Below are 54854 nucleotides of genomic sequence, written 5' to 3'. Positions count from 1 at the left end.
GCGACCTGCGCGAGCAGGGCGTGGCCCCCGAGGCGCTGCTGTCGCTGATGGCGCGGCTGGGGTCGAACCAGCCCGTCGCGCTGCGGATGTCGCTGGACGAGCTGGCCGAGGGGTTCGAGCTCGACCAGTTCGGCGCCTCGCCCACCAAGTTCGACGCCGAGGACCTGTGGCCGCTGACGCGCGAACGCAACCAGCACCTGCCCTATGAGGCGGTGCGGGACCGGATCGCGGCCATGGGCGTGCCGGATGACATTGCCGAGCAGTTCTGGTCGGTCGCGCGGCAGAACATCACCCGGCTGGACGATCTGGGCGAATGGTGGACGCTGATGCGTGACGGCGCGCAGCCGGTGATCGCCCCCGAGGACGCCGAGTTTGTGGCCCAGGCGCTGGCGATGCTGCCCGCCCGCCCCTGGACCGGTGCGACTTGGGGCGAATGGACAGGCGCGGTCAAGACTGCGACGGGCCGCAAGGGCAAGAGCCTGTTCATGCCGCTGCGCAAGGCCCTGACAGGCATGGACCACGGCCCCGAGATGGGTGAGCTGATGCCCCTGCTGCAAAGGGTGCCCGCCGCCGAGCGGTAAGCCGAAAGAACGAAGGCGGCCCGGGGGCCGCCTTTTTCATGCCTTTCGCCGGTGGCGGTGTGGTCCCGCAAGGGGGCGGGTCCGTCTCATCTCAGCCTGATCGCGATGGGCTGGGTGAACTGGACCGTCTGGCCGCCGGGCGGCGGAGGCAGGTTCGGCATCCGCGCGGCCTGCCGGGCGAGCGCCGCGTCCACCGAAGGATCGCCCGTCCCCCGCGCCAGCTGGGCGCTGGTCGCCCCGCTGGCCGAGACGCTGACGGTGACAGTCGCCTGCACGGTCCCGCCACGCCGGCCGGAAACCCGGGTCCGGCTCATGTGCTTGCTGACCGTGGCCCCCGCGCGCTGTTTCCAGCTGGCCTGTGCCTTTTGCGAATTGCCCCGGGACGAACTGGAGGTCTGGCGCGACTCGCTCTGGCCCTGCTGTCCCTGGCGCGAGGCGCGGGACGGCTCGCGCCGTTCTTCCCGCTGCTCGGTCCGGGGCTGCTCGCGCTGCGTTTCACGGCGGGGTTCCTCCTTCGGCTCCTCGCGCGGCTCTTCCGGGGGCGGCTCGCGCCGGACCAGCCGCTCGGGGCGGCGCAGGGGCGGGGGAACGATGGCGGGCTCGGCCTCGGGCGGCGGGGTGAGGCTCGCGAAATCGGGGGGCGGCATCGGCACGACCGGGGGCGGGACGAAGTCCGGCACGGGCTCGGGCGGAACCAGATCCGAGAAGTCGGGCGGGGGCAGGGGCTCGACCTCGGGCGGGGTGAACTCGGGTTCGGGCTCGGGTTCGGGTTCCGGCGCGGGCGGGGTTTCCGGCGCGACCGTTTCCTCGCTGGGGGCGGCGGCAGGTTCCGGCGCGCCTGCGGGCGGGGGCGCGAGGTCCAGGGGAATCGCCTCGGGTGCGGGGGGAAGGTCCTGGCCGGGCTGGCGCATCGCCCAGGCGGCCACCGCGACATGGGCGGACATCACCAGCGCCCCCACCGCGAGCCAGGCGCCCGCGTGACCCAGGCGGCCGCCGCTCATGGCGTGGCCGCAAGCGCCGCGGGGGGGGCGCTTGCGCGGTCCAGCCCGACCAGAGCGATCTTCAGGTAACCCGAGTCACGCAAGCTGTTCATCACCTCCATCAGGTCGCCATAGGCCACCGCCTGGTCGGCGCGCAGGTAGATGCGGGTCTGAAGGTCGCCCTTGGTCGCGGCGGCGAGTTCCGCCGCCAGCGTCCCGGGCGCGATGGCGCGGTTGCCCAGCGACAGCGCGAGGTCGGGTCCCACCGTCAGCCAGACGGGCGTGTCGGGCCGGCCCGACACGGGCGCGTTCGACACCGGCAGGTCCACGTTGATGTCCACGGTCGACAGCGGCGCGGCGACCATGAAGATGATCAGCAGCACCAGCATCACGTCGATGAAAGGCGTGACGTTGATCTCGTGGTTTTCCACCAGATCGTCGTCGCCGCCCGGCTGGTTCCGGATGCCGCCCGCCATCAGACCCGGATCCCTGCCGCCGCGCGGTCGAGGTCGCGGCTGACCAGCCGCTCGACGCTCGCCGCCGTTTCGTTCAGGCGCAGCCGGTAGCCGGTGATCGCGCGGGCGAAGAAGTTGTAGATCACCACCGCCGGAATGGCCGCGACAAGGCCGATGGCGGTGGCCAGCAGCGCCTCGGCGATGCCGGGGGCCACGACGGCGAGGTTCGTGGTCTGCGCCTCGGAAATGCCGATGAAGCTGTTCATGATCCCCCAGACGGTCCCGAACAGCCCGACGAAGGGCGCCGTCGAGCCGATGGTGGCCAGGACGCCCGTGCCGCGCCCGATGTGCCGCGCGGCCCGCGCCTGGATCTGGCCCAGGTGCGAGGAGATGCGCTCGCGCACGCCGTCCGGCGACAGGCCCGAGGCCGAGCGGTTCAACTCGCGCGCCGCCGCCCGCAGCATACGCGCGTCCGGGCCGCGCCCGTCCGCGCCGGACAGGGCCGCGCGCAGAGATTCGGCCGCCTCGATCCGGCGGGCGCCCCTGCCGATCGCGGACATGGCGATCAGGTATTCCAACAGTTTCACGATCAGCACGGTCCAGGTGACGACCGAGGCGAAGACCAGCCCGAGCATCACCGCCTTCACCACGATGTCGGCCTGCCGGTACATTCCCATCGGCGACAGGTCATGGGGCAGGGCGTGGGCCGGGATGGTCTCGATGGCCGGAGCCGCCGACGCTGCCGGGATCGGCGCGGCAGGCGTGGGCGATTGTTCAGGGGCCGGGGACGGTGAGGCCGGGACCGCAGGGGCAGCCGCATCGGCCGGGGTGGCGACCGGAGCCGTCGCGACCGCGGGAGACGATTCGGGCGCAGCCCCGGGGGCGGTGGCTGCGCTAGGCGAAGGCGCCTGCTGCGCGGGCGCGCCTGCCGTGGCTGGTGCGGTTTCCTGCCCTTGGGCCAGCGCCGGAAGCGCCACTGCCAGACCGCCGAGGACAATGGCGGCGGCAAGCGAAAGGCCGGTCGGGGCGGTGCGGGACGGTTCAGGCTTCATGGACAGACCTTGCTGGGCAAAGTGCGGGCAGGCCGCGTTCAACTCGGGTCCAAACAGACCTGACCATTCCTGTCAACTATGTACCGGAACAAGGCCGTCACGAAAGCTGACTGTCTTTGCAGGACCAGCCCGCCCGTCGAGGCCTTTCATCCGCAACCCTGTGCCCGCCACGGCAGACGGCGCTCGGGACCGGAGAGCGCCCCTGCACACCGGGCGAAGTTTTCCGTTGACAGACTCGATGCCGGACGTAAGAACTCGAACATACCCGAGTGAACTTCTCAACTAACAGGAGGCTCAGATGAACGATCTTACCTTCCACGGAACGGATCGCACTCCCGTCCGGATGCCGACCCCACTGCATGAAGCGACCACCCTGACGGCGGGCGGCCACCTGGCGCAGATCGCCCTGGCCGACCAGATCTATACCCTGCGGATCACCCGGGCCGGAAAGCTGATCCTGACCAAGTGATTTCCTCCTCTGCGCCCAGCCCCTGACAGGAAGCCCGGCCTTATGCCCTTTTCGTTTCACCTGCCCGCCGCAGCCGGGTCGTCCCGATGATCGTTTGCCACTGCATGGGCATCAGCGATGCCGACATCCGGGCCGCGGTCGGCTGGATGCGCGCTTCGGATGCTGATACGATCGTCACGCCCGGCAAGATCTACCACGCTCTTGGAAAGAGTGCGGATTGCGGCGGGTGCATGAAACTGTTCGTTGCGACGATGCGCGCCGCTGACGGCTTTGCCGTGGACTCAGGCCAGAGGGCAGTGCCCCCGGTGCTGCGCGGACTGCGCCAAGGCGCGGCGGGCTGAAAGCAGAGGGGCTTCCATGAAGGGTGATCCAAAGGTCATCGACTATCTCAACGCCGCGCTCAGGTCCGAGCTGACGGCCGTCAGCCAGTACTGGCTGCATTATCGCCTGCAGGAGGACTGGGGCTACGGCCGGATCGCCGACAAGTCGAAGGCCGAATCCATCGAGGAGATGCACCACGCCGATCGTCTGATCGAGCGGATCATCTTCCTGGAAGGTCACCCGAACCTGCAGAAGCTGGATCCCCTGCGCATCGGCCAGAACCTGCGTGAAACGCTGGAAGCCGACCTCGCGGCCGAGCACGAGGCGCGCACCCTCTACCTCGAGGCGCGGAAATACTGCTCCGAGATCAACGACCAGGTGTCCAAGTCGCTGTTCGACGACCTGATCGAGGACGAGGAAGGCCACATCGACTTCCTGGAAACGCAACTGTCGCTGATGGACGAGATAGGTGTCCAGAACTATGGCCAGCTGAACGCCAAGCCCGCCGACAAGGCCGAGTAAAGGGCGGCCACCGCCGGATGGACGAAACGCCGCCCCGAAAGGCGGCGTTTTTATTTGATCCTGCAGTCCTGCATATGACAGCGGTGCCTGCTAATGCTCGGATGCAGCCGTTGGCGCGTCTTCAGCCGTGGCCCGCTGAGAGGTAATCCGCTTTTCGGTGATTTGCAGCGCAAGATCGTTGGCGTGTCTGATAGAGGGCAGGGCCAGCAATCTTTGCATCTGCTCGGCCGTTGCGCCCTCGTGTCGCAGAATCGATCTGTCCTCTGCTTCGTTCCGATTGTGCTCGTCGAAGAACTTGGGGGTGTGGCGCGGCTTCCGTTTCGCTACGCCATTGTCGACATTGACGAACCCTCGCCCCCGCCGCGCTTTCAGTTCGAACATCTCCCTGGTCCGCACGGCATAGTGATTGATCTGAACGAGATCCCACCCGTAATCCTCGGGGGCAATGCGGAAGTTGGCTTTCCCTTGTACCCCCCTGAGCCAACGGGCTGTGGGAAAGAAGTCCAGGTTCAGGGTAGCTCCAGACGCATTCACGAAATCCGTGCCCTGGAAGTGCTTCCACCTCCTGAGGTGCGGCCGATGGTTGGCGATCTCGGACAATCTGGTCTTGCGCGCCCGATGGCGATAGAAGGTCTTGATGATCTTGTTGCCGGCAAAGTCCCGGTCGGCTGCCCGGCTGAAGTCCTGTGAAACAAACCTTCCCGGGAATGTCTTGTTCCCTCCGTCGCCGAAAATGCGCCAGGGAATCAGGACGCCATGCGCCCCGCCAAGGGAAAGAATGAGGTCATCAACTTTTCCCTGCCCGCAATGGATGTTCAGGAATTCGTCAGCATCCAGCCAGATGACCCAGTCGCCATCGGATATCGCTGAACTTTCATTCGCGGCCTTCGCTGCTTTTCCCTGCGGGGACTCGTCCGGACCGACAGAATGATGGATATGCTGTATCTCGCCTGCCGCGTGCAGCGCGTCCAGCAGCTCGGTCGTGCCGTCGTCGCTGTCATTCGACACGATCAGGATCGTGTCGAACCCGATCGCCTTGTGATAGGCGATCCATTCCACCAGGAACGGACCCTCGTTCTTGACGGCCGAGAAAAGAACTTTCTTGGATTCGGGCATGGAGGGCTCGCAGCAAGTGCCCCGGCGGGTTGAGGGGCGATCACGATGCAAGCGTTATGGTTGCATGGCCTTGCAAGCGCAAGACTGCGCCGGGACCTGATGCTGTGCCTGAAGAAAAGGTCGATGGTAGCGGAGGAGGGATTTGAACCCCCGACACAAGGATTATGATTCCTCTGCTCTAACCAGCTGAGCTACTCCGCCCCATGCATCCCGCGAGGGGTGCGCGGGATTTAGGGCGCGACTCGCGGGGCGTCAAGCGGAATCCGCAAAGGCGCCGCTTGCCTCTGCGGCAGGGGCCGTGCAGGGAAACCGGGGGCGCCTCGGGGCGTTTCACGGACAAAGCAAGGGGTTGCAGATGGCGGACGATCCGTATGCCGCACTGGGCGTGTCGAAGACGGCCAGCGATGCCGAGATCAAGAAGGCCTACCGCAGGATCGCCAAGACGGACCACCCGGACCTGACGGATGATCCGAAGGCGCATGAGCGCTTCAAGGCGGCCTCGGCGGCCTACGACCTGCTGAAGGACCCCGCCCAGCGCGCCCGCTTCGACAGGGGCGAGATCGACGCCCAGGGTCAGGAGCGTCCTCAGCGCCGCTATTACCGCGACTTCTCGGAGGCGCCGGACAACCCTTACCGCGGGCAGGCGGATTATGGGGACTTTTCGGACGTCTTTTCCGATCTCTTCGGCGAACGCGGCTTCCGGCAGGGCGGCTTCGGGGGCGGCGCGCGCAGCTTCGACATGCGCGGGCAGGACCACCGCTATACGCTCGAGGTCGACTTCATGACCGCGGCGCGGGGCGGCACGACCCGCATCACCCTGCCGGACGGCAACGTGCTGGACGTGAACATTCCCGCCGGCACCCGCGACGGCCAGACCATCCGGTTGCGCGGCAAGGGCGGCGCAGGCATGGGCAACGGCCAGCCGGGCGACGCGCTGCTGGCAGTCACCGTGCGCGAGGACCCCGACTGGCGGCGCGAGGGCGACGACGTGACCACGGTGCTGCCGATCTCGCTGGACGAGGCGGTGCTGGGGGGCAGGGTCCAGGCGCAGACGATCGACGGGCCGGTGATGCTGACGATCCCGCGTGGCGCCTCCTCGGGGCAGAAGCTCAGGTTGCGTGGCCGCGGGCTGGCCGGCGCGGGCGGCAGGCGCGGGGACCAGCATGTCGAGTTGCGGATCGTCATGCCGCCGCAGATCGACGACGAACTGGCCCGCTTCATCGAAACCTGGCGCAAGGACCATGCCTACAACCCGCGCGCCGCAGGGGGGAAAGGACGATGATCCGCCATTCGATGAGCCGCGACGAGATCCTGTCGCTGATCCCGGATCTTTCGCCCGAGGCGCTGGCCGCGCTGACCGAGGCGGGAGTCATCCAGCCCCTTCTGGGCGAGGGCGAGCCGCGCTTCCGCGAGATCGACGCGGCGCGCCTGCAGCTTGCCGTCGAACTGGAGGAAATGTTCCGGCTCGACCCCGAGGCCCTGGGGCTGGTCCTGTCGCTGATCGACCAGCTGAACGGGATCAGGGGAGAGATGCGGGCGGTGCTGGGCGCGCTGGCCGAAGAGCCGCCCGAGACCCGCGCGCGGCTGCGCCGCGTGATCCACGAGACGCGGCTTCTGCGGGTGCGGCGCGACTGAGCGCGTCCGCCTGCAGCCCGGCGGGCCGCAGGCGGACATGGCCGAGGCGCAGGGCGGCTGCCACTGCGGCGCGGTGCGGTTCCGCGCAACCTTGGCGCAGGGTAGGGCCCCGGCGCGCCGCTGCACCTGTTCCTATTGCCGGATGAAGGGCGGCATCACGATCATGGTGGCGGACGGAGGCTTCCGGCTGCTTTCGAGTGATGGAGATCCGGGAACCTGTCGCCTCGGCTCTGGCGTTGCGGCCCATCATTTCTGCCGGGCCTGCGGCATCAACACGCATCACCACCGCAGCTCGGCCCCCGGTCGGTCGCCGCCAGCACGGCCTTCTTGTGGGCGTGAATCCCTTTCATTTTCTCGAGCTGCCGGCTTGGGCGGCGAGCACGAGGTCTCGCGGAACAGGGGTCTGCTGGCGGGCGTCCTACGCTACAGTCCGGCGTAAAGGGCAGCAAGGCGCTTGGCCTCGACGTCCAGCCCATAAGGCGGGTTGATGACGAACATCCCCGACCCGACCATGCCGTGCCCCGCGCGGGCGGGCGGAAAACGGACCTCGGACGACAGGGCCTGCGGGTGATCCGCCGCCAACGCACCTGCCATGGCGCGGTGCCGTTCGTCGCCAAGGATCGGATACCACAGCACGATCACCCCCACGTTCCACTTGCGCGCCATGCGGGCGATCCATCCGGGGATGCGGTCATAGTCGGCCTTGACCTCGTAGCTGGGGTCGATCAGCAGCAGCCCGCGCCGCGGCATGGGCGGGATCAGGGCATTCGCCATCGCAAAGCCGTCCTGCAGGTGAAGCCGCGCGAAATCCGCAACCTCGGACAGGGCGGCCTGTTCGGCCGGGTGCAACTCGGCCAGATGGGCGCTGTCGCCGGGCCGCAGGAAATGTGCCGCGATCAGGGGAGAGCCGGGATACGCTTGCGGGCCGAAGCGGTCCCGGACCGCCGCCAATGCCTCTGACAGGGGATGATCGGGCGGCAGCCAGCCTTGGGCCAGTGCGCGGGTGATCCCGGCCTCTGCCTCCTGCGTCCGCTGCGCGGCGTCGGAGGCAAGGTCGTAAAGGCCGCGACCGGCATGGGTCTCGATATAGGTCAGCGGCTTCGGCTTGGCCGTCAGGTGCGACAGGGCCGTGGCGAGCAGGGCGTGCTTGTGCACATCCGCCAGGTTTCCTGCGTGATACGCGTGCTGATAGGACAACATGGCCCGTCCCTAGCCGTCGCGTTCCGGATTGGAAAGAGAAGGAAGCGGCGACCCCGGGGAGGAGGAGAGGGGTCGCCGCCGACAACGCGCCCAGGGAGGAGGAGGGGCGGCGCTGCATCGGATCGCTACCGGGGAGGAGGTCGGCTGCGATCCATGAACACAAGATGCCCTCGATGCTGCGAATGCACAACGCATGTTTGCGCTGGTCTGTTATGCGTCTTACGCATGGAATAAACAGGAATGTGCCTACAATTGCGACAATTCTGTGGCAAGAATCGCACTTGCTGCTGATAAATCATCCAGAAGATGTATCACCTATGCGTGTGACGCAACGTTCTGGCGGAACCATGTCCAATGATGCTGCGCAGCAGCATGATCCGGGGCTCGTCTGGTTGTGGCCTGCCTGCCGTCCTATATCGCTGCCAACGACAGTCAAAGGAACGGAAACATGGCGGTGAATCGCGACAGGGTGATGCAGGAACTCGAACAAGTCGCGGTTCCCGGCGGCAGCAATCTGGTCAGGGCAGACCTGATCCGCGCCCTGTCGATTGCAGAGGATGAGGTGAGCTTCGTCATCGAGGCAGGCGACGCGGCCCTGGCCCGGGCGCTGGAAAGCGCCAGCGCCGAGGCCGAATCGCGGCTGCGCGCCCTGGGCTTTGCCCGCGTGCGCATTGTCACCACCGCGCCTGCGGGCAAGCAGCCCGCCGTGGCCGCGCGCTCGGGTCCGGCGGCAGGGGCGGGCGCCCCGCCCAGCCTGACCATTGGGCGGCACCCGACCCCGCAGGCCGGGCCGCAGGCGATCCCGGGCGTGCGCCGCATCATCGCCATCGGTTCGGGCAAGGGCGGCGTCGGCAAGTCCACCCTGACGACCAACCTCGCCGTCGCGCTGGCGCGCAAGGGGCGGCGAATCGGCGTGCTGGATGCCGATATCTACGGCCCCAGCCAGCCGCGGATGCTGGGTGTCAGCGACCGCCCGCGCAGCGAGAACGACCGCATCATCCCCGTACGCGCCCATGGCGTCACCATGATGTCGCTGGGCCTGATGATGAAGGAAGGCGAGGCGGTCGTCTGGCGCGGCCCCATGCTGATGGGCGCGCTGCAGCAGATGCTGAACCAGGTCGAATGGGGCGAACTGGACGCGCTGCTGGTGGATCTGCCGCCCGGCACGGGCGATGTGCAGCTGAGCCTGTGCCAGAAGGCGCCGGTCACGGGCGCGATCATCGTGTCCACGCCGCAGGACGTGGCGCTGATCGACGCCCGCCGCGCCATCGACATGTTCGACAAGCTCAAGACCCCGGTGCTGGGGCTGGTCGAGAACATGTCCTCGTATGTCTGCCCGAACTGCGGGCACGAGGCGCATCTGTTCGGCCATGGCGGCGTCGGCGCCGAGGCGGCCGAGCGCGGCCTGCCCTTCCTGGGCGAGGTGCCGCTGGACCTGTCGGTCCGTCTCGGGGGCGATTCGGGGCAACCGGTCGCTCTGGGCGAGGGGCCGGTGGCCGAGGCCTACGGGCGTTTGGCCGACCGGCTGATCCGCGGCGACATGGCCTGAGCCTGCGGCCTTTCCTTCGGGAAATCACGGGAACGCCGGACTTGGCCCCGGCGGGAAATCATGGGACAGGCGGTCCTTCCGGCCGCCGTCCGTCAGAATCGCAGGGCCGTGATGGGGCGTGATCGGTCACGCGATAGGCGCTGCTCCGCCCAAGTTCCCCAGTTGCCGCAGGCAGTTTTCTTCTTGACCGGGAGAATCTGGGACTATTCTGCCACAGCCTGTTTTTCACAACATCTAGTTTTTTAGCTGCAGTGGCGCACCAGATTTGGACGTGTTAACCGCTCGTTCGGCTGTCGTTCACGCCTCGCGCGCGAAGCTGGGGCTGCGAGATCGTCAGTGTTCCCGCATTCACCCCATTGCTTCCCATGCTTTCCCATGGCATCCCTTCAACCACGGAAGACGGGCAGTTAAGGGGCGGTGAAGACCCCGGCCAAGGCAGGCTTCATACAGGCACCCGCGATCCGAAAAATGACCTGGCCGCGCGCGAGCAGCACCTTCCCCCGAGGTGGCGCATGAGACCGGGCGATCCCCGAAACTTCGGGGCCCAGAGATGGGACGAGGGCGGCGGATCGGGCAGTGGCAGCGGCCCGATCCGCCCTTTCCCGTTCAGGGCACCCTGTTCGGGCAGGGACAGTGGAAGGTGGCGGGCTTGGCACGCAGGTTCAGAGGCTCGGAGGAGGTCAAGGTCGACGCCAAGGGGCGCGTCTCGATCCCCGCCAAGTTTCGCCGCGTCTTCGAATCGGCCGATCCGGATTTCCCCTCCCGCAACCGCGCGCAGCTGGTCGTCGTCTATGGCTTCGCCGACTGGACTCACCTGCGTCTGTACACCATGGAAGCGATCGAGGAAATCGACGAGGGCATCAGCCGGATGCCCCGCGGCTCGGCCGAGCGCAGCTACCTGGAAACCCTGATGAATGGCCTGTCGGACGAGGCGGAGATCGACGCCGACGGGCGCCTCGTCCTGCCGCAGCGCCTGCGCGAGAAGATCGGGCTCGAGGATCGCGCCTTCTTCATGGCGCAGGGCGATTACCTGAAGGTGTCCACCCCCGAGACGCACGAGGCCGATCTGCGCGCAATCGAGGCCGACATGCCGACGCTGGAACCGGGCGCCGACCCCCTGTCCCTGCTGCCCCCGGCCCCCGAAAGCTGATGACTGCGCCGCATATCCCTGTCCTGCTGCGCCCCCTTCTGGCGGCGGTGGCCCCCGTCCGCGGCACCTGGGTGGACGGCACCTTTGGCGCGGGCGGCTATGCCCGCGGGCTGCTGGACGCGGGCGCCGAGCGCGTGATCGGCATCGACCGCGACCCGGGGGTGTTCGACATGGCCCGCGCTTGGGCGGGTGGTTACGGCGACCGGCTGCGGCTGGTGCAGGGGACCTTCTCGGACCTCGACGAACTGGCCGGAGAGCCGGTGGAGGGAGTGGTGCTGGACCTCGGCGTCAGCTCCATGCAGCTCGACCAGCCCGAGCGCGGCTTTTCCTTTCTGCGTGACGGGCCGCTGGACATGCGCATGGGGCAGGACGGGCCCTCGGCCGCCGACCTGCTGAACACCGCCGAGGAATCCCGCATCGCCGACGTGCTGTATCATTACGGCGAAGAACGTGCCGCCCGCCGCATCGCCCGTGCCATCGTGGCAGCCCGGCCCCTGACCACGACCGCGCAACTGGCCGAGGTCGTCCAGTGCTGCCTGCCGCGCCCCAAGCCGGGACAAAGCCACCCCGCCACCCGCAGCTTCCAGGCGGTCCGCATCTGGGTGAACGACGAGTTCGGCCAGCTTCTGTCGGGGCTCATGGCGGCCGAGCGTGCGCTGAAACCGGGCGGCCGGCTGGCGGTGGTCAGCTTCCATTCGCTGGAAGACCGGGTGGTTAAGCGCTTCATGCAGGCCCGCGCCAACGCCGCGGGCGGCGGCAGCCGCTATGCGCCCGAACTGCGGCAGGAGGCCCCCGCCTTCACGCTGCCCTTCCGCCGCGCAATCGGCGCGGACGATGAGGAACTGGCCGCGAACCCCCGCGCACGCTCGGCTTTTCTGCGCGTAGCGGTCCGCACCGATGCGCCCGCGGGCAGGCCCGATCCGGCCGCGCTGGGGCTGCCGCAGCTTCCCGGAGGAATGTGATGCGGCCGCTTCTGTATCTCATGGCGGCGATGGTGGTGATGGGTCTGGCTTTCTGGGCCTATCGCGAGAATTACCGCACCCAGGCGCAGATCGATCAGATGCAGGCCGTGCAGCGCGACATCGCGGGCCTGCGGGAAAACCTGGGCGTGCTGCGCGCCGAATGGGCCTATCTGAACCGCCCCGACCGGCTGCGCCAGCTGGTGGACATGAACTTCGAACGCCTGCGCCTCGCGCCCGTGCAGGCCAACCAGTTCGGCACCGCGCGCAACATCGACTATCCGCCGCCCGAGCCCGTGGCGCCGCCGACCGAGCTGACGCCCGGCGAGACGACTGCCGGCTGGGTGCCCCGCACGCCCTCCAACAACCGCGGCGCGCCGGTCCCCCGCCCTGCCTTGCCCCTTCCCGCCGACCTTGTCGCCGAGCCTGACCCGACAGAGGAGTGACCGCCATGATCCGCACCCCCTTGCGCCCCCTGGCCCGCATCCTCAGCGCCCGGCAGGCCGGACAGGACCCCGACGAGATCGAGGCCGAACTGCGCGCCCAGCGTCATGCCGAGATCCAGGACCGCGCCCGCCGCCGGGCCGAGACGCGACTGAAATGGATGGTCGTCTGCTTCGTGGTGGCTTTCGGTACCGTGGGCCTGCGGATGGGGGCGCTGGCCAGCAGCCAGCCGGCCGAACCCCGCGCCCATGCATCGGGCGCGCAGATCATCTCGCAGCGGGCCGACATCGTGGACCGGCGCGGGCGGGTGCTGGCGACGAACCTGTCCACCCACGCGCTTTACGCCCATCCCCGCGACCTCGTGGACCCCGCGACGGCGGCGGCCAAGCTGGCAAAAATCTTCCCTGATCTGGATGCCGAGCGGCTGAAGAAGGACCTGACCGGAGAGCGCAAGTTCGTCTGGATCAAGAAGAAGCTGTCGCCCGAGCAGATGCAGGCCGTCCATGACATCGGCGAGCCGGGCCTGGTCTTCGGCCCGCGCGAGATGCGGCTTTACCCCAACGGGCGGCTGGCCAGCCATATCCTCGGCGGCTCGCAGTTCGGGGCCGAGGGCGTGAGTTCCGCCGAGGTTCTGGGCATGGCGGGCGTGGAAAAGGCCTTCGACCGCTGGCTGCGCGATCCGGCCAACGGCGGCGCGCCCCTGCAGCTGTCCATCGACCTGACCGCCCAGGCCGCGATGGAGGAGGTGCTGGCCAACAGCATCAAGGTGATGAACGCCAAGGGCGCGACCGGCATCCTGATGGAAGTGAAGTCGGGCGAGATCCTGGCCATGGCGAGCCTGCCCGACTTCGACCCCAACGACCGCCCGAAGCCGCTGACCAAGGGCGACCCTTCGGACAGCCCGCTGTTCAACCGCGCGGTGCAGGGGGTCTATGAGCTCGGCTCGACCTTCAAGATCTTCCCCATCGCGCAGGCGATCGACGAGGGGCTGGTCAACGCCAACACCATGATCAACGCCTCCTCGCCCATGAAGATCGGGAAATACCTGATCCACGACTTCCACAATTACGGCGGCCAGCTGTCGGTGCGCGACGTGCTGGGCAAGTCCTCGAACGTGGGCACGGTGCGGATCGCGCAGATGCTCGGGCCGGAACGCCAGCAGAAGTTCCTCAAGGACCTCGGCTTCTTCGAGCCCACCCCGGTCGAGATGACCGAGGCACCGACAGGCAAGCCCATCGTGCCCTCGCGCTGGCCGGCGGTGACGGCCGCGACGGTGTCCTTCGGGCACGGGCTGGCGGCAAGCCCCCTGCATCTCGCCTCGGCCTTCGCGACCATCGGCAACGACGGGCGTCGCGTGCGCCCGACGCTGATCCACCGGAAGGTGCCGGTGCAGGGCGAACAGGTGCTGTCGCCCAAGGCCGCCAGGCAGGCGCGCGACCTGCTGCGCCATGTCGTGACCAAGGGCACCGCCCGTCAGGCCGAGGTCGCGGGCTACGAGGTCGGGGGCAAGACCGGCACCGCCGACAAGCCGCGCCCCGGCGGCGGCTATTACAAGAACCGCAACGTCTCGACCTTCGCCTCGATGTATCCGACGGACGATCCCGAATACGTGCTGGTCGTGACGCTGGACGAGCCGAAGGTCTCGGCCGCCGGCGGGGGCGAGATGCGCACGGCGGGCGCCACCGCCGCCCCGGTCGCCGCCGCCCTGATCCAGCGGCTGACGCCCATGCTGGGCCTGCAACCCGACGGGTTGAAGCTGCCTGTCATTGAACCCCGTCCGGCCGATGCCGTAAGGGTCTCGGCACAATAAGGACCAAGGGATGATGGACAACGACAAGGCCATGAACCTGTCCCGGCTGGGGCTGCGGGCAGGGGACGGAAGCGATCCGCTGATCACCGGCATCTCGGTCGATTCGCGCCAGGTCCGCGACGGGCACCTGTTCGCGGCGCTGCCCGGATCGGCGTCGCACGGGGGCGAGTTCATCCAGTATGCCCTGCGCCAAGGGGCGGCGGCCATCCTGACCGACCGCCAGGGCGCCGAGATCGCGGCGGCCGAACTGGCAGCATCTTCCGCAGCCCTGGTGGTGGCCGAGGACCCCCGTGCGGCGCTGGCCGGGGCGGCGGCGCTCTGGTTCGAGACGCAGCCCGAGACGGTGGTGGCGGTCACGGGGACCTCGGGCAAGACCTCGGTCACAACCTTCACGCGCCAGATCTGGCAGGCGCTGGGCCTGAAGGCGATCAACCTCGGGACCATGGGCGTGCAGGGCGATTTCACCGCCAAGCTGGCCCACACGACGCCCGAACCGGTGACGCTGCACCGCGTCCTGTCCGAGGCTGCGGCGGCGGGCGTCACCCATGCGGCGATGGAGGCATCCTCGCACGGGCTCGACCAGCGGCGGCTGGACGGGGTGCGGGTGGCTGCCGGGGCCTTCACCAACTTCAGCCAGGACCACCTGGACTATCACCACGATTTCGACAGCTACTTCGCCGCCAAGGCGCTGCTGTTCAACCACATCCTCGAACCCGGCGCGGCGGCGGTGATCTGCACCGACGATGCGCGGGGCCGCGAGGCCGCGCAGATCGCCCGCGACCGGGGCTTGCGGCTTCTGACCTACGGCCGGGACGAAGGCTGCGACTTGCGCATCCTTTCCCAGCGCTATGATGCCACGGGGCAGGAACTGCGCTTTTCCCTGAACGGCCAGACGCACCTGATCCGGCTGAACCTGATCGGCGGCTTCCAGGCGGAAAACGTGCTTTGCGCGGCGGGTCTGTGCATCGCCACGGGTGCCGACCCGCAGCGCGTCATCTCTGCCCTGCCGGGCCTGACCACCGTGCGCGGCCGGATGGAATTGGCCGCCCAGCGCCGGAACGGGGCGGCGGTGTTCGTGGACTACGCCCACAAGCCCGGCGCCGTGATCGCGGCGCTGCAATCCCTGCGCCCCCATGTCATGGGCCGCATTATCGCCATCGTCGGCGCGGGCGGCGACCGCGACCGGGGCAAGCGCCCGCTGATGGGCGAGGCCGCGCGGCAACATGCCGACGTGGTCTATGTCACCGATGACAACCCCCGGACCGAGGACCCCGCAGCCATCCGCGCCGAGGTCATGGCCGGTGCGGGCCAGGATGCGACCGAGGTCGGCGACCGCGCCGAGGCAATCCTGCGCGCCGTGGATGCGCTGGAACCCGGCGACGCGCTGCTGATCATGGGCAAGGGGCACGAGACAGGGCAGATCATCGGCTCGGACGTCTTCCCCTTCGACGACGCGGAACAGGCGTCCGTCGCCGTCGCCGCGCTGGACGGCACGATATGAGCCTCTGGACCTCCACCGACGCCGCCGCCGCGACCGGCGGCCGCGCGACCGCCGACTGGGTGGCCGAGGGTATCTCGATCGACACCCGCACGATCCGGCCGGGCGACCTGTTCGTGGCGCTCAAGGACGCCCGCGACGGCCACGACTTCGTGGCGCAGGCGCTGGAGAAGGGGGCAGCCGCCGCGCTGGTCAGCCATATCCCCGAGGGCGTCTCCACCGACGCGCCCCTACTGGTCGTGGACGATGTCCTGCCCGCGCTTGAGGCGCTGGGCCGCGCCGCCCGCGCCCGCACCCGCGCGCGGGTGCTGGCGATCACCGGCTCGGTCGGCAAGACCTCGACCAAGGACATGGCCGCCGCCGCTTTGGCCCCCCAGGGCCGCGTCCATGCCGCCGAGGCGAGCCTGAACAACCACTGGGGCGTGCCGCTGACCCTCGCGCGGATGCCCGCCGAGACCGACTGGGCGATCCTCGAACTGGGCATGAACCATCCGGGCGAGATCGCGCCCCTTTCGCGCATGGCGCGGCCCCATGTGGCGATGATCACCACCGTCGCCCCCGCCCATATGGAAGCCTTTGGCAGCCTCGAGGGCATCGCCGTCGAAAAGGCCTCGATTTTCGAAGGGATTGAACCGGCAGGCCACGCCATCATCCCCGAGGACCTGCCCGTGACGCAGATCCTGCGCGACGCCGCCGACCGCGCGGGCGCCATCGTCGCGGGCTTCGGCCGCGACGGGGTGGCCAAGCCCGTGAAGACCGAGGTGGCCGAAGGGGAAACCCGCGTCCGTGCCCGCGTGCTGGGCGAAACGCTGGACTTCACCCTTGCTTCGGCGGGAGCGCATTTCGTGATGAACGCGGTGGGCGTCCTCGCCGCCGTCACCGCGCTCGGGGCCGATCCGAAGGCCTCGGCCAAGAGCCTCGCCGACTGGCGCCCCTACAAGGGCCGGGGCGGGGTCGAGCGGATCGGCGGGATCACGCTGATCGACGACAGCTACAACGCCAACCCGACCAGCCTCGCGGCAGGCCTTGCCACGCTGGACGCAATGCCGCCGGGCCGCCGCGTGGCGATCCTGGGCGACATGCTGGAACTGGGCGATGAAGAATTCGCCCTGCACCGCGCCATCGCGGATTATCCGCAGATGCAGGGGGTTGCGCTGGTCCATGCCTGCGGCCCCCGGATGCGGCACCTGATCGAGGCGCTGCCCGAGGAGAAGCGCGGCGTCTGGTCCGAGGATGCCGCCGACCTCTGCGCCCGCGCGGGCGAGCTGGTCCGCGACGGCGACGTGGTCTTCGTGAAGGGGTCCAAGGGTTCTCGTGTCGCCAGCGTGGTTGACGCGATCCGCCGGGCGCGGCAGACGCCCGCATCCGATAACAACAAGGGGTAAACCCGATGCTCTACTGGCTGGCGGACCTGTCCGACAACGGCGGACTCTTCAACCTGTTCCGTTATATCACCTTCCGCTCGGGCGCGGCCTTCTTCACCGCGTTGATCTTCGGCTTCATCTTCGGCCGGCCGCTGATCGACTGGCTGCGCGTGAAGCAGAAGAAGGGCCAGCCCCTGCGCGAGATCGGACCGGACCACTTCGCCAAGGCGGGCACCCCCACCATGGGCGGCATCCTGATCCTGTCGGCTCTGTTCTTCTCGACCCTGCTCTGGGCGCGGCTCGACAACGGCTATGTCTGGGTGGTGCTGTTGGTGACGGCCGCCTTCGCGGCCATCGGATTCGCCGACGACTATGCCAAGGTGACCAAGCAGCACCACGCGGGCGTGTCGGGACGCGTCCGCATGGCGATCGGCCTTGCCGTGGGCGCGCTGGCGGGACTCGCCGTGTCCTGGCTGAACCCCGACCCGCTGTCGGGTCAACTGGCGCTGCCTTTCCTCAAGGACGTGCTGATCAATCTGGGTGTCTTCTTCATCCCCTTCGCCATGCTGGTGATCGTGGGCGCCGCCAATGCGGTGAACCTGACCGACGGGCTGGACGGCCTCGCCATCGGCCCGGTGATGATCGCCGCCATCACCTTCGGGGTGATCGCCTATCTCGTGGGCCATGCGAACTTCGCCAACTACCTGGGCGTCCACTTCGTCCCTGGCACGGGCGAGATCGCCGTCTTCGTTGCCGCCCTGATCGGGGGCGGCCTGGGCTTTTTGTGGTACAACGCGCCCCCCGCCGCCGTCTTCATGGGCGACACCGGCAGCCTCGCCTTGGGCGGCGCGCTGGGCGCCATCGCGGTCTGCATCAAGCACGAGATCGTGCTGGCCATCGTCGGCGGGTTGTTCGTGGTCGAGGCGCTGTCGGTCATCATCCAGGTCGCCTATTTCAAGCGCACCGGCCGTCGCGTCTTCCTGATGGCTCCGATCCACCACCATTTCGAGAAGAAGGGCTGGGCCGAGCCGCAGATCGTCATCCGCTTCTGGATCATCGCCGTGATCCTCGCGCTGATCGGGCTCTCAACCCTGAAGCTGCGCTAAGAGGAACCGCCCCCTCCTGCCGGTGTTCGACTCCTGCCCAACGTGGAGGAGCATCGCATGGCGGACGAGTTTCATCCCGGTCAGCGCGTCAGCTGGCAAAGCTCGGGCGGCACGTCGCATGGCAAGATCGTGCGGAAGCTGACGTCGCGGATGAAGATCAAGGATCACGAGGTCGCCGCCAGTGAAGACGAGCCGCAGTATCTCGTCGAGACCGACAACGGCGCGCAGGCGGCCCACAAGCCCGAGGCGCTGAAGCCCCTGTAAGCGTCGGCAAGGTTGCCGCCGCGCAGCGTCCATGCGACACCGGCCCCCGCATTTTCGTTGCTGCCGGTGCCGCATGATCCCTGTCCAAGGCGTCCAGAACCAGACCATCGCCGTCCTCGGCCTCGGCCGCTCGGGCCGGGCCACCGCCGCCGCGCTGCGCGAGGGCGGCGCAACCGTCGTCGCGTGGGACGACAGCGCCGAGACGCGGGCGCAGGCGGAATCCGAGGGCTTGCCGCTTCTCGACCTCACGCGGGACGCGGGCTGGCGCGACCGGATCGACGCGCTGATCACCTCGCCCGGCATTCCGCATCTCTACCCGCACCCGCATCCGGCCATCGCGCAGGCGCTGCGCCGGGGCGTGCCGGTGGACAACGATATCGGGCTGTTCTTCCGCAGCTTCGGCGCGCTCGACTGGGCGGCCTTCGACACGCCGCCAAGGGTGATCTGCGTCACCGGCTCGAACGGCAAATCCACGACCACGGCGCTGATCAACCACATCCTGCAGGCGGCGGGCCGGCCCACCCAGATGGGCGGCAACATCGGCACCGGCGTCCTGTCGCTAGAGCCGCCCGTCGATGGCGAGGTGGTGGTGCTGGAACTGTCGTCCTACCAGACGGATCTCGCCCGCGCGCTGACGCCCGACGTGGCGGTCTTCACCAACCTGTCGCCCGACCACATGGACCGCCATTCCGGCTTCGGCGGCTATTTCGCCGCCAAGCGCCGGCTGTTCGCGGAAGGCGGCCCCGACCGCTGCGTCATCGGCGTGGACGAGGACGAAGGGCGTTATCTCGCCAACCAGATGGGGCAGGGGCCGCAGGACGACCGGGTGATCCGCGTCTCGGTCGAGGAGAAGCTGGACGGCTTCGGCTGGTCCGTCTCGGCGCGCAAGGGATACCTGTCCGAGTGGCGCAAGGGGCGGCAGATCGCCTCGATCGACCTGCGCGGGATCAGGGGCCTGCCCGGCGCCCACAACCACCAGAACGCCTGCGCGGCCTATGCCGCCTGCCGCAGCATCGGCCTTGCCCCGCGCGAGATCGAGGCGGCTTTCCACAGTTTCGCGGGGCTGCCACACCGCAGCCAGACCGTGGCCGAGATCAACGGCGTGCGCTGGGTGAACGATTCCAAGGCCACCAACGTCGATTCGGCCGAAAAGGCGCTGATGGCCTTCGACAGCATCCGCTGGATCGCGGGCGGCATGGGGAAAGAGGGCGGCATCGCGGCGCTCGCGCCGCTGTTTCCGCGCGTCCGCAAGGCCTATCTGATCGGCCATTCCGCCCGCGACTTTGCGCTGCAGCTGTCGGACACGCCGCACGAGGTTGTCGAGACGATGGAAGCCGCCGTCGCCCGCGCCAGCGCCGAATCCGAGCCGGGCGACACGGTGCTGCTGGCCCCAGCTTCGGCCAGCTTCGACCAGTATCCGAACTTCGAAAAGCGCGGCGAGCATTTCACCGCGCTGGTCGAGGCGCTGCGCCGGGGCTGAACCACCGGGCGGCCGGTCATGGGCGCCACTCGGCCCAATCATTTTCTAGCCTCAAGCGGCCATTCGCGCTATGGTCGCGCGCAGACCCGGGCCAAACCGGGCAGGGCAGAGGCAGTGTCAGCGGTGAACCCATGACCGAGATGGTCTTTGGCGCCACACCCGTTCGGGTGGGCGATCCGATTCTTCCACGCTGGTGGCGAACGGTGGACAAATGGGCGCTGGCCTGCGTGCTGGCGTTGTTCGCGCTGGGGCTGCTTCTGGGGCTCGCGGCCTCGGTGCCGCTGGCCGAACGCAACAACCTGCCCGCCTTCTACTATGTCTCGCGGCAGGCGGCCTTCGGGGGCATGGCGCTGGGGGTGATGCTGGTCGTGTCCATGCTGCCGCCCGTGCAGGTGCGCCGCCTGGGCGTGCTGCTGTTTCTGGGGGCGATGGCCACGGTCATGGCGCTGCCCATCATCGGCACCGACTTCGGCAAGGGGGCGACGCGCTGGCTTTCCCTGGGCTTTGCCTCGGTCCAGCCGTCCGAGTTCCTCAAGCCCGGCTTCATCGCCCTTTGCGCCTGGTTCATGGCCTCGGCCCAGGCCGTGGGCGGGCCGCCGGGGCGGCTTTATTCCTTCTTCGTGGCGGCGACGGTGATCGTGGTGCTGGCGCTGCAGCCGGACTTCGGCCAGGCCTCGCTGATCCTGTTTTCCTGGCTGGTGATGTATTTCATCGCGGGCGCCCCTGTCCTGCTGATCGCGGGCACCATCGGGCTGGCCGGCATGGGCGGCATGTTCGCTTATGCCAACAGCGAACATTTCGCCCGCCGCATCAACGGATTCCTGTCGAACGAGGTCGATCCGCGCACCCAGATCGGCTATGCCACCAACGCCATCCAGGAGGGCGGCTTCTTCGGCGTCGGCGTGGGCGAGGGGACCGTGAAGTGGTCGCTGCCTGACGCGCATACCGATTTCATCATCGCGGTCGCGGCCGAGGAATACGGCTTTGTCATGGTCATGGCGATCATCGCGCTTTACTGCGCGATCGTCGTGCGCTCGCTGTGGCGGCTTCTGGGCGAACGCGACCCCTTTGCCCGGATCGCGGGCACCGGGCTTGCCTGCGCCTTTGGCGTGCAGGCGCTGATCAACATGGGCGTGGCCGTGCGGCTTCTGCCCGCAAAGGGCATGACGCTGCCCTTCGTCAGCTATGGCGGCTCGTCGGTGATCGCCTCGGGGATCACGCTGGGGATGCTGCTCGCGCTGACGAGGACCCGCCCGCAGAACGCGCTGGCGGACGTGCTGGGGCGCGCGGCACGATGAGCGGGGCGGCAAGGCTGGCCCTGATCGCCGCCGGGGGCACCGGCGGGCACATGTTCCCGGCCCAGGCGCTGGCGGAACGGCTGCTGGCGGACGGCTGGCGGGTCAAGCTGTCCACCGACGACCGCGGCGCCCGCTATGCGGGGGGCTTCCCGCCCGAGGTCACGCGCGAGATCGTGCGATCCGCCACCACGGCACGGGGCGGGCTTGCGGGCAAGCTCTCGGCGCCCCTGCGGATCGGGCAGGGGCTGATGGGCGCGCTGGGGGCCATGCGCCGCGACCGCCCGGCGGTGGTCGTGGGATTCGGCGGCTATCCGACGATTCCCGCCATGGGTGCGGCCTCGATCCTGGGCGTGCCGCGCATGATCCATGAACAGAACGGCATCATGGGCCGGGTGAACCGCATCTTCGCCCGCCGCGTGGACCGGGTCGCCTGCGGCACCTGGCCCACCGAGCTGCCCAAAGGGGTGGAGGGTGCCCATGTCGGCAATCCCGTCCGCCAGGCGGTTCTGGACCGCGCCGCCGCGCCCTATCATCCGCCGGGCGACGGCGCGCTGCACCTGCTGGTCATCGGCGGCAGCCAGGGAGCGCGGGTCCTGTCGGACTGCGTGCCCGCCGCCGTCGCGGCCCTTCCGGACGATCTGCGGGTGCGCCTGCAGGTCAGCCACCAGGCCCGCGCCGAGGACGCCGAGCGCGTCACCCGCGCCTATACCGAGGCCGGTGTTCGCGCCGAGGTCCGGCCCTTCTTCACCGACGTGCCCGAACGGCTGGCCGCCTGCCAGCTGGTCGTCAGCCGGGCAGGGGCCTCCTCCATCGCTGACATCACGGTGATCGGGCGGCCCGCGATCCTGATTCCCTTTGCCGCCGCGGCGGGCGACCACCAGACGGCGAACGCCCGGGCATTGGCGGAATCCGGCGCAGCGGTCGTCTTGCCCGAATCCGTGCTGGACGCGGAGAGCCTGGCGCGCGATCTGCGGGCGATCCTGACGGACGGCCCTCGCGCCAGGGCAATGGCCGAAGCCGCTCTTTCCCTCGGCCGCCCCGACGCGGCGGCCCGCCTGCATGACCTTGTGACGGAACTGACCCCATGAACGCAGCCACCAAGCTTCCCGGAGAACTCGGGCCGATCCACTTCGTGGGTATCGGCGGTATCGGCATGTCCGGGATCGCCGAGGTGCTGATGACGCTGGGCTATACGGTCCAGGGGTCCGACGCCAAGCGGTCCAAGATCACCGACCGGCTGGAATCCCTGGGCGCCACCGTCTTCGAAGGCCAGCGGGCCGAGAATGTCGGGGACGCCGGCGTTGTGGTGATCTCGACCGCCATCAAGAAGGGCAACCCCGAGCTTGAGGAGGCGCGCCGACGCGGCCTGCCGGTCGTGCGCCGGGCCGAGATGCTGGCGGAACTGATGCGGCTCAAGTCCAACATCGCCATCGCCGGGACGCATGGGAAGACGACCACCACGACCATGGTGGCGACGCTTCTGGACGCGGGCGGGCTGGACCCGACCGTGATCAACGGCGGCGTGATCCATGCCTATGGGTCCAACGCGCGGGCCGGCGCGGGCGAGTGGATGGTGGTCGAGGCCGACGAATCGGACGGCAGCTTCAACCGCCTGCCCGCGACCATCGCCATTGTCACCAACATCGACCCCGAGCACATGGAGCACTGGGGTTCCTTCGACGCGCTGCGCAAGGGCTTCACCGACTTCGTGTCGAACATCCCCTTCTACGGGCTCGCCGTCTGCTGCACCGACCACCCCGAGGTGCAGGGCCTCGTCGGCCGCATCACTGACCGCCGCGTCGTGACCTTCGGCTTCAACGCCCAGGCCGACGTGCGCGCCGTGAACCTGCGCTATGAGAACGGCGTCGCCCATTTTGACGTGGCCCTGCAGGGCGAGCGCGGCGACGACGGCGAGGTGCCGATGATCGAGGGCTGCACCCTGCCGATGCCCGGTGACCACAACGTCTCGAACGCGCTGTCGGCGATTGCCGTGGCCCGCCATCTCGGGCTCAAGCGCTCGCAGATCCGCGATGCGCTGGCGGCCTTTGGCGGAGTGGGGCGGCGCTTCACCAAGGTGGGCGAGGTGAACGGCGTCACCATCATCGACGACTACGGCCACCACCCGGTCGAGATCGCGGCGGTCCTGAAGGCCGCGCGACAGGCGACCAAGGGGCGTGTGATCGCGGTCCACCAGCCGCACCGCTATTCCCGGCTGTCGAACCTGTTCGACGACTTCTGCACCTGCTTCAACGAGGCCGACGTGGTCGCCATTGCCGAGGTCTATTCGGCGGGCGAGGACCCGATCCCCGGCGCCAGCCGCGACGACCTCGTGGCCGGGCTGATCGCCCACGGCCATCGCCACGCCCGCGCGGTGATGGACGAATCGGACCTGGCGCGGCTGGTACGCGAGCAGGCGCGGCCGGGTGACATGGTGGTCTGCCTCGGCGCCGGGACGATCTCGGCCTGGGCCAACGCCCTGCCCGAGCGGCTGACGCTGAAGGCGGCCTGAGCCCCGTGATCGGCGACTTCGCCCTGCCGGCCGCCCTGGCCGGGACTCTGCCGGGGCTTCTGGCCTGGCTGGCCGCGCGGCGATTCGGGCTGGTGGGGCTGATGGGGGCGCTGGCGTCCTGCGGGCTGCTGGCGATCGTGGGCTGGAACCTGACCCGCGACGTGCTGACGGGCGACGACCAACTGCGCCGCGCCGGGATCATCTTCTTCATCGTGGTGCCCGGCGTCGTTTCGCTGATCCTTGGCGCCATCGCGGGCTTCTGGGAGGCCCATCGCCGCCGGATCGATTCGCCCGACCGCTGATGGGGGCTTCCGCCCCCGGCGCCTTGCGCCTCCCCCGAGGATATTTCGGGACAGAAGACGGGCCATTGCCGCGCGAGCGTGGTCCGGCTTGCCCGGCCCGCGCCGCTGCCCTAGGCGGGGCAGCGAGAAAGGAAGGCTTCCGATGAATGAACTCCCGCCGATCCGGGGCACGCTGACGCAGGACCGACCCCTGGCCGACCTGACCTGGCTGCGCGTGGGCGGGCCTGCCGACTGGCTGTTCCAACCCGCCGACCGCGAGGACCTGGCGCTTTTCCTGCGGAACCTCGTGCCCGAGGTGCCGATCTTCGTGATGGGCGTGGGTTCTAACCTGATCGTGCGCGACGGCGGCATCCGGGGCGTGGTGATCCGGCTGGGCCGCGGCTTCAACGGGATCGAGATCGCGGACGGGCTGGTCCATGCGGGCGCGGCCGCACTGGACATGCACGTGGCGAAACGCGCGGCCGAGGCGGGGCTGGACCTGACCTTCCTGCGCACCATCCCGGGCACCATCGGCGGCGCGGTCCGTATGAACGCAGGCTGCTACGGTTCCTACGTCGCGGACCACCTCGTCGAGGCCGAGGTGGTCACGCGGCAGGGCGAATCGCTGGTGCTGGCGGTGTCAGATCTGCGACTTGCCTATCGATCCTCGGCGCTGCCCGAGGGCTGGGTGCTGACCCGCGCCACCTTCCGGGCCGAGTCCGGGGACCCGGAAGCCTTGTCCGCCCGAATGGAGGAGCAACTTGCCCGGCGCGACGCGAGCCAGCCAACGCGCGAGCGCAGCGCCGGCTCCACCTTCCGCAACCCGGCGGGGTTCAGCTCCACCGGTCAGGCGGACGACGTCCACGACCTCAAGGCCTGGAAGCTGATCGAGGGCGCGGGCCTGCGCGGATATAGCTTGGGGGGTGCGCAGATGAGCGAGAAGCACCCGAACTTCCTGATCAACACCGGGGGCGCCACCGCCGCCGAGCTGGAGGACCTGGGCGAGCTGGTCCGCGCGCGGGTGCGTGAAGCCAGCGGCCACGAGCTTGCCTGGGAGGTCGTGCGGGTGGGCGAGCGCTGATCGCGCGAAACGTGCAAAGCCGCCAGAATCCTCTTCCCCCATCCACGGCTTTGTGACTATCATCGCTTCATTGAAAAACGCCGTGCAAGGCGTTGGAAAACCGGGGACGAAGATCCCCGAACCAGTCCCCGGCTTACGGGGCGAAAGGCAGATGTGGCGGGCAGGTCGAGCAGGACAGCCCACACCGTAGCGGTCCTGATGGGCGGCCCCTCGGCGGAGCGGGAGGTGTCGCTGTCGTCGGGGCGCGGATGCGCGGATGCGCTGCGGGTGGCAGGATACGAGGTGGTCGAGATCGCTCTCGGCCGCGATGACGCCGCAAGCCTGCCTGCGCGGCTGGCCGAGGCCCGCCCGGACGTCGTCTTCAACGCGCTGCATGGCCGGATGGGCGAGGATGGCCGCGTCCAGGGCCTGCTGGAATGGCTGGGCTACCCTTATACCCATTCGGGCGTGCTGGCCTCGGCGCTGGCGATGGACAAGACCCGCGCCAAGCAGGTCTTCCGCGACGCGGGCCTGCCCGTGGTCGACAGCGTGCTGGCCCGCCGCGAGGAGGTCAGCGCGGGCCATGTCATGCGCCCGCCCTATGTGGTGAAGCCGAACGACGAGGGATCGTCCGTCGGCGTCTACATCGTGCGCGAGGGCGACAACGCCGCGCCCCTGTCTGACGACATGCCGGCCGAGGTGATGGTCGAGACCTACGCGCCTGGCCGCGAGCTGACCACCGCCGTCCTCGGCGACCGGCCCCTGGGCGTGACCGAGATCGTGACGGCGGGCTGGTACGATTACGACGCCAAGTATTCCGAGGGCGGCTCGCGCCATGTCATTCCAGCCGGGATCCCCGACGAGATCGCGCAGGCCTGTCTGGACTATGCCCGCCGCGCGCACGAGGCGCTGGGCTGCCGCGGCCTCAGCCGCACCGATTTCCGTTGGGACGATTCGCGCGGCCTCGAGGGGCTGGTGATCCTGGAAACCAACACCCAGCCGGGGATGACGCCCACCTCGCTCGCGCCCGAGCAGGCGGCCCATGCCGGCATCGATTTCCCGGCGCTCTGCCGCTGGATCGTGGAGGACGCGCTGTGTCGGGACTGAAGGACTTCACCCGGTCGTTCCAGGCGGCCGTCCAGCCCGCGCCCGTGCGCCGCGCCGGCGCCCGCCCGGCGCCTGTCCGCGCCCCCCGCCGCGAGCCCGGACCGTCGCGGCTGGCCTATCGGCTGAACCGGCTGTGGCTGACGCCGCTGTACCGACGGCTGCTGCGCGTGGGCCTGCCCGCCTTTCTCGCCTGCCTGATCGGCGGGCTGTGGCTGGCGGACGACACCCGCCGCGCGAACCTGACCGGCGCGATGACGGCCATGGTGGACCGCATCCAGTCGCAGGACGCCTTCATGGTCCACAGCATGGAGATCGAGGGCGCCTCGCCCGCTGTGGAAAAGGGTTTGCGCGCCATGCTTCCGGTGACGCTGCCCGCGTCGAGCTTCGACATCGACCTGCCCGAGTTGCGCGCCTCGGTCGAGCGGCTGGACGCCATCGAGAAGATGGAATTGCGGATCAAGCCGGGCGGCGTGCTGTCGGCCGTCGTGACCGAACGCAAGCCCGCGATCCTGTGGCGCCATGCGCGCGGGCTTGACCTGCTGGATGCCCAGGGGCACCGCGTGGCCTCGATCACCTCGCGCGACATGCGGGCCGACCTGCCGATGATCGCGGGCGAGGGCGCGGGCGACCGTGCCGCCGAGGCGCTGGCCCTGATCGACCTCGCCGGTCCCATCCTGCCGCGCCTGCGGGGCCTGGAACGGATGGGCGAGCGGCGCTGGGACGTCGTTCTGGACCGCGGCCAGCGGATCATGCTGCCGACCGACCGCCCGCTGGCCGCGCTGCAGGCGGTGATGGCGATGGACCGCGAAGACGGGTTGCTGGGGCGCGACGTGGTGGCCGTGGACATGCGCGATCCCTCGCGCCCGGTGCTGCGGATGGGTCTGGCCGCGCAGAACACGCTGCGCCGCGCCGCCGGGCTGCCGGAACTGGACGCCGAGGGCAATCTCATCGACCCCGAAACGGGGGCGAAGGGCGGCGAGAAGACCGCCGCCGCGACACGCGGCTGAGGCAGGGGCAGGAGGGAACGGAAAAGCGATGCGCGATCTTTACGAGGCTCAGCGGGCGATGCGGCAGATGCGCCGCCAGGCGATGGCGCGCGGGGTCATGGCGGTGCTGGACATCGGCACCTCGAAGGTCACCTGCATCATCCTGCAGTTCGATGGTCCCGGCCAGTTCCGCGAGACCGACGGCGTGGGCCCCATGGCGGGGCAATCATCCTTCCGCGTGATCGGCCAGTTCACGACCCAGTCGCGTGGCGTCCGCTATGGCGAGATCGAGACCATGGCCGATGTCGAACGCTGCGTCCGCCATGCCGTGCAGGGCGCGCAGAAGCAGGCGGGCGTCCGCGTCGATCACGTCATTGCCACGATCTCGGGCGCGCGGCCCGCCTCCTACGGGCTGGCGGGAGAGATCCCGCTGCGGTCCGGCAAGGTGACCGAGGAGGACGTGGCCGCCGTGCTGGCCGCCTGCGACGCCCCAGACTTCGGCAAGAACCGCGAGGTGCTGCACGCCCAGCCGGTGAACTTCGCCGTCGATTCGCGCTCGGGCCTGTCGGACCCGCGCGACATCGTGGGAAACACCCTGTCGGTGGACATGCATGTCCTGACGATAGACGGATTCGCGGCCTCGAACCTCGTCCACTGCATCCGGCGCTGCGATCTGGAACTGGCGGGGGTGGGCTCGGCGGCTTACGCGGCGGGCCGCGCGGCGCTGGTCGAGGACGAGCAGGAACTGGGCGCGGCCTGCATCGACATGGGCGGCGGCGTCACGGGCGTGTCGCTGTTCCTCAAGAAGCACATGCTGTTTGCCGACGCGGTGCGGATGGGCGGCGACCTGGTCACCCGCGACATCAGCCAGGGGCTGCGCGTGCCGCTGCCCGTCGCCGAATGGCTCAAGACGCGCCACGGCGGGCTTGAGGCCACGGGCCGCGACGACCGCGAGATGATCGACGTCACGGGCGAGCCGGGCGAGGACTGGGACGGCGAGCGCCGCTTCGTCAGCCGCGCCGATCTCATCGGAATCATGCGCCCCCGCGTCGAGGAGATCCTGGACGGCGTGCGCGAGATCCTGGAGGCGGCGGGCTTCGACCAGATGCCCTCGCGCCAGGTGGTGCTGACCGGGGGCGCGAGCCAGATCCCGGGGCTGGACACGCTGGCCATGCGCATCCTGGGCTACAATGTCCGCATCGGCCGGCCCCTGCGCATCCAGGGACTTGCGCAGCAGCACACCGCGCCCTGCCACGCCGCGACCGTGGGGCTTGCCCTGCACGCCGCCAACCCGCAGGATGAATGGTGGGACTTCGAGATGCCGGCCGAACGCGCGGGCGTGGTCGGTCTGCGGCGGGCCTATCGCTGGTTCCGCAACAACTGGTGAGACAGGGGCGCAGTCGGATCGAACCGCTTGCGTCGTCGGCGACATATCGCCAAAAGCCAGCGTGCCAAGTGCGGCATCTCGGGATATGTGGCGATTGGCAAGTGACGGCGGGGTGCAATCTGCTACCCTTGCCGCGAGCGGCGGAATCGACCGGGCGCCCTGACGCGCCGGCACAAGAAACAGAAGGGCAGGCGGCGATGAACCTCAACCTGATGATGAGTGACGACGACGAGCTGCGCCCGCGCATTACCGTCTTCGGTGTGGGCGGCGCGGGCGGCAACGCCGTCAACAACATGATCGAGAAGCAGCTGGACGGCGTGACCTTCGTGGTCGCCAACACCGACGCGCAGGCCCTGGCGCAAAGCCGGTCCGAGGCGCGCATCCAGCTGGGCCCCAAGGTCACCGAAGGCCTGGGCGCGGGCGCCAAGCCCTCGATCGGGGCGCAGGCCGCCGAGGAAACCATCGAGGACATCGTCGATCACCTGATGGGCGCGCACATGTGCTTCATCACTGCCGGCATGGGCGGCGGCACCGGCACGGGCGCCGCGCCGATCATCGCGCAGGCCGCGCGCGAGATGGGCATCCTGACCGTCGGCGTCGTGACCAAGCCCTTCCAGTTCGAAGGCTCCAAGCGGATGCGGCAGGCCGACGAGGGCGTCGAGAACCTGCAGAAGGTCGTCGACACCCTCATCATCATCCCCAACCAGAACCTGTTCCGCATCGCCAACGAGAAGACCACCTTCACCGAGGCCTTCGCGCTGGCCGACGACGTGCTGTACCAGGGCGTCAAGGGCGTGACCGACCTGATGGTGCGCCCGGGCCTGATCAACCTCGACTTCGCCGACGTGCGCGCGGTGATGGACGAGATGGGCAAGGCCATGATGGGCACCGGCGAGGCCACCGGCGACAACCGCGCCGTCGAGGCCGCCGAGAAGGCCATCGCCAACCCGCTGCTGGACGAGATCAGCCTGCACGGCGCCAAGGGCGTCCTCATCAACATCACGGGCGGCCACGACCTCACCCTGTTCGAGATGGACGAGGCGGCCGAGAAGATCCGCGAAAAGGTCGATTCCGACGCCAACATCATCGTGGGCTCGACGCTCGACCCGACGATGGAAGGCAAGGTCCGCGTGTCGGTCGTCGCCACCGGCATCGACAGTTCCGCCGCCGCCGAAGCGCCTGCCCCGCGCCGCGGCCTGAAGGAGCCGCTGACCCAGACGCCGACGGTCGGCAGCCGCGCCATGGCCCCTGCCGCTGCGCCCGCCCCCGAGGAAGCCCCCGTGCCGCCGCGCCGCAGCCCGGTCATGGAAAGCCCCGCCGCGCGTCCCGCCCCCGCGCCCGAGGATCTGCCCGAGCCCGCCTATCGCCCCGCGGCCGAGCCGGTTGCCGAAGCACGTCCTGCCGTCCGTGTCGACACGCGCAGCATGGACCAGCGCCTGAGCGATCCGGCCAGCGAGTTCACCGCCCCCTCGCGTCCGCAGGCCCCGCGCGGCGAGCCCGCCCCCGCCATGAAGGAACGGCTCGACCGCGCCCTGAACCGCGGCGTCGAGGTGCCGGTCGCCCCCCGGCGGCCCGGCGCTCCGGCGGCGCCCGCCGCCCCGACGCCGCAGGGCCGCATGTCGGGCCTGGGCCGGATGCTGAACCGCGTCGCCGGAGCCGCCCCCGAGGCCGAGCGCCCGCGTCCCGAGACGATCGCCGAGCGCGTGAGCGACCGCCTCGCCCGTGCGCGTCAGGCCGAGACGGATTTCGACGATCTCGCCTCGCCCGACGCCGCTCAGGACAACGTGGAAATCCCCGCCTTCCTGCGCCGCCAGGCGAACTGAGGCGCCCCGCTGGCGCCTTCCGGAAGGTGCCGGATTGCAACAAGCAAGAGGCCGCGAATGCGGCCTCTTTTTCTTTTTTGCGCAACGATTTGGCCTTTGGGACACACTTCCGGGTTGCATGTTACAAGCCGTCACAAATCGTTAATTGAGCCGGGGGCAGGGGAACCATAAGTCTGTGCCAACGGGGAACCATGCCGTTTCCCAACTTGGACGGACAGACCCATGCAGGCCACTCTCGCAACCCCAGCCCGGTTCACGGGCGCCGGACTCCACTCGGGCAAGCCCGCGCGGCTGGTGATCAACCCGGCCCCGGCTGGCCATGGCGTCGTCTTCCGCCGCACGGACCTTGGCGGGCTGTGCATCCCTGCGCGCTGGGACCATGTGGTGCCGTCCCCGCTCTGCACCCTGCTGAAGGGCGAGAACGGGGCCACCGTCTCGACCGTGGAACATGTCATGGCGGCGCTGGCCGGGACCGGCGTCCACAATGCGCTGATCGACATCGACGGACCGGAAGTGCCGATACTCGACGGCTCCTCCGCGCCCTTCGTGGCGGGCATCCTCCAGGCCGGCCTGTTCCATTCGCCCGAGCCCCTGCGCGCGATCCGCGTCCTGCGGCCGGTCGAGGTGCATGAGGGCGCGGGCTATGCCCGGCTGTCGCCCGCCGACCACCTGCAGATGGACTTCACCATCGACTTCACCGACGCGGCCATCGGGCACCAGCAGAAGCAGCTGGACCTCGCGAACGGCACTTTCGTGCGCGAGCTGATGGATTCGCGCACCTTCTGCCGCCAGGCGGATGTCGAGGCGATGAAGGCGAACGGCCTGGCCTTGGGCGGCACCTATTTCAACGCCGTCGTCGTGGACGGCGACCGGGTGCTGTCGCCCGGCGGCCTGCGTCACCGCGATGAACCCGTGCGCCACAAGATGCTGGACGCGGTGGGTGACCTCGCGCTGGCGGGCGCGCCGCTGCTGGCGCGCTACAGCGGCAACCGCGCGGGCCATGCGATGACGAACAAGCTGCTGCGCGCACTGTTCGCCAGCGACGACGCCTGGGAATGGACCACCTGCACCGACGAACTGGAGGGCCAGTTGCCCGGTGCGGGCCTTCTGGCGCATCAGGCCGCCGAGGCCGAGACGCGCCGCCGTGCCGTCGCCTGACAGGCGGTGACCTGACCTTGCGGCCAGGTCACGCGCCTTTGCCCGGCAGCCGACTTGCCCTTTTGCGCGGCTCCATGTTGTGTGCTAGGACGGCCGGGCCGCGCGCCGGGCGCAGGCCGGACGGACGCGAGCCGCAGGACGACGGGACGGACAAGGACAGACATGGCATTCAGCAATACGCGCCTCGTGCTCATGGCGGTCGTGGTGTCCCTTTCTCTGGCGGCGTGCGGTCGGCAGGATGCCGGCACCCGCGCCGAGCCGCTGGACAACTTCACCGCCGAGCAGATCTGGAAGCGCGGCGAATACGAGCTTGAGAACCGCAACCGCCCCAAGGACGCGGTCCATTACTTCAGCGAGATCGAGCGGCTTTATCCCTATTCCGAATGGGCCAAGCGCGCCCTGATCATGCAGGCCTATTCGCATCACAAGGCCGGCCAGTATGACGAGGCGCGCGGTGCGGCGCAGCGCTTCATCGACAATTATCCGGGCGACGAGGACGCGGCCTATGCCAAGTACCTGCTGGCGCTTTCCTATTACGACCAGATCGACGAGGTCGGCCGCGACCAGGGTCTGACCTTCCAGGCCCTTCAGGGCCTGCGCGAGGTGATCGAGCAGTATCCCGACAGCGAATACGCCAAATCCTCGGTGCTCAAGTTCGACCTGGCCTTCGACCACTTGGCCGGCAAGGAAATGGAGATCGGCCGCTATTACCTCAAGCGCGGTCATCACACCGCCGCCATCAACCGCTTCCGTGTCGTGGTCGAGGATTACCAGACCACCACCCACACGCCCGAGGCCCTGATGCGGCTGGTCGAGGCCTACCTGGGCCTTGGCCTGACGGACGAGGCGCAGACGGCGGGGGCGATCCTGGGGCACAACTTCCGGTCGTCGCCCTTCTACCAGGACGCCTATGCCCAGTTGCGCGGGCGGGGGCTGACGCCGACGCCTCAGGGGAACAGCTGGCTTACGCGGATCTACCGCGAGGTGATCCAGGGCCGGTGGCTGTAGGACAACAAGGCAATAGGCGCGGCGAGCCGGGAGAACCGGCGGAAACGGGGTCGGATGCTTCGCACTCTGGACATACGCCACATGCTGCTGATCGACCGGCTGTCGCTGGATTTCGCGCCGGGGCTGAACGTGCTGACGGGCGAAACCGGCGCGGGCAAGTCGATCCTGCTGGACTGCCTGGGCTTCGTGCTGGGATGGCGCGGCCGGGCCGAGCTGGTCCGCACGGGCGCGACCCAGGGCGAGGTCACGGCGGTCTTCGACCTGCCTCCGGGCCATCCTGCGCGTGCGGTGCTGGAGGATGCAGGCATCGAGGCCGAGGACGAGCTGATCCTGCGCCGCGTCAACGCCGCCGACGGCCGCAAGACCGGATGGGTCAACGACCGCCGCGTCTCGGGCGAGGTGCTGCGGGCGCTGTCGGATGCGCTGGTGGAGCTGCACGGCCAGCATGACGACCGCGGCCTTCTGAACCCGCGCGGGCACCGGCTGCTGCTGGACGCCTTCGGGGCGCTGGACCTGTCGGGCGTCCGCGCTGCCTGGGCCGCGCGACGGCAGGCCGCGGCCGCGCTGGCCGAGGCCGAGGCTGCGATCGAGGCCGCCCGGAAAGAGGAGGACTTCCTGCGGCATGCCGTCGCCGAACTGGAAAAGCTCGCCCCCCAGCCCGGCGAGGAGGCCACGCTGGACGTCGCCCGCCGCCAGATGCAGGCGGCCGAGCGGGTGCGCGGCGACGTGGCCCGCGCGCTGGCGATGCTGGCCGGCAGCGGCTCGGACCTTGGGGCCGAGGGGCTGATCGTCGAGGCGAGCCGCTGGCTGGAAGGCGCCGCCGACAAGCTGGGCGGCGATCCCGAGGAGGGTCTGGCCGAGCCTCTGGCCGCTCTCGCCCGCGCCTCGATCGAACTGGGCGAGGCCACGCGCGGGGTCGAGGACGCCTTGGCGCGCATGGATTTCGACCCCCGCGCGCTGGAAGCCGCCGAGGAGCGGCTGTTCGCCCTGCGTGCCTTGGCCCGCAAGCATGACGTTCTGCCCGACGACCTGGCGACGCTGGCCTCGGAGCTGTCCACCCGCCTGTCTGCGCTGGACGCGGGCGAGGCGCGCCTGGCCGACCTCCAGCAGGCCCTGCGCGAGGCCGAGGCTGGCTATGACACGGCGGCGACGAAGATCAGCGCCGAACGGCGCGCGGCGGCAGGGCGGCTCGATGCCGCCATGGCCGCCGAGCTTGCACCCCTGAAGATGGAGCGCGCCGTCTTCGAGACCCGCGTGACCGAGGGCGAGGGGGGCCCCGAGGGCCGCGACGCCGTGGCCTTCACCGTGGCCACCAACCCCGGTGCCCCTGCCGGCCCGCTGGACCGCATCGCTTCGGGGGGCGAGCTTTCGCGCTTCCTGCTCGCGCTCAAGGTCTGCCTTGCGCGCGGGGGCGAGCCGCTGGTGATGATCTTCGACGAGATCGACCGGGGCGTGGGCGGGGCTACGGCGGACGCCGTGGGCCGCCGTCTCGCGCGGCTGGCCGACGGGGCGCAGGTGCTGGTCGTCACCCATTCGCCGCAGGTCGCGGCCCTGGGGCAGCAGCATTTCCGCGTGGCCAAGTCGGTCGAGGACGGCATCACCACCTCGCGCGTGACGGCGCTGGACGCGCCCGAACGGGTCGAGGAGATCGCCAGGATGCTGGCCGGCGAGGAAATCACCCCGGCCGCCCGCGCCGCGGCCCAGGCCCTGCTGACCGCGGGCGCGCCGGCCTGAGGCTCAGTCGAGGATCGCGTCCACCGTGCGGATGACCGACAGCACCTTGGCGGTGCGCGAATCGATCCTCACCAGCCGCCCGTCGACGATCGCGTAGTTCTGCCCGCTCGGGGCCTGCGCCAGCCCGTAAAGTCCGGGCTTGCGCACGACATGGACGTCGCGCCAGTCCACGACGCGGCCAACCAGCCCGCTGCGCGCCTGTCCCGGCGGGACGCAGGCGGGCGACTTCTTCGCCAGTCCCGGCGGGCAATGCGCCCGTTCGTCCCTGACCACCACGACCTGGCCGCGCCGCTCGCGCGCCTGGCCGCGTGCGGGCGTGGCCTTGGCCTGCGCGGCGGCATGGCCGCGCGGCCCCTTCTGTCCGGCATGCGCAGGCTTGTCCGCATGGCCAAGCGCCGGCACCATCAGCGCCACCGCGGCGACGGCAAGAAAACCTTTCAGCTTCATGCTGCGTCCTTTCTGCTGCGTCCGGATCAACGTCCGGCCGTGGCCGGGGTTTCGCTCAGGCCGTGCCCGCAGGTCGCCCCCGCCCCGCAAGCCGCGGCAGCATGGCAGAAAAGTCACGGCCCCGCCCGTCCTCGCGTTCCACGAACTCGGCATAAAGCCGCGCCGCCAGTTCGCCCATGGGCGTGTCTGCATCCGCGCTTTCGGCGGCCTGCTGGGACAGGCGCAGGTCCTTCAGCATCAGCTCGGCCGCGAAGCCGGGACGATAGCCGTTGTCGGCGGGCGAGACGGGGCCCACGCCGGGCGCGGGGCAATAGGCGTTCATCGACCAGCTGTAGCCCGACGAGGTGGACACGACGTCGAACATCTTCTGCCGGTCCAGCCCCAGCTTGTCGGCCAGCGCGAAGGCCTCGCAGGTGGCGATCATGGTCACGCCCAGGATCATGTTGTTGCAGATCTTGGCCGCCTGTCCCGCACCCGAATCGCCGCAATGGACGACCTTCTGGCCCATGATGTCGAACAGGGGCTTCACCTTCTCGAAGGCCTCGGCCGTGCCGCCCACCATGAAGGTCAGCGTCCCTGCCGCCGCGCCGCCGACGCCGCCGGAAACCGGCGCGTCCAGCGCCCCAAGCCCCGCCGCCCGCGCCTGTTCCGCCACGGCGCGGGCGCTGTCCACGTCCACCGTCGAGCAGTCGCAGAGCGCCGCGCCTGCCTTCATGGCCGGGATCACCTGGTCGGCCACGCTGCGCAGGATCTGCCCGTTGGGCAGCATGGTGATGACCACCTCGGCGCCGCGGGCGGCCTCGGCCGCGCTGGAGGCCGGGGTCACGCCCTCGACATCCGGCGCCGCGAGATCGAAGCCCGCGACGTCGTGCCCCGCCTGCGCGAGGTTGCGGGCCATCGGCCCTCCCATGTTGCCAAGGCCGATGAACGCAACCTTCATTCCTGTTCCTCCCACACCAGTTCGTCAGGACCAAGGTCGGCCAGCATCGCATCGACCTTGGCCGGGTCCGCGGCGGCCTTCCATGACGGGTTGCGGTCCTTGTCGATGATCTGCGCCCGCACGCCCTCGACGAAATCGCTGTCGGCCGTCGCGCGATGGGTGAAGCGGTATTCGCGCGACAGTGCCTCCTGCATCCGCCGGTCGCCCCGCGCCGCCCGCACCATCGCCAGCGTCGCCGCCATCGAAAGGGGCGAGTTGCGGCGGATCACCTTCAGCGAGTCCTCGTCGCCCGCATGTTCCAGCGCTGCCACGATCTCCTCGACCGAGCGACCGCCAAAGGCCGAAAGGTCGCGGCTTTCCAGCTCTGCGGGCGGAGGCGTTCCCCGCTTGAGCAGGGAGATGTCGCCTGTCTCGGCCAGGCGGTCCTTCACCGCCTCCCACTCGGCTTCCGGCAGGTAAATGTCGGCGAAGCCCGCGTGGATGGCGTCGCCCGCGCCCATGCGCGCCCCCGTCAGGCCGAGATATTCCCCGATCCGCCCCGGCGCGCGGGCCAGAAGCCAGGTGCCGCCCACGTCGGGGATCAGGCCGATCCCGGATTCGGGCATGGCGACCTGCGTCGTGTCGCCCACGACGCGGTGGCTGGCATGACCGCCGATGCCCACGCCGCCGCCCATGACGAAGCCCTGCATGAAGGCGACGACCGGCTTGGGATAGTCCTTGATCGTGGCGTTCATGCGGTATTCGTCCGCGAAGAAGCGTTGCCCGATCCCGTGGTCGCCCGCGCGGCCGCCGTGATAGACCGCCGCGATGTCGCCCCCGGCGCAGAAGGCCCGGTCCCCCTCGGCGTCGATGATGACCAGCTTCACGGCCGGGTCGTCGCGCCAGCCGTCCAGCGCGGCCTTGATCGCATTCGCCATGTCATGGCTCAGCGCGTTCAGCGCCTTGGGGCGGGTCAGGGTGATGCGGCCCGCGTGCCGGTCGCGGCGGATGTTGAGGTCGTCCATCAGCCACGCTCCGCCAGCAGGGCGCGGCTGACGATCAGCCGCATGATCTCGTTGGTGCCTTCGAGGATCTGGTGGACGCGCAGGTCGCGCACGATCTTTTCCACGCCGTAATCGGCCAGGTAGCCATAGCCACCATGCAACTGCAGGCAGCCGTTCGCCACCTCGAAGGCGCGGTCGGTCACATACATCTTCGCCATGGCGCAGAACTTGGTCGCGTCCGGCGCCCTGTTGTCCAGCTTCCAAGCCGCCTGCCGCAGGAAGGTGCGGGCCGACTGCAGCGCGACCTCCATCTCGGCCAGCTTGAACTGCAGCGCCTGGAACTGGTCGAGGCTTTTCCCGAAGGCCTTGCGCTCGCCCATGTAGACCAGCGTCTGGTCCAGCGCCGCCTGCGCGCCGCCCAGGGCACCCGCGGCGATGTTCAGCCGCCCGCCGTCGAGGCCGGCCATCGCGTAGGTGAAGCCGCGCCCTTCCTCGCCCAGCAGGTTTTCCGACGGGACAAGGCAGTCGTCGAACTGCACCTGCGTCGTGGGCTGCGCCTGCCAGCCCATCTTGTGCTCCAGCGCGCCGAAGGACAGCCCCGGCGTCCCGTCCTCGACCACCACGGTCGAGATCCCCTTCGGCCCGTCCTCGCCGGTCCGCACCATGCAGATATAGGCGTCCGAATAGCTGCCGCCCGAGATGAAGGCCTTGGTGCCGTTCAGCTTCCAGCCCTCGTTCGTCCGGTCCGCCCGCGTCCGCAGCGCGGCGGCGTCGGAGCCCGAGCCGGGCTCGGTCAGGCAGTAGGAGAATACCTTTCTCATGCTGCACAGGTCGGGCAGCCAGCGTTCCTTGTCCTCGGGCTTGCCGAACTTGTCGATCATGCCGCCGCACATGTTGTGGATCGACAGGAACGATCCCACCGCCGGGTCGGCCATGGCCAGCGCCTCGAAGACCAGCGTGGCGTCCAGCCGCGTCAGCCCCGAGCCGCCGTAGTCCTCGCTGACATACAGCCCCCCGAAGCCCAGCTCGGCAATACGCGGCCAGAGGTCCTTCGGGATCGTCCCCGCGGCCTCCCAGGCGCGCGAATGGGGGGCGATGTGCTCGGCCCCGAAATCGCGCGCCATGTCGAAAATGGCCTGCTGTTCCTCGGTCAGTGCGAAATCCATGCGACCTCCCATCGCCCGTCTGATCGGATTTTGCGCCTAGGGGCGCAGTGTTGCACAACTATTGCAGGGCGCGCGGGTGAAACGCCAGCGGCGCGCCGGGACATTGGACAGACTCGCGCGGCAGGCGCAGGCTGGGTGCGTCGCAACCATGCAGAAGCGGATCTCCCATGCATGTCACCAATCCCTCGCCCGCGCTTTACAACGAGGACCTCGCCCCCGCGCAGGAACGGCGCTGGGGCGCCTTCTCGATCTTCAACGTCTGGACCTCGGACGTCCATTCGCTGTGGGGCTACTATCTTGCCGCCAGCCTGTTCCTGCTCTGCGGCAACTTCTGGAACTTCCTGCTGGCGATCGGGGCGGGCTCGCTGGTCATCTACTGGCTGATGACGCTTGTGGGGGTCGCGGGCGTCAGGACAGGCGTGCCGTTTCCCGTGCTGGCGCGGGCGTCCTTCGGCACCTTCGGCGCGAACATCCCCGCGCTGATCCGGGGCCTCGTCGCCTGCTTCTGGTACGGCGCGCAGACCGCAGCGGCCTCGGGGGCGCTGGTCGCGCTGATGATCCGCTCGCCCGCGATGCTCGAATTCCACCAGTCCAGCCAGATGCTGGGCCATTCCACGCTCGAGGTGATCTGCTACCTGCTGGTCTGGGCCGCGCAGCTTCTCATCATCCAGCGCGGGATGGAGACGGTGCGCCGCTTCCAGGACTGGGCGGGGCCGGCGGTCTGGCTGATGATGCTGATCCTGGCCATCTATCTGGTGATCAAGTCCGGCCGCTTCAGCTTCGGCGAGGAGATCCCCCGCGACGTGCTGGTCGAGGCGACGCGCGACGCGGGCATCTCGACTCCGCCGGGCAGCCTGCCCACGCTGATGGCGGTGGCGGCGACCTGGATCACCTATTTCGCGGCGCTTTACCTGAACTTCTGCGACTTCTCGCGCTATGCGACCTCGGAACGGTCGCTCAGGATCGGCAACCTCTGGGGGCTGCCTGTGAACCTTCTGGCCTTCTGCCTTGTGGCCGGGGTGACGACCACCGCCGCCTTCCATGTCTATGGCGAGGTGCTGCTGCATCCCGACCAGATTAGCGCCAAGTTCGACAGCTGGTTCCTGGCGCTCCTGGCCGCGCTGACCTTCGTCGTGGCGACGCTGGGGATCAACGTGGTGGCGAACTTCGTCTCGGCCGCCTTCGACTTCTCCAACGCCGCGCCGCGCGCCATCGACTTCAGGCGGGGCGGGCTGATCGCGGCGGGGATCGCGCTGGTGCTTTACCCCTGGGCGCCCTGGGAAACGGGGGCCACGCGCTTCGTGAACTTCATCGGCTCGACCATGGGGCCGATCTTCGGGATCATGATGGTCGATTACTACCTCATCCGGCGCGCTCGGCTGAACGTGCCCGATCTTTACCGCGAAGGGGGCGAGTTCCGGTTCAACGGCGGCTTTCACGGCAAGGCTTTCGTCGCGCTGTTCGTGGGCATGGTGTTTAGTTCGATCCTGCCGACCTTCACCACGATCCTGCCGTCCTGGTGGGGTCTTTACGGCTGGTTCTTCGGGGTGCTGATCGGCGGGGCGAGCTACTGGCTGATGCGCCGGGGCGACGCGGTCTGGTCGGGCGGCACGACGGGCCGGACCCCGGCCAGCACCGGCCCGCATTAGGGCGGGGCAGGGCGCCCCGATCAGGGGCGCCCTGCGTCCTTCAGTCCATGGCCTTGAAGTTGAAGGCCGCGCCTTCCTTGATGCCGCTCGGCCAGCGCGAGGTCACCGTCTTGGTCCGGGTGTAGAAGCGGAAGGCGTCCGGTCCGTGCTGGTTCAGGTCGCCGAAGCCCGACTTCTTCCAGCCGCCGAAGGTGAAATAGGCCAGCGGGACCGGGATCGGGACGTTGATGCCGACCATGCCGATGTTGCAGCGGCTGGCGAAGTCGCGCGCGGCGTCCCCGTCGCGGGTGAAGATCGCCGTGCCGTTGCCGTATTCGTGGTCCATCGCCAGCTTCAGCGCTTCCTCATACGAGGCCGCGCGCACGGTGGACAGGACCGGCCCGAAGATCTCGGTCCTGTAGATGTCCATGTCCGGCGTCACGCGGTCGAAGAGATGCGGGCCGACGAAGAAGCCGTCCTCATAGCCCTGCAGGCTGAAGTCCCGGCCGTCCACGACCAGCTCCGCCCCCTGCTCCACGCCGCGTTCCACCAGCCGCAGGATGTTCTCCTTGGCGGCTTTCGTCACGACCGGGCCGTAGTCGATGTCGTTGCCGGCGGTCCAGGGACCGACCTTCAGCTTCTCGATCTGGGGCACCAGCTTCTCGATCAGGCGGTCGGCGGTTTCCTCGCCCACCGGCACCGCGACCGAGATCGCCATGCAGCGCTCGCCCGCAGCACCGTAACCCGCGCCCACCAGCGCGTCCGCCGCCTGGTCCATGTCGGCGTCGGGCATGATGATCATGTGGTTCTTGGCGCCGCCGAAGCACTGGGCGCGCTTGCCGGTCTGGGCCGCACGCTCATAGATGTACTGCGCGATCGGGGTCGAGCCGACGAAGCCCACCGCCTGGATGATCTCGCTGTCGAGAATCGCGTCCACCGCTTCCTTGTCGCCGTGGACGACCTGCAGCACGCCGTCGGGCAGCCCGGCTTCCTGGAACAGCGCCGCGATCATGTTCGGCACGGACGGGTCGCGCTCGGACGGCTTCAGAATCACCGCGTTGCCGGACGCCAGAGCGGGACCCAGCTTCCACAGCGGGATCATGGCCGGGAAGTTGAAGGGCGTGATCGCCGCGACGACGCCCAGCGGCTGGCGCATGGAATACATGTCGATGCCGGGACCGGCGCCGTCGATGAACTCGCCCTTCAGCAGATGCGGCGCGCCGATCGAGAATTCGATGACCTCAAGGCCGCGCTGAATGTCGCCCTTGGCGTCGGGGAAGGTCTTGCCGTGCTCGGACGACAGCATCTCGGCCATCTTGTCCATGTCGCGGTTCAGCAGCCGCACCATCTCCATCATCACGCGGGCGCGGCGCTGGGGGTTGGTGGCGCCCCATTTCACCTGCGCCTCTGCCGCGCGCTCGATGGCGGCGTCCATCTCGGCCTTCGAGGCGAGATCGACCTTGGCCTGCACCTCGCCGGTGGCCGGGTTGAAGACATCGGCGGTGCGGCCGGACGTGCCGGGCGCTTCCTTGCCGTCGATCCAGTGGTGAATGGCGCGCATGATAGGCTCTCCCCTTGGTTCGGGCGGAACCTACCCTTGCGCAAACGCAGGCGTAAAGCGACGATGCGGCCAAACCGTTTTGCAGGAATGCAGGTATGGACTGGGACGACCTCCGCATCTTCCTGACTGTCGCGCGCGAGGAATCGCTGTCCCGCGCGGGCCGGCGGCTGGGGATGGACGCCTCGACCGTGGGCCGGCGCGTGGCGCGGCTGGAAACCGCGCTGGGCCGGGTGCTGTTCGCCAAGACCCCGCAGGGCTATGCCGTGACCCCCGAGGGTGCGGCGCTGGTCCCCCATGCCGAGGCCGCCGAGGTGGCGGCCCAGGCGGCGGCCGAGGCCCTCACCCAGGGGGGCCTGACGGGACAGCTGCGGATCGGCGCGCCGGACGGCTGCGCCAATTACCTGATGCCGCAACTGGCCGCGCGGCTGATGGACGAGCATCCGGGGCTGGAAATCCAGATCGTCGCCCTGCCGCGCGTCTTCAACTTGTCCCGGCGCGAGGCCGACATGGCCATTGCCGTCAGCCGCCCGCAGACGGGCCGCGCGGCGATCCAGAAGATCGCCGATTACCGCCTGCATCTGGCCGGGCACGCCGATTACCTCGACCGCCACCCGCCGATCCTCGGCCCCGCGGACCTCAGGGGCCACCGGATGATCGGCTACATCCCCGAGATGATCTTCGACCGCGAGCTCGACTACCTGTCGGAAACGGGGGCGGACCATGCCGCGCTGTCGTCGAACTCGGTCAGCGTGCAGATGCAGGCGATCCGGGCCGGGGCGGGGCTGGGGATCGTCCATGACTTCGCCATCCCCTTTGCGCCGGGAGTGCGGCGGGTGCTGACCGACCGGATCGCGCTGACCCGGTCCTTCTGGCTTCTGCGTCCGGCCGACGACCGCCGCTCGGCCCGGCTGAACCGGCTGGCCGAGGCGGTGGCGCTGGGCCTGCGCCGCGAGGTGGCGCGGCTTGAGGCGCTGGTCGATGCGCAGGGTTGACGAAACGATCCGTCGCGGCAACGCTGGGTGGTGAAACGAACGCCAAGAGGCCCCGCCATGATCGTGAAGCAGATCCTCGCCATGAAGTCCGGTCCCGACGAGATCGTGACGATCCGGCCCGACACGACGGTCGCCGAGGCGGCGCGGCTGCTGTCGGAACGCCGGATCGGCGCGGTGGTCGTGTCCTCGGACGGACGCAAGGCCGAGGGCATCCTGTCCGAGCGTGACATCGTGCGCGAACTGGGCCGTTCGGGCGCCGAGGTGCTGGAGCGCACGGCCAGCGAGATGATGACCCGCAAGGTCAGCACCTGCGTCTGCGCCGATGACGCGCTCGAGGTGCTGGAGCGGATGACCCAAGGGCGCTTCCGCCACCTGCCGGTGGTGGACGACAAGGGCGAGATGCTGGGGGTCGTGTCCATCGGGGACGTGGTGTTCGGGCGCCTCAAGGAACTGAACGCCGAAAAAGAGGCGCTGACCGGGATGATCATGGGCAACTGAGGCCCTGCCGCTGCATGGCAGCGCTTGCAAAGCGGCGGCGTTTCGGTTTGCGTTCCTGACGGAACCGTGAACGGAGCAGACCCATGCGGATCGGCCTTTATCCTGGCACCTTCGACCCGATCACGCTGGGGCATGTGGACATCATCCAGCGCGCCGCGACCCTGGTGGACCGCCTTGTGATCGGCGTCGCCATCAACCGCGACAAGGGCCCGCTGTTCTCGCTCGAGGAACGGGTGGCCATGGTCCACGCGGAATGCGACGCCATCGGTCAGGCCCGCGGGGTCGAGATCGTGGTCCATCCCTTCGAGAACCTGCTGATCGACTGCGCCCGCGACGTGGGCGCCAGCGTCATCGTGCGCGGCCTGCGGGCAGTGGCCGACTTCGAGTATGAATTCCAGATGGTCGGCATGAACCGCGCGCTGGACGCCAGCGTGGAAACCGTCTTCCTGATGGCCGACGCCCGGCGGCAGGCCATCGCCTCGAAGCTGGTCAAGGAGATCGCGCGGCTGGGGGGCGACGTGTCCAAGTTCGTCACCCCCGCCGTGAACGGGGCCCTGCGCGCGCGCTATGCAGCCCCAGTTGCCGAAAGGAAGGCGGGATGAGCGATCCGGGCGTTCCAAGGCCGCAGCCGATCCCCGATCCGACCCGGCCGCCGATGCCGGACCCGGCGCCGGACCCCGCGCCCGGTCCCGCCGGGGCGCGCCGCGTGAACTTCACCCGGCTGACCAGCTACGACGAGCCGGGGACGCCCTACCGCCCCGGCTCGGTCCGCGACGACATCACCCCCGACGCCATCCCCACGCCCGCGCTGGTCGGCTTCGACGCCATCGCCGACTCGCTGCGTGCGGGCTGGTCCGACTTTCAGCGCGCGCCCGCCTTCGGCCTGTTCTTCGCGGGGTTCTACGTGCTGGGCGGGCTGGTGCTGACCGCCGTCGCCACCGCCTCGGGGCAGGAATGGTGGCTGATGCCCTTTGTCGTGGGCTTTCCGCTGATCGCCCCCTTCGCGGCCGTGGGCCTTTACGAGGTCAGCCGCCGGATCGAGGCCGGCCTGCCGCTCGACTGGACGGGCGTACTGGGCGCGGTCTTCGCGCAGAAGGACCGGCAGGTGCCGTCGATGGCGATGGCGATCCTGCTGATGTTCATGTTCTGGGTTTTCGTCGCCCACACGATCTTCGCGGTCTTCATGGGCATCCAGTCGCTGACCAACATCACCACCTCGCCCGAGATCCTGCTGACGGGCCGCGGCCTGACGATGCTGGCGCTGGGCACGGTGATCGGCGCGGGCTTTGCCGCGGCGCTCTTCGGCATGACCGTGGGGGGGCTGCCCCTGATCCTCGACCGCGAGGTGGACCTGGTCAGCGCCATCATCGCCAGTTTCGACGCGGTGACCTCGAATGCGCTGGTGATGCTCGCCTGGGCGCTGGTGATCGCGCTGATCCTGTTCGCCGGGATCGCGCCGCTGTTTCTGGGGCTCTTCATCGCCCTGCCGGTGCTGGGCCATGCCAGCTGGCACATGTACCGCCACCTGCTGCCCCCCGAGGACGACGAGGGCTGAAACGAAAACAGGCGCCCGCAGGGGCGCCCGTCCGTACCCGCTGTCGGGGGAATCAGTCGTCCAGATCAACCGGCTGCGGCGGCGCCAGCTTCGGCGTGATGCCGTTGCCCAGCGGGTCTTCCTGCCGCTGGACCGAGCCCTCGAAATGCGCGCCCGACTCGATGGCGATGGTCTTGTGGACGATGTCGCCTTCCACCCGCGCGGTGGCCGACAGGCGCACCTTGAGGCCCCGGACGCGGCCCACGACGCGGCCGTTCACGATGATCTCGTCGGCCACGATCTCGCCGCGGATGGTGGCGCTTTCGCCGACCGTCAGCTGGTGGGCGCGGATGTCGCCTTCCACCACGCCCTCGATCTGGGCGTCGCCCTGGGTCGTGATGTTGCCCTTGACCGTCAGGTCGCTGGACAGGACCGAGGGGCCGGAGCGCGCACGCATCGGCTGGGGAGCTGCGGGAAAGTCGGGCTTGGTGTCCATCACGGGCCGGTTCACTTCGGAGTCCTGGGTAAAGGCCCGAGGGCCGGGTTCTGTGACGCGGGTCTTAGAAAACATTCTGTGCGGCCTTGATGAAGCTCATGGGGTTCACGGCCTTACCGTCCACGCGCACTTCATAATGCAGATGCGGCCCGGTCGAGCGGCCGGTATTGCCCATATCACCGATCAGGCTGTTGCGCGAGACTTTCTGGCCCACTTTCACCCGGATCTTCGACAGGTGGCCATAGCGCGTCTCGGTCCCCAGCTCGTGCTGGATCTTGATCAGGTTGCCATAACCGCGCTGCCAGCCGGCATAGGTCACGACACCGTCGCCGGTGGCGAAGATGGGGGTGCCCACGGGGCCCGCCATGTCGATGCCCTGGTGCGCGCGGCCCCAGCGCTTGCCGAAGCCCGAGGTGAAGCGGAACGCCGACTTGACCGGCATCGCCAGCGGCAGCTTGCTGACGGCGATCTTGTAATCCTTGACCTTGCCCAGCGACACCATGACCTCGCTCGCGCGGGCCTCGGATTCCGTGATCGCCGCATTGCCGCGCGACGAATAGCCCATGGGCGTCAGCGGGCCGCCGGTGCCCTCGTAACCCTCGCGGACGGTCGCCAGAAGCTGCTCGCTGTCCACGCCGACCTGCTTGAACATCTCGTCCAGCGGCTTGACCGAGGCTTCGACGGCTTCCTCGAGCTGGGCGAAGATCTCCTCGTTGCGGGCGATCATGGCGTCGCGCTCGACAGCCATCGCCTCGGCCGTGCGGACGGCCTGATCGGCGCGCATGGCGGCGGCGGTGCGTTCGGCGGCCGCGGTCTTCAGCTCGTCCGACAGGACGCCCAGGGCGGCCGACATTTCCTCGGCGCGCGCGGCCTGGGGCAGGGCGCCGGACGCCTGGGCCTCGGCTTCGGCCAACTGCCGGCGCGTGTCCTGCGTCTCGGCCAGAGCGTCGTGCAGCGAGGCCTGGACCGCGCCGATGCCGCTTTCCAGCTCGCGCCGCTTTTCTTCCGATGCCAGCAACTGTGACTGCATGGCCGAGATCTGGTCCAGCGCGGCGGTAAAGCGCGTCTGCGCGGCCGTGGCCTCGGCCGCGCGGGCGTCGCGCTCGGCGACCAGTTGCGCAAGCTCGCCTTCCAAGGCGGCCGTTGTGGTGTGCGGGCCTGTGGCGTCCAGCGCCAGGATCGAGGTGGCCACCGCAGCCCAGCCGAAGGCCATCACCGTGCCGACCCGGCGCACCATCGGGCGGCGGGGCGCAGCCACAGGAGTATCGGTTGCGGAACGGAGAGAAGCCGATCGCGTCATGGGGTGATCCAGTCGTGAGAGGCCGAGGCCAAGGCCTCGAGGTTGCGGCTTGCTAACGGAAACCGTGGCGCGCATGCAACGCTTGCAGAAATCTTTGCATTCTGGTCGGCGGAACCTCGCCCAATGCGGCAGAAAGGGTGGAACCTTTCCGCGCAAACCCGCCCTTGCGACGATGGCAGCCCTTGCCGACTCAGGCGATCGCGTAGGGCAGTGGGCCGGTGCGGTCGCCCGGGATCGTCACCTTCCGGTCGATCGGCGGGACGGACCGCTGGTGGCAATCCTGCCGCGGGCAGATGCGGCAACTGACGCCGATCTGCTCGTAACCCGCCGGGTTCGCGACATCCAGGTCATCGGCATAGGTCAGTTCGCGCGCATGGGCGATCTCGACCCCCAGGCAGATGGCGAAGCGGCGCACGGGCGCGCGGAAGGCGCCGCCGGGCTTGGACACCTCGCGCGACAGGCACAGGTAGCGCACCCCGTCGGGCGTCTGCGCGAGCTGGCGCAGGAACTGGCCCGGCGTCTCGAAAGCGCGATGGACGTTCCACAGGGGGCAGGCGCCCCCGAAGCGCGCGAATTGCAGGCGCGTGGCGGAATGGCGCTTGGTGATCGTGCCCGCCTGGTCGACGCGGACGAAGAAGAAGGGGAGGCCGCGTTCCCCCGCCCGTTGCAGGGTGGAGAGCCGATGCGCCACCTGCTCCAGCGAGGCGCCGAAAAGATGCGCGAGCCGTTCAAGGTCGTGCCGTTCCGCCCGCGCCGCCGAAAGGAAGCTGCGGTAAGGCAGCAGCGCCGCGCCGGCGAAATAGTTGGCCAGCCCCAGCCGCGCGATGTCCCTTGCCGCCTCGCTGCGGAAGCGGGCCAGATCCAGCGTCGCGTCCAGCAGCTCGGCCCGGGTTTCCCGCGCGACGAGGTTCAGCAGCTGGAAGACCTGCGTCGCGGGGTCCGCCACCGCGTTCAGCGTGATCACCTCGCCGTCGCGCCGGAAGACCGATCCGGGCGGCAGTTCGGCGGTGCGCACGGAAATGCCGCGTTCCGCCAGCGCCGCCAGCGCCCGCTCCATGGGGGGTACGCGCCGCCCCTCGGGGCAGGCGAAGCGTTCGGCGGCGCGGTCCACGGCGTCGATGTAGTTGTCGCAGTAATGGAAGAAGTCACGCACCTCCTCCCACGGCGAGGTCAGCGCATTCTGGCCCGTGGCGCCGATGGCCTCGTCCAGCGCCGCCAGCCGGTCCTGCCCCTCGCGGTGGGCGCGGTAAAGGTCGAGAAAGGCCCGCACCAGCCCCGGCGTGTTCGAGGCCGCCAGCCGCATGTCGGCCAGCGTGGGCGCATCGTCGAACAGCGGGTCGGCCAGCGCTTCGGCCAGATCCACCACCATCCGGTCCGCGTCGCCGGCCGCCAGCGCGCCGACGTCCACCGAGAATTCGGACGCGAGCCGCAGCAGCACCCCGGCCGAAACGGGGCGGTGATTGTTCTCCATCTGGCTGAGATAGGGCAGCGAGACGCCCAGCCGGTCGGCAAAGACCCGCTGCGTCAGCCCGTGGCGGTTGCGCGTCTCGCGCAGCGAGGCCCCGGCATAGATCTTGTGGCTGGCCATCGGTCCCTCCTGCCGCGTCGTTTGCAAAATCGTCGCGGATTTGCAAACGCAAATGCAGGATGGCGTTCAGATCGGCTGTGCATGGCCTGTGCATCGCTCGTGCATCCGGTGCACAGGTCCTCACCCCCAGTCGTGGAACACGAACCAGGCGCCCGCGCAGATCAGCCCGAAACCGACGGCGTGTTGCCAGCCGAGCCGCTCGCCGAGGTAGAGCCACGAAAAGCCCGCGAAGACGGTCAGGCTGATGACCTCCTGGATCGTCTTCAGCTGGGCCGCGCTGAAGTGCCCGTGACCGATGCGGTTCGCGGGCACCTGCAGGACATATTCGAAGAAGGCGATGCCCCAGCTGACCAGGATCACCGTGACCAGCGGCGCCGTCTTGAACTTGAGATGCCCGTACCAGGCCAGCGTCATGAACAGGTTCGACGCGACCAGCAGACCGATGGTGACAACGGGGACCGGCAGGCTCAGCCCCATTGCTGGACGTGGTGCCGTTCCAGGTTGCCGAAGCGGGTGAAGCGGCCTTCGAAGCTGAGCTCGACCGAGCCGATGGGTCCGTGGCGCTGCTTGCCGATGATGACCTCGGCCTTGCCATGGACCTGTTCCATCAGCTTCTGCCAGTCGGCCATCTTGTCGAGGTCATGGTCCGAGGGCTTCTCGCGCTCGCGGTAGTATTCCTCGCGGAAGACGAACATCACGATGTCGGCGTCCTGCTCGATCGAGCCGGATTCACGCAGGTCCGACAGCTGAGGGCGCTTGTCCTCGCGGCTTTCGACCTGGCGGCTTAGCTGCGACAGCGCGATGACGGGGATGTTCAGTTCCTTGGCGATGGCCTTGAGGCCTTGCGTGATCTCGCTCACCTCGTTCACCCGGCTGTCCTTGGCCGAGGCCGCGCGCAGAAGCTGCAGGTAGTCCACGATCAGCAGGTCGAGCCCCATGGTCCGCTTGAGCTTGCGGGCGCGGGCGGCCAGCTGGTTGATCGGCAGCGCGGGCGTGTCGTCGATATACAGCGGGCAGTTCTGCAGGGCGTGGGCGGCTTCGACGAAGCGGCGGAATTCCTCCTCGGACAGTTCACCCCGGCGGATCAGTTCGCTGGGCACCTCGGCGGCTTCGGACAGGATACGCGCGGCCAGCTGCTCGGCCGACATTTCCAGCGAGAAGAAGCCGACGACGCCGCCGTCCACCGTGCCCCGGCTGCCGTCGGGCAGGTCGCCCATCCGGTGCGCCTTGGCGACGTTGAAGGCGATGTTGGTCGCCAGCGAGGTCTTCCCCATCGAGGGGCGCCCGGCTAGGATCAGCAGGTCCGACTTGTTCAGGCCCCCGAGCTTGGCATCGAGGTCGATCAGCCCGGTCGAGATCCCCGACAGCTTGCCGCCGCGCTGATAGGCGGCGTTCGCGGTTTCCACGGCGCCCGTGACGGCCTGCAGGAAGGACTGGAAGCCGCGCTCGGCCACGCCCTGCTCGCCCAGCTTGTAGAGCGTCTGTTCGGCGGTCTTGATCTGGTCCTCGGCGTCGTCGTCGATGGCGACGGTCGCGGCACGGGCCGAGATCTCCTGCCCCAGGGCGATCAGTTCGCGCCGCAGGGCGAATTCGCGGATCATCCGGGCATAGTCGCGCGCGGCGTAGGAGGACACCGCCGCACCGGCCAGACGCGCGAGATAGGCGGGGCCGCCCAGTTCCTTGAGCCCCGCGTCATGTTCCATGAAGGCCTTGATCGTCACCGGGCTGGCCAGCGCGTTCCGGACAATGCGCTCGGAACACAGCTCGAAGATGCGGCGGTGGACGGGGTCGTAGAAATGCTCGGCCCGGATCAGGCGGGTGATCGAGTCGAACACATCGTTGTTGGTCAGCAGCGCGCCCAGAAGCTGCTGTTCGGCCTCGATCGAGAAGGGCACGGAAGGGGTATCGGACTCGTCAGCGGCCGCCGGGGGGCGGGGCGCGAGCGCGCGAAGCTCGTTCATCTCATGTCCTCGACTCGGGTGCGCCGACTATCTCACGACCAGGCCGGTGGGTCCACGATCCCGCCCCGCATCGGCGCGGGACGGATCGGTGGAAAGCCTGTGGATAAGGGATGAACTTGTGGATAACCCTGTGGCTGAATCAGGGATGAGCCGCCTGCCAGCCCCGCGGGTCGTTCAGGAAAGTCTCGACTTCCGAAAGGGTTGCAGCGTCGAAAGACCCCTGCGCGCTGGCTTCTTCCAGCACGTCCCACCACGTGCACAGGTGATGCAGCGTTACACCATGGTCAGCCAGACGCTGCGTCGTCTCGGGGAAAATTCCGTAGTAGAAGATCACCGCCGTATGGGCGCAACTCGCCCCCGTTTCGCGGATCGCATCGACGAAGGACAGCTTGGATCCGCCATCGGTCGTCAGGTCCTCGACCAGCAGCACGCGCTGGCCTTCGCGCATCTCGCCCTCGATCCGGGCGTTGCGGCCGTAGCCCTTCGGCTTCTTGCGGACATAGGTCATCGGCAGGCCCAGCCGTTCCGCGACCAGCGCGGCAAAGGGGATACCCGCTGTCTCGCCGCCCGCGATGTTGTCGAAAGCCTCGAAGCCCGCGTCGCGGCAGACGGTGGCGGCCATGAAGTCCATCAGCGTGCCCCGGATGCGGGGGTAGGAGATGAGCTTCCGGCAGTCGATATAGGTCGGCCCCTTGAGCCCCGAGGCATAGGTGAAGGGCTCGGCCGAGAAATGCACGGCCCTGATTTCCAGCAGCATTCGGGCCGAAAGGCGGGCGATCTCCTCGCGCGTGGGGAAAGTCAGGGTCATGCGTCGGTCTCGATATGCCAGAACAGGGGGAAGCCGGGGTCGAAGACGGTCACGGTCTCGCCCCCCGCCTCGATGCGGTCGGGGAAGACGGCGGGCTCGTCGCGGCGGACGAGGCGGATGTGGTCCTCGTTGGAAGGCAGGCGGTAGAAGGCCGGGCCGTTCAGGCTGGTGAAGCCCTCCAGCCGGTCCAGTGCCCCGGCTTCCTCGAAGACATGGGCGCAGATGGGCAGCCAGTTCGGCGCGGTGAAGCAGCCCGCGCAGCCGCAGGCGCTTTCCTTAGCGCGGTCGGGATGCGGCGCGCTGTCGGTGCCGGAAAAGAAGCGCGGGTCGCCCGAGGTCGCGGCCTCGACCAGCGCCAGCTGGTGGGATTCGCGCTTGGCGACCGGCAGGCAGTAGTAATGCGGCCGGATGCCGCCGGCGAGGATGTGGTTGCGGTTGATGACGAGGTGATGCGTCGTGATCGTCGCGCCGATGTCGCCGCCCGCGCGGACGTAGTCCACGCCCTCTCTGGTGGTCACGTGCTCCATCACCACGCGCAGCCCCGGCGTCGCGCGGCGGACGGGGTCCAGCACGCGGTCGATGAAGACGGCCTCGCGGTCGAAGATGTCCACGGCCGGGTCCGTCACCTCGCCGTGGACGCAGAGGGGGATGCCCGCCTCGGCCATCGCCTCGAACACGGGCCGCACGCGGGCGAAGTCGCGCACGCCGCTGGCCGAGTTCGTGGTGGCGCCGGCCGGATACAGCTTGACCGCCGAGATGATGCCGGCCCCGTGGGCGGCCAGGACATCGGCCGGATCGGTGGTCTCGGTCAGATACAGCGTCATCAGCGGACGCAACGTCGCGTTTTCCGGCAGTGCAGCCAGGATGCGGGCGCGGTATTCTGCCGCATGCGTCCCTATCACTACCGGAGGAACGAGGTTGGGCATGATGATCGCCCGGCCCAGTCCGGCGGACCAGGGAGCCACGGCCGCCAGCATCTGCTGGTCGCGCAGGTGAAGATGCCAGTCATCCGGACGGCGCAGTCGCAAGAAGTTGTTCATGACTTGCATCTATAATGAACCGTATGGCGTTAGCCAGAAGCCCGACGTTGCCCGAGGGCAGGCCGTGGCAACTGTGCGCGCAGCCTTCGCCGTGCAGGGTGATCCCGGCTGACGCGGCGGCTTATCGTGAAAGGATATCGTGGATGAATATGATGATCGCACCCTACGCGCCTTCGATGCGGCTTTGGGGGGATCTGATGCGCATGGGGATCGAGGCTCAGTTCATCATGACCCTGCGCACGGCGGGGATGCTGGGGATGCTGCCCCACGGCAAGGACGAAAACAGGCTGATGGTCACCGAAAAGACCGATGCCTGCCGCGAATCGCTGAGCGCGGCGTTCCGTTCGGCCGCCCGCGGCGCCCGCGCCGACCAGATCCTCGCGGCGGCGCTGAAGCCTTACGGCCGCCGGACCCGCGCCAATGCCAAGCGGCTGGCGCGTCGCTGAAGCTGCGCAACTCCGGCGACTCGCGCCGGGATGATGCCGAATGCTGCCGGACAGGGCAGCCGCAATGAAAAGGCCCGGCGATTGCCGGGCCTTTCGTCGATCTGGCGGGCGATCTCAGATCAGCTTGCCCATGGTGACCGCCGTGTCCGACATGCGGTTCGAGAAGCCCCATTCGTTGTCGTACCAGGACAGGATGCGGACCAGCTTGCCTTCCATGACCTTGGTCTGGTCCATGTGGAAGACCGAGGAATGCGGGTCGTGGTTGAAGTCCGAGGACACCAGCGGCTCCTCGGTATAGCCCAGGATGCCCTTGAGCTTGCCGTTGGCTGCTTCCTTGATCGCGGCGTTGATTTCCTCGACCGAGGTGTCGCGGGCGGCTTCGAACACCAGGTCCACCACCGAGACGTTCGGGGTCGGCACGCGGATCGACACGCCGTCCAGCTTGCCCTTGAGGTTCGGCAGCACCAGGCCCACGGCCTTGGCCGCGCCCGTCGAGGTCGGGATCATCGACAGCGCAGCGGCGCGAGCGCGGTACAGGTCCTTGTGCATCGTGTCCAGCGTCGGCTGGTCGCCGGTGTAGCTGTGGATCGTGGTCATGAAGCCGCGGGTGATGCCCACCGCCTCGTTCAGGACATAGGCCACGGGCGCGAGGCAGTTCGTGGTGCAGGACGCGTTCGAGACGACGTGGTCGCCCGATTCCAGCGTCTCGTGGTTCACGCCGTAGACGATGGTCTTCAGCGCGCGGTCGGTGGACCATTCACCCGACACCGGGGCCGAGACCAGCACGCGCTTCGAGCCGTTCTGCAGGTGGATCTTGGCCTTCTGCCCGTCGGTGAAGATGCCGGTGCATTCCAGCGCCACGTCCACGTCGCCCCACGGCAGCTTGGCCGGGTCACGCTCGGCGGTGACGCGGATGGGCCCGCGGCCCACGTCGATGCTGCCGGCGGTGGTGGTCACCTGGGCGGGGAAGCGGCCGTGGACAGAGTCGTAGCGCAGCAGATGCGCGTTGGTCTCAACAGGACCCAGGTCGTTGATCGCCACGACCTCGATGTCGGTGCGGCCCGATTCAACAATCGCCCGCAACACGTTCCGCCCGATCCGGCCAAAGCCGTTGATCGCTACCTTGACTGCCATGAATACCTCCAACCGCTGGTCTGCGCGGGAAGGGGAATGCCCAAGATGGGCGGGAAATGCAATCAGGCGACCGGGCGCATGGTTTCCGGTGCTCGGCTGCCCTGCAAAATCCGCCGGCGGATCAGCGCCAGAAGCTGACCCATTCCACGAGATGCAGCATCTGCCGCCCGACCAGCAGCGGCAGGTTCCAGTGCAGGGCGGCCGCGTCCAGGACGAAGAGGCCGACGATCAGCAGCGCCAGAACGAGCGCGATCTTGTTGGTCATGGGGCCGCCCCGGAACGATACCGCATCCTCTTAGTCACGGGCGCACTCGGCCTGCAAGTCCAAGGGGGGAGGCCGTCCTTCAACCGCAATCCTGCGCGCCGTCCCGCAGCCCTGTTATCCGGCTGCACCGGTGTCGTCCTCCTCCTCGACCAGCAGGAACAACTCGCCCGCCTGCTCCATCCGCCGGATCGCGGCGACAACGGCGTTCATCGCCTCCTCGGCGTCCTTGGAGGCGACCTTGCCCACGGTTTCCATCTCCTCGCGCATGCTGTCGGCCAGGCGGGAGGAGAGGCCCGCCAGCAGGAACTCGACCGTGGGGGCATTGTCGCCGGTGGCGCCCGCAAGCGCCCGGGTCATGGTCGTCGCGTCCACCTCGCGCACGATGCGGGGGACATCGCGCGGGTCGATGCGGCGGGGAATGTTGGCCCAGGTGAAGATCGTCTTGCGCACCCGGCCCGCGAAATCGGCGTCGTCCTGGTCAAGCCCCGCCAGCACAGCGTCGCGCGTGAGCGCGGGGGCGAAGTTCAGGATCGCGCCCACCTTTTCCACGGGCTGCCCCTCGATCGCGGGCTGGGGACGGGCGTCGATGGCGCGGATCAGCGCAAGGCCGATGCGGCGCAGGGCCGGCGCCTCGATCCCCGCCGTCAGCGACATCGCATAGGCGATCTGCCGGGCCAGTTCGGCGTCCAGCAGCCCGAAGACCTCGGAGGCGCGGGCGACGGGCAGGCGGGTGAACATGACCGCCGCGACCTCGACCGCCTCGGACCGCGCGACCTCGGCCAGTTGCGCGGGCGGCATTGCGGCAATGCGGTCCCAAGGGTCGGTCGCCCCGTTCAGCGCCGCGAGCCTGCGCAGCCGGTTCGTCGTGTCCGCAGACAGATGCGCGCCCAGGAAATCCAGCGTCCCGTCGATCGAGCCGGGGAAGGTGACACCCACCGCCTCGATCATGTCACAGAACTCGGCGATGACCCCGTCGCAGGTGTCGCGGTCCACCAGTTCCATCCCCGCCATTTCCTGTGCCAGCAGCGCCTGCATGTCGGGAGGCAGGCGCGACAGGTCCAGCCCCGCCCCGTCGGCCAGCATCACGCGCACCACCACCGCTGCCTTCTGCCGGGGTGAAAGCCCCGGCGCCGCCCTGAGCATGCGTGCCCCCTTCAGTCGAACCCTTGGGGAACATCCTGCCAGAGCGGGCTTAAGCTTCGGTGAACGGAATCACGCTTCGCCGAAGACCCGGCGGAAGATCGTGTCCACGTGCTTGGTATGGTAGCCGAGGTCGAACTTTTCCTCGATGGCGGCGGGCGAGAGCGCCGCCGTCACCTCGGGGTCTGCCAGCAATTCCTCGCGGAAGTCAGCGCCCTGTTCCCAGACCTTCATGGCGTTGCGCTGGACCAGGCGGTAAGCGTCCTCGCGCGATACGCCCGCCTGCGTCAGCGCCAGCAGGACGCGCTGGGACATCACCAGTCCCTTGAACTTGTTCATGTTCTTCAACATGTTCTCGGGGTAGATCACCAGCTTCTCGATGACGCCCGCCAGCCGGTTCAGCGCGAAATCCAGCGTGATCGTCGCGTCCGGGCCGATGGCCCGTTCGACCGAGGAATGGCTGATGTCGCGTTCGTGCCACAGCGCCACATTCTCCATCGCAGGCACCACGGCCATGCGGACGAGGCGGGACAGACCCGTCAGGTTTTCCGTCAGCACCGGGTTGCGCTTGTGGGGCATCGCGGACGAGCCCTTCTGGCCGGGCGAGAAGTATTCCTCGGC

At 68.9% G+C, this 54854-nt stretch carries 56 protein-coding genes and 1 tRNA gene (2 of these 57 running past the window's edge); 35 read left to right on the top strand and 22 right to left on the bottom strand.

The window, feature by feature from the left end; translation table 11 throughout:
• Positions 1–581 carry the 3' end of a glutamate--tRNA ligase gene (gene gltX / locus ACFFII_RS06945; protein ID WP_377698141.1) on the top strand. 748 nt of this gene lie to the left of the window's left edge, so the window shows 581 of its 1329 coding nt (coding positions 749–1329); its start codon lies off the left edge, out of view; its stop codon occupies positions 579–581.
• Between the two features lie 86 nt (positions 582–667).
• Here gltX and ACFFII_RS06940 read toward each other — a convergent pair whose 3' ends face one another.
• From ACFFII_RS06940 to exbB, 3 genes are read right to left on the bottom strand one after another with little or no spacing between them, the layout of a single operon-like run.
• The gene (locus ACFFII_RS06940; protein ID WP_377698140.1) at positions 668–1582 is read right to left on the bottom strand and encodes an energy transducer TonB family protein; all 915 of its coding nucleotides are present in this window, start codon (positions 1580–1582) and stop codon (positions 668–670) included.
• Complete coding sequence (gene exbD / locus ACFFII_RS06935) at positions 1579–2037, bottom strand: TonB system transport protein ExbD (protein ID WP_377698139.1); 459 nt, start codon at positions 2035–2037, stop codon at positions 1579–1581. The genes ACFFII_RS06940 and exbD overlap by 4 nt, the downstream gene beginning before the upstream one ends.
• Positions 2037–3068 (bottom strand): tonB-system energizer ExbB, encoded by a 1032-nt coding sequence (exbB, locus tag ACFFII_RS06930; protein ID WP_377698138.1) that lies wholly within the window; start codon positions 3066–3068, stop codon positions 2037–2039. The genes exbD and exbB overlap by 1 nt, the downstream gene beginning before the upstream one ends.
• Positions 3069–3411: 343 nt before the next feature.
• On the opposite strand from exbB, the gene hemP reads away from it, so the two are divergent.
• The 3 genes from hemP (at position 3412) to bfr (ending at position 4380) form a co-directional block, all read left to right on the top strand.
• A complete protein-coding gene (gene hemP, locus ACFFII_RS06925) occupies positions 3412–3537 on the top strand; it encodes a hemin uptake protein HemP (RefSeq protein ID WP_090752976.1) in 126 nt (41 codons plus the stop codon).
• An 86-nt stretch (positions 3538–3623) separates the two neighbouring features.
• Positions 3624–3878: a (2Fe-2S)-binding protein gene (locus ACFFII_RS06920; RefSeq protein ID WP_090752254.1), complete on the top strand. Its 255-nt coding sequence runs from the start codon at positions 3624–3626 to the stop codon at positions 3876–3878.
• Positions 3879–3894: 16 nt separating this feature from the next.
• Positions 3895–4380: a bacterioferritin gene (gene bfr / locus ACFFII_RS06915; RefSeq protein ID WP_090752256.1), complete on the top strand. Its 486-nt coding sequence runs from the start codon at positions 3895–3897 to the stop codon at positions 4378–4380.
• 90 nt (positions 4381–4470) lie between these two features.
• Here bfr and ACFFII_RS06910 read toward each other — a convergent pair whose 3' ends face one another.
• Both ACFFII_RS06910 and ACFFII_RS06905 read right to left on the bottom strand, forming a co-directional pair.
• Entirely contained in the window at positions 4471–5496 is a 1026-nt protein-coding gene (locus tag ACFFII_RS06910; RefSeq protein ID WP_377698137.1) for a glycosyltransferase family 2 protein, read from the bottom strand.
• A gap of 124 nt (positions 5497–5620) precedes the next feature.
• Positions 5621–5697, bottom strand: a tRNA-Met gene (locus tag ACFFII_RS06905).
• A 154-nt stretch (positions 5698–5851) separates the two neighbouring features.
• Here ACFFII_RS06905 and ACFFII_RS06900 point away from each other — a divergent pair.
• The 3 genes from ACFFII_RS06900 to ACFFII_RS17785 are packed head-to-tail and all read left to right on the top strand — an operon-like array spanning position 5852 to position 7570.
• Positions 5852–6778 (top strand): DnaJ C-terminal domain-containing protein, encoded by a 927-nt coding sequence (locus ACFFII_RS06900; RefSeq protein WP_377698136.1) that lies wholly within the window; start codon positions 5852–5854, stop codon positions 6776–6778.
• Positions 6775–7131: a hypothetical protein gene (locus tag ACFFII_RS06895; protein WP_377698135.1), complete on the top strand. Its 357-nt coding sequence runs from the start codon at positions 6775–6777 to the stop codon at positions 7129–7131. Before ACFFII_RS06900 ends, ACFFII_RS06895 begins: the two co-directional genes overlap by 4 nt.
• Before the next feature lie 37 nt (positions 7132–7168).
• Positions 7169–7570 (top strand): GFA family protein, encoded by a 402-nt coding sequence (locus ACFFII_RS17785; protein ID WP_446686935.1) that lies wholly within the window; start codon positions 7169–7171, stop codon positions 7568–7570.
• On the opposite strand, the gene ACFFII_RS06890 is transcribed toward ACFFII_RS17785, so the two are convergent.
• Positions 7555–8331 (bottom strand): 23S rRNA (adenine(2030)-N(6))-methyltransferase RlmJ, encoded by a 777-nt coding sequence (locus ACFFII_RS06890; protein WP_377698134.1) that lies wholly within the window; start codon positions 8329–8331, stop codon positions 7555–7557. The genes ACFFII_RS17785 and ACFFII_RS06890 overlap by 16 nt on opposite strands.
• A gap of 448 nt (positions 8332–8779) precedes the next feature.
• Between ACFFII_RS06890 and ACFFII_RS06885 the strand changes: the two genes are divergently transcribed.
• The 22 genes from ACFFII_RS06885 to recN all read left to right on the top strand — a co-directional run bounded on the left by ACFFII_RS06885 (position 8780) and on the right by recN (position 34306).
• Positions 8780–9880 (top strand): Mrp/NBP35 family ATP-binding protein, encoded by a 1101-nt coding sequence (locus ACFFII_RS06885; protein WP_377698133.1) that lies wholly within the window; start codon positions 8780–8782, stop codon positions 9878–9880.
• A 649-nt stretch (positions 9881–10529) separates the two neighbouring features.
• Positions 10530–11030 (top strand): division/cell wall cluster transcriptional repressor MraZ, encoded by a 501-nt coding sequence (gene mraZ / locus ACFFII_RS06880; protein WP_377698132.1) that lies wholly within the window; start codon positions 10530–10532, stop codon positions 11028–11030.
• Positions 11030–11992: a 16S rRNA (cytosine(1402)-N(4))-methyltransferase RsmH gene (gene rsmH / locus ACFFII_RS06875; protein ID WP_377698131.1), complete on the top strand. Its 963-nt coding sequence runs from the start codon at positions 11030–11032 to the stop codon at positions 11990–11992. The genes mraZ and rsmH overlap by 1 nt, the downstream gene beginning before the upstream one ends.
• A complete protein-coding gene (ftsL, locus tag ACFFII_RS06870; protein ID WP_245688644.1) occupies positions 11992–12435 on the top strand; it encodes a cell division protein FtsL in 444 nt (147 codons plus the stop codon). The genes rsmH and ftsL overlap by 1 nt, the downstream gene beginning before the upstream one ends.
• 5 nt (positions 12436–12440) lie before the next feature.
• Positions 12441–14243, top strand: coding sequence for a peptidoglycan D,D-transpeptidase FtsI family protein (locus ACFFII_RS06865; protein WP_377698130.1), 1803 nt, complete (start codon positions 12441–12443; stop codon positions 14241–14243).
• Positions 14244–14256: 13 nt separating this feature from the next.
• A complete protein-coding gene (locus tag ACFFII_RS06860; protein ID WP_377698189.1) occupies positions 14257–15744 on the top strand; it encodes a UDP-N-acetylmuramoyl-L-alanyl-D-glutamate--2,6-diaminopimelate ligase in 1488 nt (495 codons plus the stop codon).
• A complete protein-coding gene (locus ACFFII_RS06855) occupies positions 15741–17126 on the top strand; it encodes a UDP-N-acetylmuramoyl-tripeptide--D-alanyl-D-alanine ligase (RefSeq protein WP_377698129.1) in 1386 nt (461 codons plus the stop codon). The genes ACFFII_RS06860 and ACFFII_RS06855 overlap by 4 nt, the downstream gene beginning before the upstream one ends.
• Positions 17127–17131: 5 nt before the next feature.
• Positions 17132–18211 carry a phospho-N-acetylmuramoyl-pentapeptide-transferase gene (gene mraY / locus ACFFII_RS06850; RefSeq protein ID WP_377698128.1) on the top strand — a complete coding sequence of 360 codons (1080 nt, stop codon included), beginning with the start codon at positions 17132–17134 and terminating at the stop codon, positions 18209–18211.
• 57 nt (positions 18212–18268) lie between these two features.
• Positions 18269–18475: a hypervirulence associated TUDOR domain-containing protein gene (locus tag ACFFII_RS06845; RefSeq protein ID WP_377698127.1), complete on the top strand. Its 207-nt coding sequence runs from the start codon at positions 18269–18271 to the stop codon at positions 18473–18475.
• Positions 18476–18548: 73 nt separating this feature from the next.
• Entirely contained in the window at positions 18549–19955 is a 1407-nt protein-coding gene (murD, locus tag ACFFII_RS06840; RefSeq protein ID WP_377698126.1) for a UDP-N-acetylmuramoyl-L-alanine--D-glutamate ligase, read from the top strand.
• Positions 19956–20086: 131 nt separating this feature from the next.
• Positions 20087–21253 carry a peptidoglycan glycosyltransferase FtsW gene (locus tag ACFFII_RS06835; protein WP_377698125.1) on the top strand — a complete coding sequence of 389 codons (1167 nt, stop codon included), beginning with the start codon at positions 20087–20089 and terminating at the stop codon, positions 21251–21253.
• A complete protein-coding gene (locus ACFFII_RS06830) occupies positions 21250–22341 on the top strand; it encodes a UDP-N-acetylglucosamine--N-acetylmuramyl-(pentapeptide) pyrophosphoryl-undecaprenol N-acetylglucosamine transferase (RefSeq protein WP_377698124.1) in 1092 nt (363 codons plus the stop codon). The genes ACFFII_RS06835 and ACFFII_RS06830 overlap by 4 nt, the downstream gene beginning before the upstream one ends.
• Positions 22338–23762, top strand: a complete 1425-nt coding sequence (gene murC, locus ACFFII_RS06825; protein ID WP_377698123.1) for a UDP-N-acetylmuramate--L-alanine ligase — start codon at positions 22338–22340, stop codon at positions 23760–23762. The genes ACFFII_RS06830 and murC overlap by 4 nt, the downstream gene beginning before the upstream one ends.
• A gap of 5 nt (positions 23763–23767) precedes the next feature.
• The gene (locus ACFFII_RS06820; protein ID WP_377698122.1) at positions 23768–24064 is read left to right on the top strand and encodes a hypothetical protein; all 297 of its coding nucleotides are present in this window, start codon (positions 23768–23770) and stop codon (positions 24062–24064) included.
• A 142-nt stretch (positions 24065–24206) separates the two neighbouring features.
• Positions 24207–25124, top strand: coding sequence for a UDP-N-acetylmuramate dehydrogenase (gene murB / locus ACFFII_RS06815; protein WP_377698121.1), 918 nt, complete (start codon positions 24207–24209; stop codon positions 25122–25124).
• 198 nt (positions 25125–25322) lie between these two features.
• Positions 25323–26210, top strand: coding sequence for a D-alanine--D-alanine ligase (locus ACFFII_RS06810; RefSeq protein ID WP_377698120.1), 888 nt, complete (start codon positions 25323–25325; stop codon positions 26208–26210).
• A complete protein-coding gene (locus tag ACFFII_RS06805; protein WP_377698119.1) occupies positions 26198–27217 on the top strand; it encodes a cell division protein FtsQ/DivIB in 1020 nt (339 codons plus the stop codon). Before ACFFII_RS06810 ends, ACFFII_RS06805 begins: the two co-directional genes overlap by 13 nt.
• A 28-nt stretch (positions 27218–27245) precedes the next feature.
• Complete coding sequence (ftsA, locus tag ACFFII_RS06800) at positions 27246–28583, top strand: cell division protein FtsA (RefSeq protein ID WP_377698118.1); 1338 nt, start codon at positions 27246–27248, stop codon at positions 28581–28583.
• A 197-nt stretch (positions 28584–28780) separates the two neighbouring features.
• A complete protein-coding gene (gene ftsZ / locus ACFFII_RS06795; RefSeq protein ID WP_377698117.1) occupies positions 28781–30406 on the top strand; it encodes a cell division protein FtsZ in 1626 nt (541 codons plus the stop codon).
• 222 nt (positions 30407–30628) lie between these two features.
• Positions 30629–31564, top strand: coding sequence for a UDP-3-O-acyl-N-acetylglucosamine deacetylase (gene lpxC / locus ACFFII_RS06790; protein WP_377698116.1), 936 nt, complete (start codon positions 30629–30631; stop codon positions 31562–31564).
• A 162-nt stretch (positions 31565–31726) separates the two neighbouring features.
• The gene (locus ACFFII_RS06785; protein WP_090752303.1) at positions 31727–32572 is read left to right on the top strand and encodes an outer membrane protein assembly factor BamD; all 846 of its coding nucleotides are present in this window, start codon (positions 31727–31729) and stop codon (positions 32570–32572) included.
• A 54-nt stretch (positions 32573–32626) separates the two neighbouring features.
• On the top strand, positions 32627–34306 hold the full coding sequence (recN, locus tag ACFFII_RS06780; protein WP_377698115.1) for a DNA repair protein RecN: 1680 nt from the start codon (positions 32627–32629) through the stop codon (positions 34304–34306).
• A gap of 3 nt (positions 34307–34309) precedes the next feature.
• Here the strand turns inward: recN and ACFFII_RS06775 are convergent, their stop codons facing one another.
• Genes ACFFII_RS06775 through ACFFII_RS06760 form a run of 4 tightly spaced genes read right to left on the bottom strand, consistent with a single transcriptional unit; the run spans position 34310 to position 37842 of the window.
• Positions 34310–34753 carry a hypothetical protein gene (locus ACFFII_RS06775; protein ID WP_377698113.1) on the bottom strand — a complete coding sequence of 148 codons (444 nt, stop codon included), beginning with the start codon at positions 34751–34753 and terminating at the stop codon, positions 34310–34312.
• A gap of 55 nt (positions 34754–34808) precedes the next feature.
• Positions 34809–35693 carry a 3-hydroxyisobutyrate dehydrogenase gene (gene mmsB / locus ACFFII_RS06770; protein ID WP_377698112.1) on the bottom strand — a complete coding sequence of 295 codons (885 nt, stop codon included), beginning with the start codon at positions 35691–35693 and terminating at the stop codon, positions 34809–34811.
• Positions 35690–36697, bottom strand: coding sequence for an enoyl-CoA hydratase/isomerase family protein (locus ACFFII_RS06765; RefSeq protein WP_377698110.1), 1008 nt, complete (start codon positions 36695–36697; stop codon positions 35690–35692). Before ACFFII_RS06765 ends, mmsB begins: the two co-directional genes overlap by 4 nt.
• The gene (locus tag ACFFII_RS06760; protein ID WP_377698109.1) at positions 36697–37842 is read right to left on the bottom strand and encodes an acyl-CoA dehydrogenase family protein; all 1146 of its coding nucleotides are present in this window, start codon (positions 37840–37842) and stop codon (positions 36697–36699) included. Before ACFFII_RS06760 ends, ACFFII_RS06765 begins: the two co-directional genes overlap by 1 nt.
• A gap of 167 nt (positions 37843–38009) precedes the next feature.
• On the opposite strand from ACFFII_RS06760, the gene ACFFII_RS06755 reads away from it, so the two are divergent.
• Complete coding sequence (locus ACFFII_RS06755) at positions 38010–39491, top strand: NCS1 family nucleobase:cation symporter-1 (protein WP_377698107.1); 1482 nt, start codon at positions 38010–38012, stop codon at positions 39489–39491.
• 40 nt (positions 39492–39531) lie between these two features.
• Here ACFFII_RS06755 and ACFFII_RS06750 read toward each other — a convergent pair whose 3' ends face one another.
• Positions 39532–41031: a CoA-acylating methylmalonate-semialdehyde dehydrogenase gene (locus tag ACFFII_RS06750; protein ID WP_377698106.1), complete on the bottom strand. Its 1500-nt coding sequence runs from the start codon at positions 41029–41031 to the stop codon at positions 39532–39534.
• Between the two features lie 95 nt (positions 41032–41126).
• Between ACFFII_RS06750 and ACFFII_RS06745 the strand changes: the two genes are divergently transcribed.
• The 4 genes from ACFFII_RS06745 (at position 41127) to ACFFII_RS06730 (ending at position 44076) form a co-directional block, all read left to right on the top strand.
• Positions 41127–42023 carry a LysR family transcriptional regulator gene (locus ACFFII_RS06745; RefSeq protein WP_377698105.1) on the top strand — a complete coding sequence of 299 codons (897 nt, stop codon included), beginning with the start codon at positions 41127–41129 and terminating at the stop codon, positions 42021–42023.
• Positions 42024–42080: 57 nt separating this feature from the next.
• Positions 42081–42521: a CBS domain-containing protein gene (locus ACFFII_RS06740; RefSeq protein WP_090752324.1), complete on the top strand. Its 441-nt coding sequence runs from the start codon at positions 42081–42083 to the stop codon at positions 42519–42521.
• An 83-nt stretch (positions 42522–42604) separates the two neighbouring features.
• Entirely contained in the window at positions 42605–43123 is a 519-nt protein-coding gene (gene coaD, locus ACFFII_RS06735; RefSeq protein ID WP_377698104.1) for a pantetheine-phosphate adenylyltransferase, read from the top strand.
• Complete coding sequence (locus ACFFII_RS06730; protein ID WP_377698103.1) at positions 43120–44076, top strand: DUF2189 domain-containing protein; 957 nt, start codon at positions 43120–43122, stop codon at positions 44074–44076. Before coaD ends, ACFFII_RS06730 begins: the two co-directional genes overlap by 4 nt.
• 52 nt (positions 44077–44128) lie before the next feature.
• On the opposite strand, the gene ACFFII_RS06725 is transcribed toward ACFFII_RS06730, so the two are convergent.
• From ACFFII_RS06725 to pyrC, 7 genes are all read right to left on the bottom strand, one after another.
• A complete protein-coding gene (locus ACFFII_RS06725; RefSeq protein WP_090752332.1) occupies positions 44129–44626 on the bottom strand; it encodes a bactofilin family protein in 498 nt (165 codons plus the stop codon).
• Positions 44616–45809, bottom strand: a complete 1194-nt coding sequence (locus ACFFII_RS06720; protein WP_377698102.1) for a DUF5930 domain-containing protein — start codon at positions 45807–45809, stop codon at positions 44616–44618. The genes ACFFII_RS06725 and ACFFII_RS06720 overlap by 11 nt, the downstream gene beginning before the upstream one ends.
• A gap of 232 nt (positions 45810–46041) precedes the next feature.
• Positions 46042–47439 (bottom strand): helix-turn-helix domain-containing protein, encoded by a 1398-nt coding sequence (locus tag ACFFII_RS06715; RefSeq protein WP_090752336.1) that lies wholly within the window; start codon positions 47437–47439, stop codon positions 46042–46044.
• A 120-nt stretch (positions 47440–47559) separates the two neighbouring features.
• Positions 47560–47916, bottom strand: a complete 357-nt coding sequence (locus ACFFII_RS06710; RefSeq protein WP_090752338.1) for a DMT family protein — start codon at positions 47914–47916, stop codon at positions 47560–47562.
• A complete protein-coding gene (locus tag ACFFII_RS06705) occupies positions 47907–49400 on the bottom strand; it encodes a replicative DNA helicase (protein WP_377698101.1) in 1494 nt (497 codons plus the stop codon). Before ACFFII_RS06705 ends, ACFFII_RS06710 begins: the two co-directional genes overlap by 10 nt.
• Before the next feature lie 139 nt (positions 49401–49539).
• Positions 49540–50208 carry an orotate phosphoribosyltransferase gene (locus ACFFII_RS06700; protein ID WP_377698100.1) on the bottom strand — a complete coding sequence of 223 codons (669 nt, stop codon included), beginning with the start codon at positions 50206–50208 and terminating at the stop codon, positions 49540–49542.
• Positions 50205–51248 carry a dihydroorotase gene (gene pyrC, locus ACFFII_RS06695; protein WP_377698099.1) on the bottom strand — a complete coding sequence of 348 codons (1044 nt, stop codon included), beginning with the start codon at positions 51246–51248 and terminating at the stop codon, positions 50205–50207. The genes ACFFII_RS06700 and pyrC overlap by 4 nt, the downstream gene beginning before the upstream one ends.
• 143 nt (positions 51249–51391) lie before the next feature.
• On the opposite strand from pyrC, the gene ACFFII_RS06690 reads away from it, so the two are divergent.
• The gene (locus tag ACFFII_RS06690; RefSeq protein ID WP_377698098.1) at positions 51392–51694 is read left to right on the top strand and encodes an antibiotic ABC transporter; all 303 of its coding nucleotides are present in this window, start codon (positions 51392–51394) and stop codon (positions 51692–51694) included.
• Positions 51695–51808: 114 nt separating this feature from the next.
• Here the strand turns inward: ACFFII_RS06690 and gap are convergent, their stop codons facing one another.
• From gap to purB, 4 genes are all read right to left on the bottom strand, one after another.
• Positions 51809–52828, bottom strand: coding sequence for a type I glyceraldehyde-3-phosphate dehydrogenase (gene gap / locus ACFFII_RS06685; protein ID WP_377698097.1), 1020 nt, complete (start codon positions 52826–52828; stop codon positions 51809–51811).
• A gap of 121 nt (positions 52829–52949) precedes the next feature.
• Positions 52950–53093 (bottom strand): hypothetical protein, encoded by a 144-nt coding sequence (locus ACFFII_RS06680; RefSeq protein WP_377698096.1) that lies wholly within the window; start codon positions 53091–53093, stop codon positions 52950–52952.
• A gap of 114 nt (positions 53094–53207) precedes the next feature.
• Positions 53208–54236, bottom strand: a complete 1029-nt coding sequence (locus ACFFII_RS06675) for a flagellar motor switch protein FliG (protein ID WP_377698095.1) — start codon at positions 54234–54236, stop codon at positions 53208–53210.
• A gap of 69 nt (positions 54237–54305) precedes the next feature.
• Positions 54306–54854 carry the final stretch of an adenylosuccinate lyase gene (purB, locus tag ACFFII_RS06670; protein WP_377698094.1) on the bottom strand. The gene runs 759 nt beyond the window's last position, so only the last 549 of its 1308 coding nucleotides appear in the window; its start codon lies beyond the right edge, outside the window; its stop codon occupies positions 54306–54308.

Origin of the sequence: Paracoccus niistensis (assembly GCF_042432925.1) — a bacterium.
GTDB classification, from domain to species: Bacteria; Pseudomonadota; Alphaproteobacteria; order Rhodobacterales; family Rhodobacteraceae; genus Paracoccus; species Paracoccus niistensis.
The sequence above is the reverse complement of the archived record's forward strand: the minus strand, read 5'-3'. Positions and strand labels throughout refer to the sequence as shown.

Excerpts from the sequence above, each read along its gene's own strand:
- ACFFII_RS06940 (WP_377698140.1), bottom strand. The coding sequence starts at position 1,582 with ATGAGCGGCGGCCGCCTGGGTCACGCGGGCGCCTGGCTCGCGGTGGGG.
- exbD (WP_377698139.1), bottom strand. The coding sequence starts at position 2,037 with ATGGCGGGCGGCATCCGGAACCAGCCGGGCGGCGACGACGATCTGGTG.
- exbB (WP_377698138.1), bottom strand. The coding sequence starts at position 3,068 with ATGAAGCCTGAACCGTCCCGCACCGCCCCGACCGGCCTTTCGCTTGCC.
- hemP (WP_090752976.1), top strand. The coding sequence starts at position 3,412 with ATGCCGACCCCACTGCATGAAGCGACCACCCTGACGGCGGGCGGCCAC.
- ACFFII_RS06920 (WP_090752254.1), top strand. The coding sequence starts at position 3,624 with ATGATCGTTTGCCACTGCATGGGCATCAGCGATGCCGACATCCGGGCC.
- bfr (WP_090752256.1), top strand. The coding sequence starts at position 3,895 with ATGAAGGGTGATCCAAAGGTCATCGACTATCTCAACGCCGCGCTCAGG.
- ACFFII_RS06910 (WP_377698137.1), bottom strand. The coding sequence starts at position 5,496 with ATGCCCGAATCCAAGAAAGTTCTTTTCTCGGCCGTCAAGAACGAGGGT.
- ACFFII_RS06900 (WP_377698136.1), top strand. The coding sequence starts at position 5,852 with ATGGCGGACGATCCGTATGCCGCACTGGGCGTGTCGAAGACGGCCAGC.
- ACFFII_RS06895 (WP_377698135.1), top strand. The coding sequence starts at position 6,775 with ATGATCCGCCATTCGATGAGCCGCGACGAGATCCTGTCGCTGATCCCG.
- ACFFII_RS17785 (WP_446686935.1), top strand. The coding sequence starts at position 7,169 with ATGGCCGAGGCGCAGGGCGGCTGCCACTGCGGCGCGGTGCGGTTCCGC.
- ACFFII_RS06890 (WP_377698134.1), bottom strand. The coding sequence starts at position 8,331 with ATGTTGTCCTATCAGCACGCGTATCACGCAGGAAACCTGGCGGATGTG.
- ACFFII_RS06885 (WP_377698133.1), top strand. The coding sequence starts at position 8,780 with ATGGCGGTGAATCGCGACAGGGTGATGCAGGAACTCGAACAAGTCGCG.
- rsmH (WP_377698131.1), top strand. The coding sequence starts at position 11,030 with ATGACTGCGCCGCATATCCCTGTCCTGCTGCGCCCCCTTCTGGCGGCG.
- ftsL (WP_245688644.1), top strand. The coding sequence starts at position 11,992 with ATGCGGCCGCTTCTGTATCTCATGGCGGCGATGGTGGTGATGGGTCTG.
- ACFFII_RS06865 (WP_377698130.1), top strand. The coding sequence starts at position 12,441 with ATGATCCGCACCCCCTTGCGCCCCCTGGCCCGCATCCTCAGCGCCCGG.
- ACFFII_RS06860 (WP_377698189.1), top strand. The coding sequence starts at position 14,257 with ATGGACAACGACAAGGCCATGAACCTGTCCCGGCTGGGGCTGCGGGCA.
- ACFFII_RS06855 (WP_377698129.1), top strand. The coding sequence starts at position 15,741 with ATGAGCCTCTGGACCTCCACCGACGCCGCCGCCGCGACCGGCGGCCGC.
- mraY (WP_377698128.1), top strand. The coding sequence starts at position 17,132 with ATGCTCTACTGGCTGGCGGACCTGTCCGACAACGGCGGACTCTTCAAC.
- ACFFII_RS06845 (WP_377698127.1), top strand. The coding sequence starts at position 18,269 with ATGGCGGACGAGTTTCATCCCGGTCAGCGCGTCAGCTGGCAAAGCTCG.
- murD (WP_377698126.1), top strand. The coding sequence starts at position 18,549 with ATGATCCCTGTCCAAGGCGTCCAGAACCAGACCATCGCCGTCCTCGGC.
- ACFFII_RS06835 (WP_377698125.1), top strand. The coding sequence starts at position 20,087 with ATGACCGAGATGGTCTTTGGCGCCACACCCGTTCGGGTGGGCGATCCG.
- ACFFII_RS06830 (WP_377698124.1), top strand. The coding sequence starts at position 21,250 with ATGAGCGGGGCGGCAAGGCTGGCCCTGATCGCCGCCGGGGGCACCGGC.
- murC (WP_377698123.1), top strand. The coding sequence starts at position 22,338 with ATGAACGCAGCCACCAAGCTTCCCGGAGAACTCGGGCCGATCCACTTC.
- murB (WP_377698121.1), top strand. The coding sequence starts at position 24,207 with ATGAATGAACTCCCGCCGATCCGGGGCACGCTGACGCAGGACCGACCC.
- ACFFII_RS06810 (WP_377698120.1), top strand. The coding sequence starts at position 25,323 with ATGGGCGGCCCCTCGGCGGAGCGGGAGGTGTCGCTGTCGTCGGGGCGC.
- ftsA (WP_377698118.1), top strand. The coding sequence starts at position 27,246 with ATGCGCGATCTTTACGAGGCTCAGCGGGCGATGCGGCAGATGCGCCGC.
- ftsZ (WP_377698117.1), top strand. The coding sequence starts at position 28,781 with ATGAACCTCAACCTGATGATGAGTGACGACGACGAGCTGCGCCCGCGC.
- lpxC (WP_377698116.1), top strand. The coding sequence starts at position 30,629 with ATGCAGGCCACTCTCGCAACCCCAGCCCGGTTCACGGGCGCCGGACTC.
- ACFFII_RS06785 (WP_090752303.1), top strand. The coding sequence starts at position 31,727 with ATGGCATTCAGCAATACGCGCCTCGTGCTCATGGCGGTCGTGGTGTCC.
- recN (WP_377698115.1), top strand. The coding sequence starts at position 32,627 with ATGCTTCGCACTCTGGACATACGCCACATGCTGCTGATCGACCGGCTG.
- ACFFII_RS06775 (WP_377698113.1), bottom strand. The coding sequence starts at position 34,753 with ATGAAGCTGAAAGGTTTTCTTGCCGTCGCCGCGGTGGCGCTGATGGTG.
- mmsB (WP_377698112.1), bottom strand. The coding sequence starts at position 35,693 with ATGAAGGTTGCGTTCATCGGCCTTGGCAACATGGGAGGGCCGATGGCC.
- ACFFII_RS06765 (WP_377698110.1), bottom strand. The coding sequence starts at position 36,697 with ATGGACGACCTCAACATCCGCCGCGACCGGCACGCGGGCCGCATCACC.
- ACFFII_RS06760 (WP_377698109.1), bottom strand. The coding sequence starts at position 37,842 with ATGGATTTCGCACTGACCGAGGAACAGCAGGCCATTTTCGACATGGCG.
- ACFFII_RS06755 (WP_377698107.1), top strand. The coding sequence starts at position 38,010 with ATGCATGTCACCAATCCCTCGCCCGCGCTTTACAACGAGGACCTCGCC.
- ACFFII_RS06750 (WP_377698106.1), bottom strand. The coding sequence starts at position 41,031 with ATGCGCGCCATTCACCACTGGATCGACGGCAAGGAAGCGCCCGGCACG.
- ACFFII_RS06745 (WP_377698105.1), top strand. The coding sequence starts at position 41,127 with ATGGACTGGGACGACCTCCGCATCTTCCTGACTGTCGCGCGCGAGGAA.
- ACFFII_RS06740 (WP_090752324.1), top strand. The coding sequence starts at position 42,081 with ATGATCGTGAAGCAGATCCTCGCCATGAAGTCCGGTCCCGACGAGATC.
- coaD (WP_377698104.1), top strand. The coding sequence starts at position 42,605 with ATGCGGATCGGCCTTTATCCTGGCACCTTCGACCCGATCACGCTGGGG.
- ACFFII_RS06730 (WP_377698103.1), top strand. The coding sequence starts at position 43,120 with ATGAGCGATCCGGGCGTTCCAAGGCCGCAGCCGATCCCCGATCCGACC.
- ACFFII_RS06725 (WP_090752332.1), bottom strand. The coding sequence starts at position 44,626 with ATGTTTTCTAAGACCCGCGTCACAGAACCCGGCCCTCGGGCCTTTACC.
- ACFFII_RS06715 (WP_090752336.1), bottom strand. The coding sequence starts at position 47,439 with ATGGCCAGCCACAAGATCTATGCCGGGGCCTCGCTGCGCGAGACGCGC.
- ACFFII_RS06710 (WP_090752338.1), bottom strand. The coding sequence starts at position 47,916 with ATGGGGCTGAGCCTGCCGGTCCCCGTTGTCACCATCGGTCTGCTGGTC.
- ACFFII_RS06705 (WP_377698101.1), bottom strand. The coding sequence starts at position 49,400 with ATGAACGAGCTTCGCGCGCTCGCGCCCCGCCCCCCGGCGGCCGCTGAC.
- ACFFII_RS06700 (WP_377698100.1), bottom strand. The coding sequence starts at position 50,208 with ATGACCCTGACTTTCCCCACGCGCGAGGAGATCGCCCGCCTTTCGGCC.
- pyrC (WP_377698099.1), bottom strand. The coding sequence starts at position 51,248 with ATGAACAACTTCTTGCGACTGCGCCGTCCGGATGACTGGCATCTTCAC.
- ACFFII_RS06690 (WP_377698098.1), top strand. The coding sequence starts at position 51,392 with ATGAATATGATGATCGCACCCTACGCGCCTTCGATGCGGCTTTGGGGG.
- gap (WP_377698097.1), bottom strand. The coding sequence starts at position 52,828 with ATGGCAGTCAAGGTAGCGATCAACGGCTTTGGCCGGATCGGGCGGAAC.
- ACFFII_RS06680 (WP_377698096.1), bottom strand. The coding sequence starts at position 53,093 with ATGACCAACAAGATCGCGCTCGTTCTGGCGCTGCTGATCGTCGGCCTC.
- ACFFII_RS06675 (WP_377698095.1), bottom strand. The coding sequence starts at position 54,236 with ATGCTCAGGGCGGCGCCGGGGCTTTCACCCCGGCAGAAGGCAGCGGTG.